Raw genomic sequence first — 57,671 nt, 5'->3', positions numbered from 1 at the left:
GCGGCTCGCTCGGCAAGATGCTGCGCACGCACGCGCGCGTCGAGGCCGCGCTGACGCTGCGGCACGGCGAGCAGCTGCTGCTCACCCTGATCATCCCGCTCGCGCTGCTGATCGGCTTGAGCTCGCTGGACATCCTGCCCGCGAGCCAGCTCGGCTCGACGTCCAAAGTGGACTGGATGACGCCGAGGATCCTCGCGCTGGCGGTCATGTCGTCGGCCTTCACCGGACAGGCGATCGCCCTCGGCTTCGACCGGCGCTACGGCGTGCTGAAGCGGCTTTCGGCGACCGCGCTGCCGCGCTGGCTGCTCGTGGCCGGACGGATCGTGGCGGCGCTGGTAGTCGTGGCGCTGCAGTCCGTGGTGCTCGGCGTGGTGGCGGCTTTCCTCGGCTGGTCGCCATCGGCCGCCGGGATCGGCTCCGCGGTGGTGCTGCTGGTGCTGGGGACGCTGGCTTTCGGCGCGCTGGGCGTGCTGCTGGGCGGCGCGTTGCGCGCGGAAGCGGTGCTGGCGCTGGCGAACATCGTGTGGTTCGTGCTGTTGCTGGCCGGCGGGATCCTGCTGGCTCCGTCGGCGCTGCCGTCCGGGGTCGGCGCGGTGGTGTCGCTGCTGCCGTCGGGCGCGCTGGCGGAAGGCATGCGCGCGGCGCTGGTGGACGGCCAGTTCCCGCTCGGCCCGGCGGCGGTGCTGCTGGTGTGGGCCGCGGTGGCCGGAGCCCTGGCGACGCGGACTACGAAACTCACCTGAATCCCACCTCGGTTTTCGCGCGGAATTCGGTCCCCGAATGTGACCGCCGCCGCACCTGATTCCTTGTCTGCGCTGGCAAATCCCGGCGGCACAATACCGCCGCGTGCGGGCGGGAAAACGCGCGCGAGTATTCTTTCCGCGTGTCCCTTCGCAGTTTGATCGCCCGCCTGCCGTATCCGTCCGCCGCGGTCCAGCGCGGCGTCGGGATCGCCGCGGTGGTCACGCAGGCAGGCATCGGCGTCACCGGTTCCGTGGTGCGGGTGACCGGGTCCGGGCTGGGATGCCCGACCTGGCCGCAGTGCGTCGCGGGCAGCCTGGTGCCGGTGCGGCACTCCGGCATCGACGCGGTCACGCAGTGGATCGAGTTCTCGAACCGGATGCTGACCGGCGTCGTCATCGTGGTGGCGGCACTGGCCGTGCTCACCGCGTGGCGGATCCAGATCGACCACCCGGAACGCAAGCGGCTGGTGAAGCTCGCCTGGACGATGCCCGGAGGCGTCGTGCTGCAGGCGGTCATCGGCGGGCTGACCGTGCTGGCGAAACTGGAATGGTGGACGGTCGCGATCCACTTCCTGGCCTCCACCCCGCTGGTGTGGCTGGCGGTCATGCTGCTGAAGGCGTTCCGAGAAGGAGACGAACCGGCGCGCCCCCTGGTCCCGAAGCTGGGACGGCGGATGCTGGTGCTGCTGACGGTGCTGATGTGGGCGGTCCTGATCGCCGGCACGACAGTCACCGGCGCGGGCCCGCACGGCGGGGACGTGAACACGCATCGCCTCGACGCCCCGATCGAGCAGCTGGCGCGGGTCCACAGCGCCCTGCTGATCGCTTACCTCGTGGTGCTGGCGGTCTTCGGGCTCACGCTGATGCGCGTCGGTGCACCGAAGAGCGTGTGGCGGCGGTATGCCTGGGGGTGGATTGTCGCGCTGCTGCAGGGTGTTCTGGGGACGGTGCAGTACGCGCTGGGCGTGCCCGAGGCGATGGTGTCGTTCCACGTGCTGGGGTCGGCGCTGGTGATCATCGTGACGGCGGTGCTGTGGACGGGGACTCGCGACCGGGGGCCGGTGACTTCGCTGGAGCCCGCGGAGAAGCGGGAACTCGCGGCCGCGAACTGACGCGCTGCCGGAGCCTCGGCTCCAGTGACCGCCGTGGCATCGGGTCCACATCCACGCGACAGAAACTCGCCACCCGAACCGACGATCCCGCGCCACTGAACACCAGCCCAGAGCCGCCGGAACGAAAGCATCCGTCCCCCGGGCTCGCCACCCGCAGCTGCCTCTCCTCCACCCGGCCGCGGCCAACCCGCCAACGCCAACGGACGGCCCCGCGCACCGCTGACCACCGGCCCGGAACGACAGCGTCCGATCCCCGCCCTCGCCACCACCCACAGCTGCCTCCCCGCCACCCGACCGCCGCCAACTCGCCACCGCGAACTGACGGTCATCCGGGCGTAACTGGGCGTCGGCCCGGCGGACAGGTCGGCGGCTTACCGTCATCGCCGTCCGGCTTTCCGAACGCCCCGAAAAGCCCGAGGTGCCGCCATGCCGACCGCCCCTGCCCGTCCCGGCAAACCCCTTCTCTCCGGCCGGCGCGGGACGGCCGAGATGATCGTGCTCAAGACGTTCCTGCTCGTGCCGTTCGCCGCGCTGATCGCCGCCGTGCCATTGCTGTGGGGATGGGGCATCGGCTGGACCGACCTGATCCTCGCGACCGTCTTCTACGTGCTCGCGACGCTCGGCGTGACCGTCGGGTACCACCGCTACTTCACCCACGGCGCCTTCAAAGCGAGCCGCCCGCTGCGGATCGCGCTCGCGATCGCGGGGAGCATGGCCGTGCAGGGTTCGGTGATTTTCTGGGTCGCGAGCCACCGCCGCCACCACGCGTTCTCCGACCGCGAGGGCGATCCGCATTCGCCGTGGCTCTTCGGCACCTCGCCCGCCGCGCTGCTGCGCGGGTTCTGGCACGCGCACATGGGCTGGATGTTCCAGCGCGAGGTCACCAACGCCGACCGCTTCGCGCCGGACCTCGTCAGCGACCGCGATCTGCGGCTGGTGAACCGGTTCTTCTGGCTGTGGATCACGCTGAGCCTCGCCCTGCCCGCCGCGCTCGGCTGGGCGTTCAGCGGCACCTGGCAGAGCGCGCTGACGGCGTTCTTCTGGGCCGGGCTGGTGCGGATCGCGTTCCTGCACCACGTGACCTGGTCGGTGAACTCGGTGTGCCACCTGATCGGCGACCGCCCGTTCGCGAGCCGCGACCGCGCGGCGAACTTCTGGCCGCTGGCGCTGCTGTCCATGGGCGAGTCGTGGCACAACTCCCACCACGCCGACCCGACCTGCGCCCGGCACGGCGTGCTGCGCGGGCAGGTGGACGTCTCGGCGCGGGTGATCTGGGCGTTCGAGAGGCTCGGCTGGGCGAGCGACGTCCGCTGGCCCCGGGCGGAACGGCTCGCCGCGAAACGCGTGCAGCAGCCCGGATAAGCATCGCCGGACCCGAGCTAGGCCAGCTGCTGCCGCACCGCGGACGCGAACCGCAGCGGCGCGCCCGCGTCCGCGTGCCGGAAGCCCAGCGAAGGCTCAGTCAACTCCAGCTCCAGCACCAGCGGACGCCCGTCGTCCCCGCGGACCAGATCCACCCGCGCGTACAGGAGTTCCGCCCGCAAAATCCCCAGCAACCCGCAAGCAGCGTCCAGCGCGTCCTCCGCCGCCGCCCGCACCTCCGGGGCCGGAACCGCCGCCGACAGCCGTTCTTCCCGGTACAGTCCGGAAGAGTCCACTTCGGACTCCAGCGTCGCGGATTTCGTGAAGGCGTGCGAATAAACGCCGCCGAAGTACGTCACCGCGATCTCGCCCTGAGTGTCCACACTGGACTGATACGGCTGCACGAGAGCGGTGCGCCCGTCGTCGTGCAAAGCGCGCAGATGCTTCTCCGCCTCAGCGCCGGCAGCGTCGAACCGGGCAGCGGCACGGCCTCCCGCGCCCACCGAAGGCTTCACCACGAACGGCTTCTTCGGCCAGCGCGGCTTCTCCCCCGGCGGCACGATCTCGACCGGCACCGTCGGCACGCCCGCGTCGAGCAGTTCGCCGAGGTACGTCTTGTCGGTGTTCCAGCGCACGACCGCGGCCGGATTGCTCAGCCCCGGCACGTCCTCGCACCAGCGGAGAAACTCGTCGCGGCGCTCCGGGTAATCCCAGGCGGCCCGCAGCACGACGATGTCCGCCGAACCGAAGTCGGCGTCCGAATCCCAGGCCGCCCAGCTCACCGCGAACCCGAGGTCCGCGAGCGCGGGCAGCACCGCGGCCTCGTCGCCGTCTCCCTCGGGCAGAGCGGCGCAGCCGACGAATATCGCCGAGCGGGTCACCGGCCCGCTCGCGGCCCGGCCATCTTGCGCCGGTGCGCGGCGCCGATCTTGACCGTCTTCACGGTTTCGCTGTCCCACTCCGCGGCCTCGAGGTCGTCGACCCCGGCGACCAGCGCGTTCCCGGTCTCGACCCCGGCGACCAGCACGTCGCCCATCGCCCCGTCCGGGCCCACGAGCACGACCCGCGCGCCGGCCAGGCCGATGTTCTCGACCACGGCGCGCGACGGTTTTCCGTGCTTCGCCACGAAGTCGCGGGCGGACGCCAGCTGGCGGGCAGTCGGCGCGGTCGGCGTGTTTTCGGTCTCCTCAGCCACGTCCGGAGCTTAACCCGAGACCCCCGCCCCCGCGGCCCGACCGTGTTCTCGGCCATAGTGGACGCCAGACGCGCACATCTCGAGGAGGAACCATGCCGACCGCAGTGCAGGTGAGCCGGACCGGCGGCCCGGAAGTGCTGGAACTGGCCGAGATCGAGCCCGGCCCGCCCGGCGCGGGCGAACTGCTGGTCGACCTCGCCGCGGCGGGTGTCAACTACATCGACACCTACCAGCGCCAGGGCATCTACCCGATCGACCTGCCGTTCGTGCTCGGTTCCGAGGGCGCCGGGACGGTCGTGGAGACCGGCGAGGGCGTCACCGAATTCTCCCCCGGCGACCGGGTGACCTGGCAGGGCGTGCTCGGCAGCTACGCCCAGCGCGCGGTGGTCCCGGCCAGCGCCACGGTGAAGGTGCCGGACGGCGTGTCCGACGAGACCGCCGCGGCCACGATGCTGCAGGGCATGACGGCGCACTACCTGGTGCGTTCGACCTACGAAGTGCGGGCAGGCGACGACATCCTCGTCCACGCCGCGGCCGGCGGCGTCGGTTTGCTGCTGGTGCAGCTGGCGAAGGCGCGCGGCGCGCGAGTCCTGTGCACCGTGTCCACCGACGAGAAGGCCGAATTGGCTCGCGGTGCCGGCGCGGACCACGTGATCCGTTACGACCGGGAAGACTTCGCCGCCGTGACCCGTGAGCTGACCAACGGCGAGGGCGTCGCCGTGGTCTACGACGGCGTCGGCAAGAGCACCATCGACGGGAGCCTCGCCAGCCTGAAGATCCGCGGCACGCTGGCGCTGTTCGGCGCGGCCAGCGGCCCGGTGCCGCCGATCGACCCGCAGCGGCTCAACTCCGGCGGCTCGCTGTTCCTGACCCGCCCGACGCTCGGCCACTACCTGCGCACCCGCGAGGAACTCGACTGGCGCGCCAGCGAACTGTTCGCCGCCGTGCAGGACGGTTCGCTGAACGTCCGCATCGGCGGCCGCTACCCGCTCGCCGACGCCCGCAAGGCCCACGAGGACCTGCAGGGACGCCGGACGACCGGGAAGCTCCTGCTGATTCCGTAAGTCAGCGTGACTCAGGAAACCGAGAGCGCGTCGGTGACGAACACCAGCGTTTCGTTGGGCGCGATGCCGCGTCCGCCGTCCTTGTAGGCGAGGGCGGGCGGGATGATCATCAGCCGCCGCCCGCCCTGTTTGACGCCGACGAGGCCCTGGTCCCAGCCGTCGATCACCTGTCCGGCGCCGAGGTCGAGGCCGAACGGCTCGCCGCGGTCGAACGAGCTGTCCAGCTTCTTCTTGTTCGACCAGGTGACGACCAGGTAGTTCATCGACAGCTTCGACCCGGCGGCCGCGGCCTTCCCGGCACCCGCCGAGAGGTCCTTGGTGAGCAGCTTCTTCGGCGGGGCGCAGTCGTCCGGGACGGTGATCGTCGGCACCTGGCCGAAGTTCCCGGTGGTCTTGATGTCGTCCGCGGTGCACTCGCGGCTCGGGGCCGCGTCGCTGTCGCCGCCGCAGGCCGTGAGGCCGAACGCGGCGACCGCCACGACCGCGCCGAGGACAGCTGTCCTGCCGATGTTCTGCATGCTTGACTGTATCCGCACGGCGCAGCCGTTCCGTTGAGGGCGGGGGCGGGGCGGGGTCCGGGTTAACCAAGCCCGCCGAGCGCGGGCACCGCCGGACCGGTCCGCACCACGCCGAGCCGCTGCGTCGCCCGGGTCAGCGCCACGTACAGGTCGTTGAGCCCGCGCGGCGACCCCGCCACGATCTCGTCCGGCGACACCAGCACGACCCCGTCGAACTCCAGCCCCTTGGAACGGTCGACGGTCAGCACGCTCAGCCGTTCGTCCTCGGGAAGCAGCTTCCGCACCTCGTCCACGCGCGAGCCAGGCACCAGCACCGCGACCGTCCCACCGTCCACAGCGGACAGTTCCGCGCTCACCAGCGCGGGCAGTTCCTCGTCCAGCGAAACGACTTCCACGCCCCACGGCGGAACCCCGGTCTCCCGCACCGACACCGGCGCGGCCAAGTCCACGTCGAGTTCGGCGAGCACGCCCGCCGCCACCGCCATGATCTCCGCCGGGGTCCGGTAGTTCACCGTCAGCTGCTCAAGCCGCCAGCGGTCCGCGACGTAGGGCGACAGCACCTCGTCCCAGGTCCGCGCTCCCCCGGCGGCCCCGGTCTGCGCGACGTCGCCAACCAGTGTCATCGACCGGTTCGGCGTGCGGCGCATCAGCAGCCGCCAGTCCATCGCGGACAGTTCCTGCGCCTCGTCGACGATCACGTGCCCGAACGTCCACGTCCGGTCCTGCGCGGCACGCTGCGCCGCGGTCAGCTCGCTGCGCGCCTGCTGGCGTTCGGCGAACAACTCGGCGTCCAGCACGTCGGACACCCGAAGGATCTCCTCGTCCTGGATTTCCTCGTCCTGTTCAAGGATGTCCAGCACGCCCTCGGCATACGCCCGCTCGACGCGTTCGCGGCGCTTGTCCTCGGCCTCTTCTTCGGAGTCGTCGGTGCCGAGCAGCTCGGCCAATTCGTCGAGCAGCGGCACGTCGGCGGGCGTCCACTTCGCGTCGCGGCCGCTCTTCAGATGCTCGCGGTCCTCTTCGGACAGCAGCTCGCCCGCCGCCCGATCGAGGTGTTCGCGGTCGGCGAACAGGTCGTCCAGCAGGCCGCCCGGGGTGAGCTTCGGCCACAGCGAGTTCAGCGCGGCGGCTACCGCCGGGCTCGCCGCCAGCTCGGCACGGATGTCCTGGACGTCCTGCGCGTCCAGCAACTCCTCCCCCAACCCGCGCGCGGCCTGCCGGGTAAGCGCGTCGAGCACGTCGGAGACGAACAGCCTTCGCGCGAGGTTGTGCGGTCGCCGGGAGCGCCGCGCCCGGGTGCGAGCTTGCGCACAGGTCTTCCGGTCGAGCTTGAGGATCTCGCGTTCGTGCTCGATCTCGATCACCGGATCGGGTACACCTTGCCGATCCCGGACCGCCTTGGCCAGCACGTCGGCCATCACCAGCCGGCCCTTCACCTCAGCCGCTTCCGGAGTCTCCACGCCGTCGGCGTCCAAGCCCGGCCACAGCTGCCCGATGGTCGACAGCAGCACGCCGGTCTCGCCGAGCGACGGCAGCACCTGGCCGATGTAGCGCAGGAAGGTCGAGTTCGGCCCGACGACCAGCACGCCGCGCGTGGTCAGCTGCTGGCGGTGTGTGTAGAGCAGGTACGCCGCGCGATGCAGCGCGACCGCGGTCTTCCCGGTGCCCGGCGCGCCCTGCACCACCATCACCCCGCCCAGCGGCGCGCGGATGATCCGGTCCTGCTCGGCCTGGATGGTGGCGACGATGTCGGCCATCTCGCCGGTCCGGCGGCGCTCCAGCGCGGCCAGCAGCGCCGCCTCGCCGGCCAGCCCGAGGTCTTGGCCCTGGTCAGCGGCAGTCAGGTCGAGGATCTCGTCGTCGAACCCGGTGACGCGACGGCTCAGCGACCGCAGGTGCCGGCGGCGGCGAACCCCGTCCGGCGAAGCGGCGGTGGCGAGGTAGAACGGCCGCGCGACCGGCGCGCGCCAGTCGATCAGCAGCGGCCGGTAGTCGTCGTCCTCGTCGAACAGCCCGAGCCGTCCGATGTAGGCGGTCTCGTCGGTGTCTTCGGAGGTGCTGCCCGGCACGAAGTCCAGCCGCCCGAAGCACAATCCCTGCTCGACCGATCCGAGCTGGGCGAGCCGGTCGCTGTGCAGGGTCGTGGCGGCTTCGCGTTCGGTCCGCGCCTGCGGCGTCCCGCCGGTCTGGCGCAGGGTCTCGTCGAGGCGGCGCTGGGTCTGGGTGCGTTCGGAGTCGAGCTTCGCGAACAGGGCGTCGGTGTAGGCCTGTTCACGGCGCAGCTCGGCTTCGTAGGCCGGTTCCTCGGGCAAGGAAAGGTCCTGCTTTCAGGTCGGGATCGGGGCCGGAAGAGTGCAACCGGCGAGGATCCCGGGCCATTCCTGCCCGGTCCGAAACGGGTCAGAACGGGTCAGAAGGGCAGGCCGAGGACCGGCAAGCCGATCGCCGAGTCGACCGCCAGCGCGACGAACACGATCATCAGGTACGTGTTCGACCGGTGGAACAGCGCCATCGGCTTCGTTTCCTCGCCGCGGTGCACGGCGGCCTGCAGCCGGTGCGCGTAGAAGAGGAACCAGCCGCCGGCGAGGATCGCGAAGGTCGCGTACAGCCAGCTGGTGACCGGGAGCAGCAGCAGCGTCCAGGCGACCATCACCCACGAGTAGATGACGATCTGCCGGGCCACGTGCTCGGCGGTCGCGACGACCGGGAGCATCGGCACGCCCGCGCGCTCGTAGTCGTCGCGGTACTTCATGCCCAGCGCCCAGGTGTGCGGCGGGGTCCAGAAGAAGATCACGCCGAACATCACGAACGCGGGCCACTGCACGGTGCCGGTGACCGCGACCCAGCCGATCAGCACCGGCATGCAGCCCGCGGCTCCGCCCCAGACCACGTTCTGCGACGTCCGGCGCTTGAGGCCGAGGGTGTAGACGAAGATGTAGAACAGGATGGTCGCGATCGCGAGGACCGCCGCCAGCAGGTTCACCGTGAAGTACAGAACGGCGAACGAGGCGACGCCCAGCACGAGGCCGAAGATCAGCGCGTTGCGCCGCGGCACAGCGTCCTTCACCAGCGGGCGCCGCTTGGTGCGGTTCATGACCTTGTCGATGTCGCTGTCGATCACGCAGTTGAGCGCGTTCGCGCTGCCCGCGGCCATCGTGCCGCCGACCAGCGTCGCGACCACCAGCCACGGGTTCGGCACCTCGCGCCCGGCGAGGAACATCGCGGGGATCGTGGTGACGAGGAGAAGCTCGATCACGCGCGGCTTCGCCAGCGCGGCGTACGCGCCCGCCACCTGGCGGAAGCTTCGCCGGGCCCCGCGCGGTCGCCCGCCGTCCGGGGGTACGGCGCTGGTGTCTTCACTGCGTCCGTGCGCAGCGTTCACCAACGACATTTCTCTCCCTGAGTCAGTCCTGGGCCGGGCGGCCCGGAAGAAAGAGGCGGTGCTCGTGGATATCTTCCGTGCCTGGCCCGCGATCGATGTTAGACGTGGCGGACCGGCCCGACGCCCGCGGGTCCGGGACACGCCCGGCGGTGTCTTCTCCGTCACGTCGGCCGCGGCGGGGCGCGATGAGTCGCGAACGCCCGCGGCGGGTAGCCGAGAACGGGCAGGCGGGCAGGATCACCTCACCCGCAGGGCTGTCGCCCGCGCTCGCGCGCACGCGTACGCACTAGGGTGACAGCGTCGGGCCGCTCGCTCCGCCTGCAGAGCGCCGCCAGCAGGAATATCGTCCCTTCGGGATCGATTGAGATAACTGAGGGCGCACACCGCAGCACTTGAGCGGCACGCACGGAATACAGCCATCACTTCACCGACGCAGGAGTTCGAGTTCAGTGTCCGAAACCTCTAGCAGCGAGACCAACCCCTTGCTCCGGCGCAACCTGCCGGCCGACTGGACCGAGACCGACACCCGCGCCGTAGACACCGCCCGCGTGCTGGCCGCGGACGCCGTCGAAAACTGCGGCAGCGGGCACCCGGGCACTGCGATGAGCCTGGCGCCGCTGGCGTACACGCTGTTCCAGCGCACGATGCGGCACGACCCGGCCGACCCGGAGTGGCCCGCCCGCGACCGGTTCATCCTCTCCGCCGGGCACTCCAGCCTGACCCTCTACATCCAGCTTTACCTGGCCGGGTTCGGCCTGGAGCTGGAAGACCTCGAGCAGCTGCGCCGCTGGGGCTCCAAGACCCCGGGCCACCCGGAGTACCGGCACACCAAGGGCGTCGAGACCACCACCGGCCCGCTGGGCCAGGGCCTCGCGAACGGCGTCGGCATGGCGATGGCGGCGCGGCGCGAGCGCGGCCTGCTGGACCCGGACGCCCCGGCCGGCGAGAGCATCTTCGACCACCACATCTACGTGATCGCCTCCGACGGCGACATCGAAGAGGGCGTCACCTCCGAGGCCTCGTCCATCGCGGGCCGCCAGGAGCTGGGCAACCTGATCGTCTTCTACGACGACAACAAGATCTCCATCGAGGACGACACCAACATCGCGCTGTCCGAGGACGTCGCGAAGCGGTACGAGGCCTACGGCTGGCACGTGCAGACCGTCGAGGGCGGCGAGGACGTCGTCGCGCTCGAGGCGGCCATCAAGGCGGCGCAGGCCGAGACGCAGCGGCCGTCGTTCATCCAGGTGCGCACGATCATCGGCTACCCGGCCCCGACGAAGATGAACACCGGCAAGGCGCACGGCGCGGCGCTGGGCGCGGAAGAGGTCGCCGGCGTCAAGAAGGCGCTGGGCTTCGACCCGGAGAAGAACTTCGACGTCGACGAAGCGGTTCTCGCGCACACCCGCCAGGCGATCGAGCGCGGCGAGAAGCAGCGCGCCGAATGGCAGGAGCGCTACGAGGCGTGGGCCGCGGCGAACCCGGAGCGCAAGAAGCTGGCCGACCGGCTGTCGACCCGCACGCTGCCCGAGGGCTTCGCGGACAACCTGCCGACCTGGGAGCCGGACGCCAAGGGCGTCGCCACCCGCAAGGCCTCCGGCGAGGTGCTCAACGCGCTGGCCGAGCCGCTGCCCGAGCTGTGGGGCGGTTCCGCGGACCTCGCGGAGAGCAACAACACCACCATGAAGGGCGCCGACTCGTTCGGCCCGGCCGCGGCCGGCACCGACATGTGGAAGACCAACCCGTACGGCCGCACGCTGCACTTCGGCATCCGCGAGCACGCGATGGGCTCGATCCTCAACGGCATCGCGCTGCACGGCGGCACCCGCCCGTACGGCGCGACCTTCCTGACCTTCTCCGACTACATGCGCCCGCCGGTCCGGCTCGCCGCGCTGATGAAGGCCCCGGTCATCTACGTGTGGACGCACGACTCGATCGGTCTCGGCGAGGACGGCCCGACGCACCAGCCGATCGAGCAGGTCGCCGCGCTGCGCGCGATCCCGGGCCTCAACGTCGTCCGCCCGGCGGACGCCAACGAGACCGCGTACGCGTGGAAGGCCGTGCTGGAGGACGTGCACCACCCGTCCGGCTTCGCGCTGACCCGGCAGAACGTGCCGGTGCTGGAGGGCACGAACGCCGAGGGCGTCAAGAAGGGCGGCTACGTGCTGGCCGAGGCGTCCAACGGCACCCCGGAGGTCGTGCTGATCGCGACCGGTTCCGAGGTCCAGCTGGCCGTCGAGGCGCGCAAGACCCTCGAGGCCGACGGCATCCCCACCAGCGTGGTCTCGATGCCGTGTGTCGAGTGGTTCGACGCGCAGGACCAGGACTACAAGGACGCCGTCCTGCCGCCGACGGTCAAGGCCCGCGTTTCGGTCGAGGCCGGGATCGCGATGCCGTGGCAGCGCTTCACCGGCGACGCCGGCGAGAACGTGTCGATCGAGCACTACGGAGCCTCGGCCGACGCCGCGACGCTGTTCCGCGAGTTCGGCTTCACCGCCGAGGCCGTGGTCGACGCCGCCCGTCGTTCGATCGCCAACACCAAGAACTGAAAGGGGATCACGATGACTGACCGACTCGCACAGCTGTCCGAAGCAGGCGTCTCGATCTGGCTGGACGACCTTTCGCGGGAGCGCCTGAACTCGGGCAACCTCGCCGGGCTCGTCCGCGACAAGCACGTCGTCGGCGTGACCACCAACCCGACGATCTTCGCGAACGCGCTGTCGAACGGCGCCGCCTACGACGAGCAGGTCAACGAGCTCGCCGCGCGCGGCGCGGACCTCGACGGCACCGTCCGGGAGCTGACCACCACCGACGTGCGCAACGCCGCGGACCTGTTCCGCGACGTGTACAACGCCACGAACGGCGTCGACGGCCGCGTGTCCATCGAGGTGGACCCGCGCCTGGCGAAGGACACCGACAAGACGGTGGCCGAGGCCAAGGACCTGTGGAAGACCGTCGACCGGCCGAACGTGATGATCAAGATCCCGGCGACCGAAGAGGGCCTGCCCGCGATCACCGCGGTGCTCGCCGAGGGCATCAGCGTCAACGTCACGCTGATCTTCTCCGTCGAGCGCTACGAGGCCGTCATCAAGGCCTTCTTCGCCGGTCTGGAGCAGGCGAAGGCCAACGGCCACGACCTCAAGGGCATCCACTCGGTCGCGTCGTTCTTCGTGTCCCGTGTGGACAGTGAGGTCGACAAGCGGCTGAACGCGATCGGCACCGACGAGGCCAAGGCGCTGCTGGGCGAGGCGGCCATCGCCAACGCGCGGCTCGCGTACGCGGCCTTCGAGAAGCTGTTCGCCACCGACCAGTGGAAGGCGCTCGCCGAGGCGGGTGCGAACGCGCAGCGTCCGCTGTGGGCCTCCACCGGCGTGAAGGACCCGGCTTACTCCGACACCCGTTACGTCGACCAGCTCGTGGTCAAGGACGTCGTGAACACGATGCCCGAGAAGACCATGGACTCGGTCGCCGACCACGCCGAGATCACCGGCGACACGGTTTCCGGAAAGGGCGAGCAGGCGCAGGCGGTCTTCGACAAGCTGTCGGCGGCCGGCATCGACGTGCCGGACGTGTTCGTGACGCTGGAGACCGAGGGCGTCGAGAAGTTCGAGAAGTCCTGGCAGGAACTGCTGGACACGGTGACCGGGCAGCTGAACAAAGCGAGGGGCTGAACCAGAGACCATGAGCGGGGACGAAACCGGCGTCGTGATCGTCGACGCCGAACTGGCAGAAAAGGCAGCGCCGCTGGCGCAGCGGCTGGCCGCCGACGGCGCCGCTGCCAAGCTCGCCGCCAAGGACTCCACGCTGTGGGGTCCGGACGCCGAGTCCGAAGCGTCGATCCGATTGTCCTGGACGACGTTGCACAAGTCGTCGCGTCCGTTGATCGGGGAAATCGAAACGCTGCGCGCGGAACTGCGCAGCGAGGGCGTGGACCGCGTGGTGCTCGCCGGCATGGGCGGCTCGTCGCTCGCGCCGGAGGTCATCACCGCCACCGCCGGCGTCCCGCTCACGGTGCTCGACACGACCGACCCCGGCCAGGTGGCCGACGCGCTCGCGGGCGACCTCGAGCGCACGGTCATCGTGGTGTCGTCGAAATCCGGCGGCACCGTGGAGACCGACAGCCACCGCCGGATTTTCGCCAAGGCGTTCGCGGACGCCGGGATCGACGCGGCGCGGCGCATCGTCGTCGTCACCGATCCCGGCTCCCCGTTCTCCGAACTGGCGGAGAAAGAGGGCTACCGCAAGACCTTCCTCGCCGACCCGCACGTCGGCGGCCGCTACTCCGCGCTGACCGCGTTCGGCCTCGTGCCCGCCGGTCTCGCGGGCGCGGACATCGCGCGGCTGCTCGACCAGGCCGCGTCGGTGGCGGAAACGCTCGCCGAGGACACCGCGGAGAACCCGGCCGTGCAGCTGGCGGCGGCTTGGGGCGCGGCGCACGAAGCGGGCGCGGAGAAGGTCGTGTTAGCGGCAACGGATTCCGGCAGCTCGAACTATTTGCCTGGATTCCCGGACTGGGCGGAGCAACTGATCGCCGAATCCACCGGCAAACTCGGCACCGGCCTGCTGCCGGTGGCCGTCGAGGGCCCGGACGCTCCCGGGTTCGCCGACCACGGCAAGGACGCGACCGCGGTCGCGATCGGAGCCCCGGAAGGCGCGGCGCAGATCTCGGTGACCGGCCCGCTCGGCGCGCAGTTCCTGTTGTGGGAGTTCGCGACCGCGCTCGTCGGACGGCTGCTGGAGATCAACCCGTTCGACCAGCCGGACGTCGAGGCGGCCAAGAAGGCGGCTCGCGCGCTGCTGGACGACCCGGAGAAGCTGAAGGGCGGCGAAGCACCGGCCACTGTGGACGGTGCGGTCGAAGTCTTCGGCAGCGAAGGAGTTTCGACGGACGGCAAACTGGCCGACGTCCTGCGCGCGTTCTTCGGTTCGGTGGCCGACGGCGGGTACTTCGCCGTGCAGGCCTACCTCGACCGGCTGGACGACGCGTCGACTTCGTTGCTGCGCGCCGAAATCGCCAAGCGGACCGGCGTGCAGACCACGTTCGGCTGGGGCCCGCGGTTCCTGCACTCCACCGGGCAGTACCACAAGGGCGGCCACCAGAACGGCAGCTTCCTGCAGATCACCGGCGCCGTCGAGGACGACCTGCCGGTGCCGGACCGCCCGTACACGCTGGGGCAGCTCCAGCACGCGCAGGCGCTCGGCGACGGCCAGGTTCTCGCCGAGCACGGGCGTCCGGTGCTGCGGCTGCACCTGACCGACCGCGCCGCCGGGCTCGCCGAGCTCGTCCGGGCAGTGCAGGAGGCCGCCCAGTGACCTGGCGCAACCCGCTGCGGGATCCCCGCGACAAGCGGCTGCCGCGGATCGCCGGGCCGTCGAGCCTGGTGATCTTCGGAGTCACCGGCGACCTGGCGCGCAAGAAGCTCATGCCCGCCATCTACGACCTCGCGCACCGCGGGCTGCTGCCCGCCGGGTTCTCGCTGGTCGGTTTCGCCCGCCGGGACTGGGAACACCAGGACTTCGGCGAGCTGGTGCACGATTCGGTGCGGGAGCACGCGCGGACGCCGTTCAAGGAGTCGGTGTGGAACCGGCTCGCCGAAGGAATCCGGTTCGTCCAGGGCACTTTCGACGACGACGACGCCTTCGACCGGCTCGCGCAGACCGTGCGCGAGCTGGACGAGGAACGCGGCACCGGCGGCAACACGGCGTTCTACCTGTCGATCCCGCCGGGCGCGTTCCCGGTGGTGACCAAGCAGCTGGCGCGCTCGGGCCTCGCGCAGGCCGACGAGAACACCTGGCGGCGCGTGGTCATCGAGAAGCCGTTCGGCCACGATCTCAAGAGCGCCAAGGAGCTCAACGCGATCGTGAACGACGTCTTCCCCGAGGAGTCGGTGTTCCGCATCGACCACTACCTCGGCAAGGAGACGGTGCAGAACATCCTGGCGCTGCGCTTCGCGAACCAGCTGTTCGAGCCGATCTGGAACGCCAACTTCATCGACCACGTGCAGATCACCATGGCCGAGGACATCGGCCTCGGCGGCCGCGCGGGGTACTACGACGGGATCGGCGCCGCGCGCGACGTCATCCAGAACCACCTGCTGCAGCTGCTCGCCTTCACCGCGATGGACGAGCCGCTTTCCTTCGAGCCCAAGGCGTTGCGCTCGGAGAAGGCCAAGGTGCTGGCGGCGACCAAGCCGATGCTGCCGCTGGACCAGACCACCGCGCGCGGGCAGTACGCGGGCGGCTGGCAGGGCGGCACCAAGGTGCCCGGGCTGTTGCAGGAAGCGGGATTCGCGAAGGACTCGACCACCGAGACCTACGCCGCGGTGACGCTGGAGGTGCAGAACCGCCGCTGGGCGGGCGTGCCGTTCTACCTGCGCACCGGCAAGCGGCTCGGCCGTCGCGTCACCGAGATCGCGGTCGTGTTCAAGCGCGCGCCGCACCTGCCGTTCGACTCCACCTCCACCGAGGAGCTGGGGCAGAACGCGCTGGTCATCCGCGTGCAGCCGGACGAGGGCATCACGCTGCGGTTCGGCTCGAAGGTGCCGGGGACCACGATGGAGGTCCGCGACGTCACGATGGACTTCGGCTACGGCCACGCGTTCACCGAATCGTCGCCGGAGGCCTACGAGCGGCTGATCCTGGACGTGCTGCTGGGCGAGCCGTCGCTGTTCCCGGTGAACGAGGAAGTCGAGCTGTCGTGGGAAATCCTCGACCCGGTGCTCTCGCACTGGGCGAAGCTCGGCACCGCGCCGGAGCAGTACCCGCCGGGCAGCTGGGGACCGAAGTCCGCGGACGAAATGATGGAACGTACCGGCAGGCACTGGAGGCGTCCGTGATCATCGACCTGCCGTCGACCACGACGTCGGCGCTGAACAAGAAACTGGTGGAGATCCGCGAGCAGGGCGGCCAGGTCGCGCTCGGCCGGGTGCTGACGCTGGTGATCGTCGCGGATGACGACGCCAAGCTCGAGGAAGCCATCGAGGCCGCGAACGACGCCAGCCGCGAGCACCCGTCGCGGGTGATCGTCTTGGCGAAGGGCGCGCGCACGGCCGCGCCGCGCATAGACGGCCAGATCCGCGTCGGCGGCGACGCCGGCGCGAGCGAGGTCATCGTGCTGCGGCTGTACGGTCCGCTGGCCGCGCAGGGGCAGAGCGCCGTGGTGCCGCTGCTGTTGCCGGACGCGCCGATCGTCACCTGGTGGCCCGGGGCCGGTCCGAAGGCCCCCGCGGAGGATCCGCTCGGCCATCTGGCACAGCGGCGGATCACCGACTCCGCCGCGGAAAAGAGCCCGATAAGGTCTCTCACCACGCGTGCGAAGTCCTATGTGGAGGGTGACACCGACCTGGCGTGGACCCGGCTGACCCACTGGCGGGCACAGCTGGTGTCGGCGCTGGACCTCCCGCCGTACGAGAAGATCACGAGCGCCACGGTGACCGGCGAGGCCGATTCGCCGTCCACCGAACTGCTCGCGGGCTGGCTCGCCGAGTACCTCAAGGCACCGGTGCACCGGGTCAAAAGCTCGAGCGCGCAGGGCATCATCTCGGTGAAGCTGGAGCGGAAATCGGGCGCGGTGGAGCTGACGCGGCCGGACGGGCGGGTCGGCACGCTGACCCAGCCGGGCCAGCCGACGCGGCGGATCGCGTTGCAGCGGCGCAGCAATCCGGAGTGCCTCGTGGAGGAACTCCGGCGGCTCGACCCGGACGAGATCTACGAGGCGGCGCTGCACGGGCTGCACAAGATCGCGGCGTCCAACGGGTCCAAGCCCGCTGCCGCCAAGGCTCCCGCCGCCAAGCCCGCGGCGGCGAAGCCGAAGGCGACCGGCCGGAAGACGGCGGAAAAGAGCGCCTCATGAGCCGGACCGAGGTCGTCGTCTACGAGAACCCGGACCTGCTGGCCGCGGCCGCTGCGGCCCGCCTGGTGACCCGCATCGTCGACGTGCAGGCAGCTCGCGGTGCGGCGTCGGTGGTGCTCACCGGCGGCGGCACCGGCATCGCCGTGCTGCGGGAGCTGCGGGAGTCGAGCGCGCGGGACGCGATCGACTGGTCGCGGTTGGACATCTACTGGGGCGACGAGCGCTTCGTCCCGGCGGATTCGGACGAGCGCAACGAGAAGGGCGCGCGCGAAGCCCTGCTCGACCACGTGCCGCTGGCTCCGGAGCGGGTGCACGCGATGGCCCCGTCGGACGGCGAGTTCGGCGACGACGTCGACGCGGCCGCCGAGGCCTACGCGAAGGTCCTCTCCGACGCGGCGGGCCCCGGCGCGGACGTGCCGGAGTTCGACATCATGCTGCTGGGCCTCGGCGGCGAGGGCCACACGGCGTCGCTGTTCCCGGAAACCGCCGAGGTGCGCGAAACACAGCGCTCGGTGGTGCCGGTCCGCGACTGCCCGAAGCCCCCGCCGACGCGTGTGTCGCTTACGCTGCCCGCTATCCGCCGCGCCCGCGAGGTGTGGCTGATGACGGCAGGCACCGCCAAGGCGGACGCGGTCGCGCAGGCGCTGGCCGGTGCGCCAGAAACGCAGATCCCCGTCTCGGGCGCTCGCGGCTACCGGCGGACACTGTGGCTCCTGGACCGCGAGGCGGCCGGGAAGCTGACGAAGGTGTACGAGCCGCCAGCCGAGTAAGACTGTTTGCCGGAGGGGCTCCTCGCGCGTTGGCGCGGGGAGCCTTTTTCGTTGCGGGGCAAGGGAAGCGTGCGGGCAGGGGCCGTGCGCGCCTATCCCGGTTCTAACCGCGATCAACACTCACGAGCCGCTACTCCCCCGCCGCCTCCGCCCCGGTCAGCACCGCCGCCGTCGCCGCCAGGTGCTCCATCAGCAACCCCGCCGCTTCCTCCGGATCCCGGCCCAGCGCCGCCCGTTCCAGCCCCTCGTGCTGGGCGAGCACGTCCTCCACCGGGAGCCGGTGCGCCGGGTGCACCGTCCACCGCCGGGCCAGTTCGCTCGCCGTCCACATCCGGTCGAAATTCTCCAACAGCACCGCGTTCGCGCAGCCGTCGAGCAGCGTGCGGTGGAACAAGCGGTGCGCCTCCGCCCACGCAGCGGAGTAGTAGCTGCCCTCGTCGGGCACATACATCGGCGTCCGGGCGAGCCGGTGCCCCGCCGCGCGCACCCGCGTCTCCCACTCCAGATCGCCGCGCGCGACCGACAACCGCAGCATCGCGGGCTCGACCGTCTGGCGCGCCTCGATGATCTCCTGCCACCGCCGATCGGCGAGCGCCGGCACCGCGAAGCCGCGGTTCGTCAGCCGTTCCGCCAGCCCCTCCCCGGCCAACCGGACCAGTGCCTCCCGCACCACGGCGAGGCTGACCTCGTACCGCGCCGCCAGCTCCTGCGGTTTCAGCGCCTGCCCCGGCTCGACCTCGCCGCGCATGATCGCGGCGCGGACCTGGTCGTAGATCTGCTCGGACAGCATCTGCTTCATGCCCTCAGGATAGACGATCTGACAAATCATCGATTATTAATTCGATCGTCGATGAGGTATCGCTTCCAGCGAGAGGAACCCATGTCCGCCAACTCCCCGTTCGCGCGCCTTCCCGAGGTGCCGAGCTTCACCGTCACCAGCACGACCGTCGCCGACGGCGCGGCCTGGTCCGCCGAGCAGTTCTCCGGGATTTTCGGCGTGCCCGGCGGCAAGGACACGTCGCCGCAGCTGTCCTGGACCGGCGCGCCGGAAGGCACGAAGAGCTACGCCGTCACGGTCTACGACGCCGACGCGCCGACCGGCTCCGGCTTCTGGCACTGGGCCGTCGCCGATGTCCCCGGCACCGTCGCCGACCTGCCGGAAGGCGCGGGCGACGACACCGGCTCCGACCTGCCCGACGACGCTTTCCAGCTGCGCAACGACGCCGGGGCCGCGCGTTTCATCGGCGCGGCCCCGCCCGCCGGCCACGGCGAACACCGCTACTTCGTCGTCGTGCACGCCTTGGACGTCGAGACGATCGGCGTCCCGGCCGACGCGACGCCCGCCGTCCTCGGGTTCACCATGTTCGGCCACGTGCTCGGCCGCGCGGTGCTCGTCGCGACCGCGGAGACGCCCGCGTAAGCCTCAACAGGCCCACTACCCGAAGGCCGCCGCGTCGTGCTCGCCACGACGCGGCGGCCTTCGACTGCGCTGCGACACATCCCGACCACCCGCACGGGTGATCTCTCCCCTGTTCGCGTGGTTCGGTTCCGGTCTCGACCTGGGCGGCAAATGGAGTAACTGACACTCCGCCAAAAAGCGGCTCACCAGTATGTGGGAACCGCCGTATGGTGAACATAAGGTGATGTGATCGACACTAGGTGATGTCGACCGCGCTTAGTTCATCCCGTTGGAGCAGTTGTGGAGATTACAACACCACAAGAACCACTCTGGGTGAAACTTACTGGCAACACACACGTTCCCGTTAGCATCCGCACATTTGTTCACCGCCGCGCGTCCCGATCGGGTGGCCGGAGCATCTCATCACTAAGTCCACAAGACGAATGGGGTCGCCGCGATGAGCACTGAGGGACTCTCGATTCCTGGCATCTCGATGAGCAGCTCCGCAGCGAGAGCGGCTCGGCGAGCCAGGCGCGCCAGCCTGACCGGCGCGTTCGCCGTGTTCCGGAAACCCCTCGTCGCGACGATCGCCGTCGAAGCGGTGGTCGTGCTGCTGGCGGTGCTCGACGTCTGGCTCGTCGTGCCGCCGAAGGCGCAGCCCTATTCGCTGTACCTGTCGGCCGCCGCGTGTCTCGCGGTCGTGGTGCGGCGGCGTTTCCCGTTCCTCGCGGTGCTCGCCGCGGTTCCGGGATTCTTGGCCGGATGGGCGCAGCTGGCGTCGATGCTCAACCTGGGCATGCTCGCGACGCGGCGGCAATTGCACTGGCAGACCTGGGTCGGCGCGGGATTGGTGTTCACCTGCCGGTTCGTGCGGTGGCCGCTGCCGGAGTTCGCGGAACTGAGCTGGCGCGAACACGTCCTCGACGGGATCTACGGCGTACTGGTCGCCGGAATGCCGATCGCGATCGGCCTGCTGATCGGGGCGCGCGCGGAGATCTCGGCGAAACTGCGCGAACTGGCGAAGAGCCGCGACCGCGAACGCCGCTTCCACGCCGACGCGGTCCGTGCCGAGGAACGCGCGCGGCTGGCCCGCGAAATGCACGACGTGGTGTCCCACCAGATCACGCTGATCGCCATGCAGGCCGGCGCGCTGCAGGCACAGGCCAAGGACGGCCCGGCGCTGGAGACGGCGCAGGTCATCCGCCAGCTGTCGACACGGACGCTGGAGGAACTGCGCTCCCTGGTGAGCGTCCTGCGCTCCGGCTCCGGAGACGACGGCCCGCGGCCCGGGATCGGAGAACTGGACCATCTCATCCGCGAGTGCGACGTGCCGGTGCAGCTGACCGTCGAGCAGCTCCCGGACACGTTGCCGAGCCAGGTCTCGGCTGCGGCGTACCGGACGGTGCAGGAATGCCTGACGAACGTCCACAAACACGCTCCCGGCGCGACGGCCACGATCCGCATCCACGCGGCGAGCGGCGCGCTGGACATCGAGGTGGAGAACGCCCGCGCCTGCCGCGCGGGCGAAGCGTTCCCGTCGGGCGGCCACGGACTCACCGGACTCGCCGAACGCGCCCGGCTGCTGGGCGGAAGCTTCGAAACATCCGGAACGGAGGACGGCGGGTTCCGGGTGCGGGCACGGTATCCGCTGGACCGCTGAGCCTGGGCCGGGATTGGCCTGGACCGGTCAAGAACCGGCTCGCGCCGGGGACTTGCCCACGCCGGAACGGAAACGTGCCTTTTCCGGAGGTCTAGACCTTGCCCTGACGGGCCTGGACCGCTTGGGCGGCAACCCGTCCCCGCGGTTCGCGGGGAACGTTCCTCGCCGGACTTAGCCGCCCGCTCTCGGTGGTCTGGACCTTCCGCTGGCCGGTGTGGACCATCCGGGCACACTCAGGCCCCCGCAGTCCGGACCGGAGCGTCTCCGCCGGACTCAGCCGACCCGCAGGTCCAGCCCTGCCTCCACACTGGCCGGACCACCCGGGCCCCGCACTCCGCACGAGAGGTCCCCACCACACTCAGCCGCCCGCCACGCAGAGGTCTGGACCTGCCTCCACACTGGCCAGACCGCCCAGCCGCCGCAGTCCGCACGAGAGCGCCCCCGTCAGGACTCCGCCGCCCGGCCCGCAGAGGTCTGGACCTGCCTCGGTCCAGACCACCCGGGATCCGCCCCGGGAACTAAAAAACCACCGGCCCTCGCCCTCGCGGACGGGAAGCCGGTGGTCCCGGAGAAAACCGTGCCTCAGATCAATTCGCGGCGTTGGCGGAGGCGCTCGAGCGCTTCGGCGAGGATGGCCTCACCGTCGGCGTCGCTGCGGCGTTCCTTCACGTAAGCCAGATGCGTTTTGTAGGGCTCGGTACGGGGCGCGGCGGGCGGATTCTGCTCGTTCTGCCCGCCGGGAAGCCCGCAGCGCGGGCAATCCCATTCTTCGGGGACCTCCGCGTCCATCGAGAACGACGGGCGGGCCTCGTGCCCGTTCGCACACCAATAGGACACCCGGCGCCGTGGCGCCGATTCACCCCGCTCCGATTCGCCCGAAGGACCGGCACCCACGCGGGTGCCGCGAATCGCGTTACCGCCAACCATGAATCCTCACCCGTTGGAATCGGCGGCGCGCCCCCCAATAGGCACGCCGATCGCAAGTCCCCTTCCGGGGACCCGGTCATACCTTGAGCAGGAGGCCGATGCCCACGATGCTGATCACCCAGACCGCGGCCAGCAACAGCGTGATCCGGTCGAGGTTCTTCTCGGCCACGCTGGAGCCAGCCAGGCTGGACTGCATCCCGCCGCCGAACAGCGACGACAGGCCGCCGCCCCGGCCGCGGTGCAGCAGCACGGCCACTACCAGCAGCACGCTGGAGACGATCAACAGGATTTGCAGGAACAGCTTCATGTCATCCTCTGTGCTTGTCGGAGCATGCAGGGGTACGGCCGGACCCGCACAATGTGCGGATCTTCACCGTACCCCTGGACTCGTCCACTGCTCTAGTGACGGACCGAACACACAGGCTACCCGGTAGTGCCCACGATCAGGGCAGCGGGCCACCGGCGGCGAGCGCGCAGAGCTTGGTGAACTCCTCGCCGTCCAGGCTCGCGCCTCCGACCAGCGCCCCGTCGATGTTGTCCGCGCCCACCAGCTCCGAGACGTTCCCGGCTTTCACCGAGCCGCCGTAGAGCACGCGGACCGCGGTGGCGACCTCGTCGCCGTACTTCTCCGACAGCGTCCCGCGCAGGGATTTGCAGACCTCTTCGGCGTCGGCCGCGGTCGCGACCTTGCCGGTGCCGATGGCCCACACCGGCTCGTACGCGATCACGACGGCCTGCACCTGCTCGGCCTTGAGTCCCTTGAGACCCTCGATGAGCTGGTTGCGGGTGTGCTCGAGGTGCTCTCCCGCTTCGCGGATCTCGAGTTCCTCGCCCACGCACAGGATCGGCGTGATGCCGTGCTTGAGCGCGGCCTTGACCTTCTTGTTGACCAGCTCGTCGGTCTCGCCGTGGATCGCGCGCCGCTCCGAGTGGCCGACGGTGACGAAGCTGCAGCCCAGCTTCGCCAGCATCGGGCCGGAGATGTCGCCGGTGAACGCGCCCGAGTCCTGCGGCGACAGGTCCTGCGCGCCGTAGGTGAGCGAGAGCTTGTCGGCGTCGATCAGGGTCTGCACGCTGCGGATGTCGGTGAACGGCGGCAGCACCGTCACGTCCACCTTCGCGTAGTACTTCTCCGGCAGCGCGAAGGCGATCTTCTGCACCAGGGCGATGGCCTCGAGGTGGTTGAGGTTCATCTTCCAGTTGCCTGCCACCAGGGGCTTGCGTGCCACTTAGTTCTTCCCCTCCAGCGCCGCCACGCCGGGCAGCTCCTTGCCTTCCAAGTACTCCAGCGAGGCGCCGCCGCCGGTGGAGATGTGCGAGAAGCCGTCCTCGGGCAGGCCCAGCTGCCGCACCGCGGCCGCCGAATCGCCGCCGCCGACGACGGTGAACGCGTCGCTATTCACGAGTGCCTCGGCCACCGCGCGGGTGCCGCCTGCGAACGCCTCGAATTCGAAGACGCCCATCGGGCCGTTCCAGAAGACGGTCGCCGCGTCGGCGAGCTTTTGCGCGAACAGCTCGGCGCTGCGCGGGCCGATGTCGAGGCCCATGCGGTCGGCCGGGATGGCGGTGACGTCGACGGCCTCGTACGGCGCGTCGGCGGCGAACCCAACGGCTGCGAGCACGTCGACCGGCAGCACCAGTTCGACGCCGCGCTTCTCGGCCTCGGCGAGGAAACCCTTGACCTGGTCGAGCTGGTCTTCCTGCAGCAGCGACGTGCCGACCTCGTAGCCCTTGGCCTTGAGGAACGTGTACGCCATGCCGCCGCCGATGAGCAGCCGGTCGACCTTGGTGAGCAGGTTCGCGATGACGCCGAGCTTGTCGGACACCTTCGAGCCGCCGAGCGCGACCACGTACGGCCGCTTGACGTCGTCGGTGAGCTTCTTCAGCACGTCCAGCTCGGCCAGCACGAGGCCGCCCGCGTACGCCGGGAGCACCGCGGCGATCTCGTAGACCGAGGCCTGCTTGCGGTGCACGACGCCGAAGCCGTCGGAGACGAACGCCCCGCCCGGCGTCAGCGCGGCCAGCTCGGCCGCCAGCTCAGAGCGGTCGACGGCGTCCTTGCTGGTCTCGCGCGCGTCGAAGCGCACGTTCTCCAGCAGCACGACGCTGCCGTCGGCCAGTCCGGCGGTCAGCGCCTTCGCCGACTCGCCGACGAGGTCGCCGGCCAGAGGGACCTCGGCGCCGAGCAGCTCGCTCAGCCGCCTCGCGACCGGCGCGAGCGTGAACTTCGGGTCCGGCTCGCCCTTGGGGCGGCCGAGGTGCGCGGTGACGACGACCTTCGCGCCCGCGTCGGCGAGCTTCTTGATCGTCGGCAGCGCGGCGCGGACCCGGCCGTCGTCGGTGATGGCCGACCCGTCGAGCGGGACGTTCAGGTCGCTGCGCACCAGCACGTAGCGGCCTCGAAGGCCAGCACTGTCCGCACCGCCCAGCAGGTCTTCCAGGTTTTTGACGCTCATCCGGTTCAGAGCTTCGAGCCGACGAGCTTGATCAGGTCGGCGAGGCGGTTGGAGTAGCCCCACTCGTTGTCGTACCAGCCGACGACCTTGACCTGGTCGCCGATCACCTTGGTGAGAGGCGAGTCGTAGATGCAGGAGGCCGGGTCGGTGACGATGTCCGAGGACACGATCGGGTCGACCGAGTACTTCAGGATGCCGGCCAGCGGGCCTTCGGCGGCGGCCTTGTAGGCGGCGTTGATCTCGTCGACGGTGGCCGGCTTCTTGAGGGTGACGGTGAGGTCGGTGGCCGAGCCGGTCGGGACCGGGACGCGCAGCGCGTAGCCGTCCAGCTTGCCGAGCAGCTCCGGCAGCACGAGGCCGATCGCCTTGGCCGCGCCGGTGGAGGCCGGGACGACGTTCAGGGCGGCGGCGCGGGCGCGGCGCAGGTCCTTGTGCGGGCCGTCCTGCAGGTTCTGGTCCTGCGTGTAGGCGTGGATCGTGGTCATCAGGCCCTGCTCGATGCCGAAGGCGTCGTTGAGGACCTTGGCCAGCGGGCCGAGGCAGTTGGTGGTGCAGGACGCGTTCGAGATGATCGTCTGCGAGCCGTCGTACTTGTCGTCGTTGACGCCGAGGACGACGGTCAGGTCCTCGCCCTTGGCGGGCGCGGAGATGATGACCTTCTTCGCGCCGCCGGCGATGTGCGCCTTGGCGGCGTCGGCGTTGGTGAAGAAACCGGTCGACTCGACGACGACGTCCACGCCCAGGTCGCCCCAGGGCAGGTTGGCCGGGTCGCGCTCGGCGAGGGCCTTGATGGTCTTGCCGTCGACGACGATGCCCTCGTCGCTGACGGTGACCTCGCCCGGGAAGCGGCCGAGGATCGAGTCGTACTTGAGCAGGTGGGCCATGGTGGCGACGTCGCCGAGGTCGTTGAACGCGACGACCTCGATGTCGTGACCGCTCGCCTTCACGGCACGGAAGAAGTTGCGGCCGATCCGGCCGAAGCCGTTGACACCTACGCGAACGGTCACTGCTGCCACTCCTCTGGTGTTGATCACGGCGGCGGCGCACCGGCCGCCTGCCGCTAGGTTGGACACTGCGGAAGTTCTCCCGGGGCGCCCGCCCCGGAGAAGCTTCTGCGACTTCCGGGTTTCGGCGCAACCCTAGCGTGCGGGCGCCGTTGCCCTGGACTGCCCTGACGAGACTTCCACCACTGCCGGGAGACGTCAAGAATCGATTAAGAACCCAGCTCAGCCGGGTGAGGGCCCGAAACGGGGCGAGCGCTCCCGAGCGGGTCCGGGGCGGGGGCGGACCAGTGGCTTGATCGGTCTTGGTGCCCCGGTTCACGCTGTCGGGACGGTTTCGCCGGGCGCCGCGGGACGGGGTCGCGCGGGGCGCGGGCGGAGGCGGGCGCCGGCCGGGGTTCGGAGGCGGGCCCAGCCGGGACCGGCGCGGCGGGTTTCGAAGCCGATTCGGGTGCCTGGTGCGGCGTTTCCGCAGGGCCCGTTCGGCGATCTTCAGGGTCGATTCTCGCGAGAGACCGCACGCACGACGAACTCAGCCCGGTCGCTTCGGGCTTTTTGGACAAAACGCGGCAGGCTGCCGGACCGCTTGGGTTAAGTTGATCTTCGCGATTCCGCGACGCGCCGGAAGGCATCCAGGGGAGGAACGGCGAAAATGCAGCCAGGCGGGTACCCGCGGCACGGCAATCCACCGGGGCGACCCCATTACGGGGGATATCCCGGCCAGGGACAAGGCGGGTATCCGCAGCAATTCCCCGAGGGACCGTCCGGGCCGGGGCCGCAGTGGAACCCCGGCGGCGTTTCTCACCAGCAGGCCGCGCCGGAAGGAAACGGCGGCGGCGAGAAGCCGCGGAAGAAGTGGAGCCGCAAGAAGAAGCTCTTGGTCTTCATCCCGTCCGGCCTCGGGCTCGCCTTGGCCGTGGCTTTTCTCTGCCTGGTCGTCGTGGTGAACTGGACCCACATCACCGGAGTCCAGACCGTCACCGACGACGCGGCGGGCCTCGAATACGAGGTCGGTGACGAGTGGACCCCCTTCACCGCCCGGCTGACCATGGGCGGCGGCCAGTGGAAGATGCTGCAGTACGGCGTCGGCGAGTGCCACGGCGCCAAGGACGGGAAGCCTTCTCAGGCCGGGGTGACCAAGGCGTCCATCTTCACCGCGGCGTATCCGGCTGGTTCCGGTGCGAGCAAAGAAGAGGCCTTGAAGCTTTTCCAGAAGGTCGTCCCGCCCTTCTACGAGACGAGCACCGGCTTCAAGTTCCAAGACGTCAACGATGCCGCGCACGGCCAATGGGGCGACGCGAACATCGACGGGATCCAGGGATTCAAGTATTCCGTCCGCCCCGCCCATCACGGTGTCGCCGACTGCGACGGCGGCGTCAACACAGACCCCGATTTCGACAACGGCATGGTCTTCGTGGCGCTCCCGTCCAAGGATTCCGCGGGGAAGCCGGTGACCGCTGTCCTCTGCTACTACCTGATGGATCCGACCTTGACCATCGACGGGTACCGGAATCTGACCACCGCGGACAAGGACGAGATCCTGAAATCGTTCAAGGTGAACAAGTAGGTTCTTCGCGCTCTGGGCGGCCCGGCCCGCTGACGTCCGGGGGCCGGGTCGCCGGTCGTCCTGATCGCTGGACGCCTGGTCGGGAGGCGGGCGAGGTGCCGAACGGCTTCTGTCTCCTCGCGACTCGGAGACCTGGCTGCTCGACAGTCCTGAGCAGTCCCGGCCAGCCCCGGCGTCGCGCGGCGAGACCCGGCCACGTCCGGCGAGACCCGACCACGTCCGGCCAGCCCCGAGGTCGCCCGGCGAGCCCCGACGTCGCCCAGCGAGGCCCGGTGCGACCCGGCCACGTCCAGCGAGGCTCGGCCACGTCCGGCCAGCCCCGGCGTCGCCCGGCCAGCCCCGACGTCGCCCAGCGAGGCCCGGCGTCGTCCAGCCGAACCGCCAGGCCGTCCGGCCGCTGCGTCCGCTGGGCAGCCGAATCGTCAGGCCTGGCACCCGGCCGGTCATCCCGGCACAAGTGTGAACCGCTCTATCCAGCCAGCTCCTTCTCCGCCGGGGTGCGGAACTTCGGCACCACTCGCGCCTCCCCCAGCCATTCGCTCAGCCGGGCCGCCTCGGCGTCCACCGCGGCAATCTTCTCCGCCCCCACGTCCTCGAACAGCCGGACCGCGACTTCTCCCGACGGGCGGTGGGCCCAAGCGCCGACGATCCGGCCGTCGCTCCAGATTGTCGGGCCGATGTTGCCGCTGCGGTCGAACAAGGCGGGGCGGTGCGGGCCGACGTACCAGTCCCGGGACTGCCAGCCCATCGCGGTCGGGTCCAGGGCGGGGAGCAAGGCGATCCACGGGTCCGGATCAGCGACCGGGGCCAGGTCGTCCGGCAGGGCGATCGCTGGTTCGCCGTCCAGGTCGACCTCGGCCGGGGAGAGGGCGGTCAGCGCCTTTTTCGTTTGGCCTGCCGCCCAGCCGGTCCACCAGCGGAGGTCGGCGACCGGGGCGGGGCCGAAGGCGTAAAGCCATCGCCGGGCCAGGGCGGCTCGGGCTTCGTCTTCGGAGAGGCCTGGCCAGTCAGCAGTGCCGGGGGCGGGGCGATCTGACCGGGCACCGGAGCGGCCCGAACCGGTGCCGGTGGTCGGGCGGCCCGCCTCGCCAACGGCTCCCGCGTCAGAGCTGCCTCCCCCGGCTGGGCCACCGGCTCCCGTGCCGGAGCCGCCTCCCCCGGCTGGGCCACCGGATTCAGCGTGGCCCGGCCCGGCAACGGCGGCAGGGCGGCCTGCCTCGGAACCCAGGGTAGCGCGGCCCGCTTTGCCCGACCCCGAAACGGCGGCACCTTCCGCCAGCCAATCGGTCAGCGGAGACCAGTAATACTGCGTGCTTTGCCAGCTCCCCCGCGGCCGGCCGCGCACGATGTGCCCCTCGGCTGCCAGCTGGAACAGCACCCGGCTGGTCACATTGCCGATCGACTCGTACGGTTTTCCCTTCGCCATCAACAGTTGCTGACGCAGGCGCGGTTCGTCGTCCGCCAGTTGCTGAGCGGTCGCCGATCCCCTGGCGCGCAAGGCTTTTTCGACGCTCGCCATCACCTCGCCCAGCCATTCGCCGGGATGCGCGACGTTCTCCGGATACCCCAGGGTGCCTAGCTGCTTTTCCAGCAGACGGCGTTGACGGGCAGCGACGTCGTACGAGCACGCCGCTTGCATCAAACCGGCGGTGGCGACATCGGTGACAAACATGGTGCGCCGCATGCCCAGCAAACGCAGAAGGGTGCGCCGCGCGTACAGCGCCTCCTCGACCTCGGCGACCGAGACCGCCCGCACGCGCGACCAGGCGGACAGGTACACCGAAGCGGGATCGGTGGCGTGCAGTGCGACAACGCCGTCGACTGCTTCCTCGACGGTCGTCGTCCGGGCCGCCAGGTGGTGGCGTACGCCGAGGCGGGCCCGGCGCTGGGCGAGGGTCATCTTCACGACTCGATTCCTACCAGCAAGGTCCGACAGAAATCGCATCCGCGCTGGTCAAGACGAGGCGAGCAGGGCGGCGCGCACGCGGTCGCGGAACCAGAGCTGGGCCGGGTCGGCGGCGGTCCGGGGGTGCCAGGCCAGGCCCAGCTCGATCGGCGGAAGGTCCAGCGGGATGGGGAAGGTGCGCAGGTCCAGAGCGGCCAGGAACGGGTCCAGCCAGCCCGCGATGCCGATGGTCACCAGGTCGCTGCCGCTCGCCAGGATCAGGGCGCTCGGGTGGCCGGGGACGACCACGGCGACTCGTCGGCGTAAGCCCAGTTGGGTCAACGCAAGGTCGATCGGGCCGGTTTGCTTGCCTCGCCGGGAGATGCCGATGTGCTCGGCGGCGGCGAAGCGCGCTGGATCCACCGGCACGTCGAAGAGCGGATTCCCTTGCCGCGCAATGCCCAGGACGGTCGATCGCACCAACGGTTCGGTGCGGGTTTCCGGGTCGTGATGGCCGGCGGCGCCGATCTCGAGGTCTACCCGGCCGTCGCGCAGGGCACCGCTGTCCTCTGTGGACTCCGGGAGAAAGATGACCTCGACGTGCGGAGCTTCGGCGCGGATGCGGGCGGTCAAGGGGCCGGCTAAGCCGCTCACCACCAGGTCGGCGGCTTGGATGGTGAAGGTGCGGCGCAAGTCCGCGGGGGTGAAGCCGGGGCCGGGGGCCAGGATGCGGTCGGCGCGGTGCACCAGGGCGGTGACTTCGTCCTTCAGTTCCAGGGCGCGCGGGGTCGGGACCAGGCCTTGGCCCGCCCGCACCAGAAGCGGGTCACCGGCGGCGCGGCGCAGTTTGGCGAGGGTTCGGCTTACCGCGGCGGGCGAGCTGCCCAGTCTCGCCGCGGCGCGCGTGACGCTGCCTTCCTGCAGCAGCACGTCCAGCACGCGCAAGAGGTTGAGGTCCATGGCCACCCGGAAGGTTTGCGTTCAGCGGAAGAATTCCGTGCCGATTCTTGCATCGACGCGCAAACCGCCGCCGCCCAGAGCGGATCAGGTAGCCACTTGGAAGGAGACACCTATGCAAGAAGCGATTCTCGCGGTCGCTGGGGCGAAGGGCCCGGCAGTCGCGTTCTTCGAGGTTGGGAGCGGGAAGCATCTCGGCACTGTCGAAGTGCCTGCCCAGCCGCACGATCTCTGCTTCGACCCGGTTCATCGCCTCGTCTGGTGCGCGAGCGCGTACCGCGACGGCGCCTATCACGGACATGGCGAGCGGGCGACCGAGCTGACTGCGATCGATCCGGATTCGCGCGAGATCCTGGAGGTCGTCGACATTTCGCCGGATCACGCGCCGCACGGGTTGGCGATCGATCCGCTGCGGGGGCTGCTGTACGCGACCGTCGAGGCGGGTCCGGCGAGCGAAGGCGGTCTGGTGGTGGTCGATACCGCGACGCGACGGCCGGTGCGGCATCTCGCGACCGGTGCGCCCGGGCCGCATCGGGTCGCGATCAGTCCGGATGGGCGGCGCGGGTTCGTGACCAACAAGGAAGCGCCGTTTGTGTCCTTTGTGGACTTGGACAGTGGCGACGTAGAGCGGATTTCCGTGCCGGACAGTGAAGGGTTGGAGATTTCCCGGGACGGCAAGCGGCTGTACGTCGCGGCACCGTATCTGGAGAACGGCACCGAGCCGGTTCGCGCGGCACCCGGGATTCGGGTGTTCGACGCGGTCGCAGGATCGCTCGAAACCCTGTTGCCGACGGAACGTCCGGTGCTGCCGATCCATTGCACACAGTCCGGCGAGGTGCTCGCCGCCGAGCTGGGCGGGCGGTTGCTGGCGTTTTCGGCGACCAGCAACGAACTGCTCGGCTCGATGGAGCTGCGGACGGAGTTTCCGCTGGCCATTCTGTCCGATCCGGACGGCCGGATCGCTTTCGTGTCCGGCGCGGCCTCGACCGCGGTGGAGGTCATCGATCTCGAGACCCGCGCGCTGGTGACCACTTTGGACACCAAGGCGGCAGGAGCACCGGGCGGACACGGGCTGGCGTACGTGCCCGTCAGCTGACGGGTCTCGGCGCGCGGTGTGCCCTCCACGGCAGACCGCGCGCCAGCCACACCGTCAGGCCGGTTGTTCTTCTTCCGCAGCCGAATCGACCGAAGGAGAAGAAGACGCCCGGCTGAACATCCGCGTCGCCGAAAGCCGGGCCACGCCGTCGGGATCCCCGAGGTCGTCGAGAGAATTCCGGATCGTCGCGTCCACCGACAGGTACTTCCGCCCGGCGCGCAGATCCGCGTCGTTGCGCAGCCGCACGATCAGCGGGAATTCCGCCAGCGCGCCCGCGTCGAACAGACCGGTCGTGTAGATCAGCTGCACCCCCAGCGCCTCCGCCACGGCCCGCTGCAGTTCCAGCAGATACCCGGCCGACGCGCGGCCGATCGGGTTGTCCAGGAACAACACCCCCGAATGCCGGTTCCGCGCCTTGCCCCGGTTGTTGGCGCGCAAAGCCGCCAGCGTGCAGTACAGGATGATCGCCGCGGTCAGCTGCTGGCCGCCGGAGAACACGTCGCGGATCTCCGACACCCGCTGCCGTTCGGTGCGCAGCACGGAATCCGGCTTGAGCATGTCGACCCGGTACCCCTTGGGCGAGGCGACGTGCACCCCGCGCAACACCAGCGACAGCCCGTCGCGCTTCACGTCGCGGCCGTCGGCGGTCTTGCCCGCGGCCGCCTCGTCGACGACCTCGCCCAGTTTTTCCGCCAGCACATGGTCTTCCAGCTCGGTGAACCGGATCCGCAGGAACTCCTGGCCGGACCAGTCGCCGAGCCCGTCCGGCAGCCGCGAGACCCGTTGCGCCGACCGCAAGGTGCGCAACGCGCCTTCGACCATGCCCTGCAGCCGCGTGATGATGCCGCCGCGGTGCCGGTCGATCTGCGCGAGATCGTCGGTGAGCGTCCGCAGCCGGGGCCGCAACGCCTCGCCCCATTCCGCCGCGTGCGCGGGAAGCTGGTCCCGCTTCACGGAAATCACCTGCTGCCGCACCGGCGTGCTGAGCTTCTCGAACCGCTTTTCGGTCGCGTACTGCGCCAGCTGGTCCGCCGCCGCGCGCACCCGCCGTTCGCCGGCGTCGGCCGCCGACTGGGCGTCGTTCAGCACGGTGTTGAGCTGGTTGTACCGGGTCCGCGCGGATTCGACGTCGCCGTCGTACGCGTCCGCCGGTTCCTCCGAACGCAAGTGCGCCAACGATTCCGACAGCAAGCCGAAGCCGGACGCCGACGCCTTGCCCGCGTCCAGCGTCGCGTCCGCCGCGGCTCGGCGTTCCTGCAGCTCTTCCCATTTCCGGGCCGCTGCGGACACTTCCAGCGAAGCCGCGTCGATCAGCTCGAGGCCGTGCTCGATGTCGCGCGGTCGCTCGGCCGGAGAAGCGACGCCGGTCTGCAACGGCAGGACGTCCAGCTCGGCCCGGCGCGTCGACACCTGGCCGATCGCCTCGGTGCGTTCTTCCTCCAGCGCGTCGACGGCTCGCCGCGCGCGGGCCAGCGCCGCCGCCCGCGCGGAAGCGTCCGAACCGTCCGGCGTCTCCAGCAACGTCGCCGCGCGCACCCGGACTTCTTCGTCCAGCGCTTCCAAAGCGGACGAGGCCGCCGCCTCAGCCGACTCGGCCTGCTCCAACTCGGCCCGGAGATCGCTGCCGACCTCGACCTTCGCGTACGACTCGGAAGCCGACACAAAGGTGCGCCGCAAGGCATCCACCGGTTCCGAAGGCGCTTCGACGTCTTCGGGCAACTCGGCCGCGCCCGGCACTTCGGCCAGCTCGGACCGAGCGGTGGTGACGGTGCGGCGGTGCCCGTCCGCAGTCCGCTGCTCCTCCCCCGCCTGCTCGCGCAACCGCGCGGCACGCGCCGACGCCTCGGCTGCCGACGTCTCCGCGCGTTCCGCGATTTCCGTTGCTCGCTCGACTTCTTCGGTCCATTCCGCGACGCGCGCGGCCCGTGTGGACAGTTCGCCAAGCCGACGCGCCTTCTCCTCGGCTTCGGCGGCAGCAGTCCGCAACGCCGGGACCCGTTCACGCAGCGAAGCGGCTTTTTCGCTCAACCGGGCGAATTCCGCCTCCGCTTGCCCGAGCGCGGTCTGCGCGGTCTCCCGCGCGACGCGCGCTGTTTCGGCCTGCTCAGCGAGCGTCCCGATCGCACCGGCCGGGTAGTCCTCGCGCCAGGTGGTGAGCTTCCACGTCAACGCGCCGTCGTTGGCCAGCGATTCCGACAGCTGCTCCAGCCGACGCTGCCGCTCGGCATGCCGCTGCGCCACGGCTTCCCGCTCGGTGTCGGCGGCTTCCTCGTCGTACATCGCCGGGTTCGGCGGCACGAGGAACTCGACGCCCGCCGCGGCCGGACCGTCCTTCTGGAACGCATCTGTGGTCCCGACCGCGATCACCGCGCTCGGCAACAGCCGGGACGCCGCCAGCACTTCACGCGCCCGCTTCACCTGCGCCGCATCGTTCAGCAGCACCCCGGCGACGAGCTGCGGCATCCGCTCCAGAACCTCGTCGCGCCGCACTGAGTCCAGTTTGGACAGATAACGCCAGCCCGACCACGCGGTGATTCCGGCCCGCTCCAACGCGTCCAGCGCGGCCTGCACGTCCTCCGGCGGCGGCAGCAGCCCGCCCGAACCGAGCGCGGCGAGCGCCCGCTCGTCAGCGGACTCCTCCATCCGCAGCGCGGTCTGTTCCTTCTCCACCGCCGCGCTCGCGTCCCGCAACCGCTGCAGCAGCACCGGAAGATCGCTCTCCAGCTTGACGTCGTCCGCGCCGAGCAGCTCCATCAACCGAGGTTCCGCGGCCAGCGCGTCGGTGCGCCGGTGCGCCCGATCGAGGTCTTCGGCCGCCCGGACAAGACGGTCCTGAGTGGACCCGGCGAGCTGGTGCGCCTCGTTGACCGAACGCTGCGCAGCTTGCAGGTCCTCGCCGACCCGGTCGAGTTCCTGTTCCCGGCGAACGGATTCCGCCGCCGCGGCCTCGGCTTCGGCTCGCGCCGCCCTGGCCGACTCGGCGACGTCCGCGCCGGAGGTCAACAGTCCACTGCGGACAGATTCCGAGATTTCCTCGCGCAGCTCAGCGATCCGCGACGACAGCCCGCGCGCCTCGGCTCGACGGCCAGCGGCCAGATTCGCCGCCTCGTCCCGGTCGGCTTGCGCCTTTTCAGCTTCGGCGCGCAACGCGTCCGCGTGCGCCTCGGCTTTGTCCGCCTGCCGCTGCGCGTCACGCGCCAGCGAAAGCAACCCGCGCCCCAACGCGGCCGCCGCCGCGTCCCGCGCGGCCAACGCCGGCTTCGCCTTCTCCTCGCGGTTTCCGACCAGCTCGCGCAGGTCTTTCGCCTTGCGCGCGGCGTTCAACCGGTTCAGCACAGTCGCGGTTTCGCGCCACGCCTCCGCTTGCGTCTTCGCCTCGGCCAGCTCGCCGTCGACGCGCTCGCGTTCGATCTGCGCTTCTTCCAGCCGCAGCACCGCGACCAGCCGACGCAGCTCGGTGACCCCCGCGGTCAGCCGCCGATGGTCGCCCTCGGCGAGCTTTTCGGCGGTCCGCACCTCCTCGACGTGCTCTTCCAGCCCGGAGAGCCGCGCGTTTTCCAGCTCGTTGCGCGCGTGGATCCGCCCGGCCAGCTCGCCGAGGTCTTCCCGCGCCGATTCGGCGATCCGGCGCGACGCCGCGGCCACGCCTTCTTCTTCGGCCAGCGGGCCCAGCAGTTCGAGCGCGCCTTCGACGAAATCCTTCTCCGCCATCAGATCACCGCGCTGCGAGAGGTTGTTCGCGTACGTCGACACGACCTCGGCGAGGTCCTTCGGCTCGTCCTCGGACAGCACCGCGCGCAGCAGGAACTCCACGAACGCCTCGTCGGTGGAGAACTGGAACGCGTCGGCCGCCTCGCCCTCGCCCGCGTTCATCGCGCGCTGGTAGCGGAACAGCTCGGTGTCGAGGCCGAGCTGGTCGAGCCGTCCGGTCCACTCGTGGTGCCGGCGCGTCCAGAACAGCTCCAGCTCCGGTTCGGCCATCGCCGCGCCCGCGATCCGGTCGTGGAACCCGGACATCGTGAGCAGGCGGCCGTCCTCGGTCAGCGGCAGCGAATCGAGCGCGACCTCGGCGGTCGGGCGGAAGCAGTACCAGGAGTCGACCAGGTTCTCCGAGTCCGCGGACGTCACGTGCCCGCGCCACTCCGACACCTTGCCGGTGATCACCCGCTGCCCGGTCTCGACGTGCAGCCACTCCAGGACGACGTGCGCGACGTCCTTGGCCGTCACGAACTTCTCCAGCACCTTCGTGCTCGTGGTGCCGACGACCTGGCGCCGCCCGGGCAGCATGACGGAGAAGATCAGCTTGATCAGCACCGATTTGCCGCCGCCGTTCTCCAGGAACAGCACGCTGGCGGGCGACGGGCGGCGCACCGGGCCGCCGGCGTGGATGCCCGCGGAGAACAGCGCGTCCTGCTTCGGCGCGGTGATCGTGGCCCCGACGCCGCTGAAGTCCAGCACCACGTCCTGGTACCGGGCGCCCGCCGGGCCCACCGAATGCAGGCGGACCCGCGAAAGCTCGTACATCCGTTTCCCCTCTACCGCGCCTGATCCGCCTGCCGGTCCGTGAGGGGAACCCTGAGGGAATCTGATTCCCTCAGGGTTCCCCTCACGGACCTTGATTCCCTCACTGCAGCGTGTCCGAGGCGGTCGCGCGCAGGGTGCCCCCAGCACCGGCGACCGCGACGACGTCGAGCGCGAGCAGATCGTCGAACGCGGCGTCCGCGGCCAGCTCGCGCACCTGGATCTGATACCGCGGCGTCGTGCGGTAAGTGCCGCCCTGCTCGTCGCTCACCTGCACCAAAAAGCCTTGGTCGGCAAGGAAACGCAGCGCCCGCGACACCATTCCGCGCGTGGTGTCCGCCGCCATCCGGCCGTCCTTCGTCGCCGCCGCGGCCGGGCGACGGGCGTACGCGCGCCACGCCTGCTCCAGCTCCGGCGCGTCCGCGAGCGGGTCGTTGTTCGCCTCGGCCAGCTGCGCCCGTTCGTCGAGCACACGAGCCGCCTCGCGGACCATCGCGTCGACCTGCTCGACGCTCACCCGCCCGATGTAGGTGTCGTTGGCCAGATCGTCCGGCCGCGGGTAGCCGAGCGCGGCCGTCGCGAGGTGGATCAGGCCGTGCAGCACCTTTTCCGTCTCGCGCCGCTCGCGGATCTTGGCTTGCCGCGCGTAACTGTCCATCTTGATCTCGAAGACGGACTCGTCGGTGGCCGCGAGCACGCACCCGGCCTGCTGCGTCACCTCCAGCACCATCAGCCCGAGCCCGGACGCGACCGCGTGGGTGAGCGCCTTGAACGCGTTGTCCTCGCCGTAGCGGCGCACCAGCTCGCCGTACACGACGTCACGGGCGGGCAGCTGCTTCGGGCGCATTCCGAAAGCGACGAGGCGCGCGGCGGCCTCGGCGTCGACGCTCGTGTGCGTCACGGGCATCAGGCGACCTCCTCGGTCTCGTCGTCCGCTCGTTCGACCTCCGCGGTGGACAGCAGCAGATCGGCCCCGCCGAAGTCCGGGTCGTCGAGCAGGGTGCCGTCGTCGACGGCGAGCAGCACGTGGCGTTCCCCCTGCCGGCGCGCCGCGCCGACCTCGGGACTGTAAGCGTGCACCGCACGCAGCGCGACCAGGGACGCCAGGTTCGGCTGCCCGGAGCGGCGCGCCTCCTCCAGCAGCCCGGACAGCCGGCGCGGCACGTCGGGCAGGTCGAGCAGTTCGTCGGCGAGGCGCCACACGTCGTCGCCGAACCGGTCGGTCACCTCGGCGGGCACCAGCTCCGGTTCCGGCACCTCGCCGACCAGCTGATCGCGCTCCGGGGCGGGCCGCAGCAGCAGCGACACCAGCGAGGACAGCGACGGCACGACCGGCGTCGTGATCCCCGCGACGGCGTGGAAGAAGTGCTCGGCGGGAGCGGTGGCGTCGGCGAGCGGCAGACCGAGCGTCGGCATCAGGAGCTGGCCGAACAGGTCGATCGTGGCCCGCTGCGGCGGTCCGGAGAACTGCTGGCGGTCCTGTTCGGCGCGGAAGACCGCACCGGCGTCGGCCAGCCGCGACTGGAGCCGGGTGTGCCGCCGGATGCAGTCGGCGACGATGTCGACCAGCTCGGCGGCACGGCGCTTGTGGTCCGGGTCCTCGGATCCGTCCCGCGCGGTGGTGATGTTCTTCAGGATCGCGTTCTCCGCGCGGAAGCGGGACTCGATGTGCCCGAGCGCCGATTCGATCAGATCCGGCACCTCGCTCTCCCAGTCGACCGCACGCACGTCGCGGCGAGTGGCGTCGAGCTTCGCGCGCAGCGTCTCGCCGTACTGCACGGTGCGGTAGCGCGCCTGCTCCGCGGCGAGCTTCGCGTCGGCGAGGCGGCCGCGGTTGATCAGGTTCTCCAGCTTCACCTCGGCCGCGATCTGCGCCGACTCGACGTCCGTGTCCAGTGCGCCGACCAGCACGTTGATCGCCTCGTCGGTGGCGCGCAGGTACACCTCGCCGTCCGGCGCGGCCAGCTCGACCAGGAGCTTGAAGTCGAACTGGCGGCGCTGGTAGCCGCCGGGGCCGAGCGAGCCGTAGACGCGCCGGAAGCCGCGGTCGGTGGTGCCGACGTTGATCAGGTTGTCCAGCACCCACTTCGCGACGCGCACGTGCTCGTCCGGCATCCGCGAGGGCGCCTGCAGCGAGATGAACGGCAGCAGCCGGTCGATGACCTGGTCGTGCCCGGCCCCGGTGTCGAAGTCCATCGCGATGGTGACCTGGTCGATCGTGTGCAGCGCGATCTCGGCCATCTGGTAGACGGTGGCGTCGGCCCAGTCGAGCTTCGCCTTGCGCGCGTCGAGGTCGTGCAACGGCGCGGTGCAGGCGAGCGCCTTCAGCCGACGGGTCAGCCCCTCGTCGGCGAGCCCGGCCGCGCCCATCTCGTCGTATCGCACAGCAGGTCAGGCTAGTCGGCCTGCCCGAGCGCCCGCACACGCGGACGGCTAGCGTGGCGGGTATGCGGGAGATGACCAGGGCGGAGTGGTGGAAGTTCGCGAGCGAGGGCACGCGGACCGGGATGCTGGGGATCGTGCGGGCCAACGGGGCCCCGGTCGTCACGCCCGTGTGGTTCCTGCTGAACGAGGGACCGAACGGCGACGAGCTGATCTTCACCACCGGCACTGACACGCTGAAAGGCAAGGCCCTGCGCCGCGACGCCCGGCTCTCGCTGGCCGTGGACGACCAGCGGCCGCCGTTCTCGTACGTGCAGTTCACCGCCGAGGCGGAGCTGCACCACGACCTGGACGAAATGCGGGAGTGGGCCACCCGGCTCGGCGCGCGGTACATGGGCGAGGAGAACGGCCCGGCCTACGGCGAGCGCAACGCCGTCCCGGAAGAATCCCTCGTCCGGGCGAGGATCACGAAGGTGATCGCGCGGGCGGACATCGCCGGCTTCTGACCCCGGCTTTTTTCGGCATTACGCTCCGCGGCACTCGCTGCGGAGCGTAATGCCGCGATCGCACTATTGACACCGCACCTGCCGAGGGTGTGTGATCTGTCCCGATAAATAGGAAACTTTCCTAACGAAGAGTCGCTGGGAAGGTGACCGCTTCTCCGCCGCCGCCCCGATCCCCCTCACGCAGGAGGCCCCCGTGGCACGACGCTCGACATTGAGCGCGCTGTTCGCCGGTACCGCGGCGACCGCGCTCGGCTGCGCACTGCTGACCCCCGTGACCGCGACCGCGGCCACCGGGGATTACGAGTCCGAGGACGCGACGCTGTCGGCGGCCAAGATCGCCACGAACCACTCCGGCTACTCCGGCAAGGGATTCGTGGACTTCGACAATCTCGTCGGCAGCTACGCCGACTACTCGGTCAACGCGGCGCAAGCCGGCACGCACACGCTGACTTTCCGCTACGCCAACGGAACCGCCGACGACCGGCCGATGAAGCTCGTGGTCGACGGCGGCGACAAGGGCACGATTTCCTTCCCCGGCACGGGTTCCTGGACGACGTGGAAGACCGTCACCGCGACGGTGCAGCTCACCGCGGGCGTCAACCACGTCCGCACCGTTTCGGCGTCCGCGAACGGCGGCCCCAACACCGACAAGATCACCGACAGCTTCAGCGCCCCGGCCGACACCGAGCCGCCGACGCCGCCGAAGAACTTCCAGGCGTCGAACATCCGGCCCACCGCGGCCGATTTCCGCTGGGACCCGGCGACGGACAACGTCGGCGTCACGCGGTACGAGATCAACCGCGGCGGCAACACGCTGAAGGTGGTGGACGGCAAGACCACCTCGGCGACCGTCGACCAGCTGACGCCGAACACCTCCTACGACATCTCGGTGATCGCCTACGACGCGGCGGGCAACCCGTCGCAGCCGAGCAACGTCGTCGGCGTGAAAACCCCGCCCAGCGACGACAAAACCCCGCCGAGCGTCCCCGGTTCGCTCAAGACCACCGGAAGCACCTCGGACAGCATTTCGTTGTCCTGGAAGGCTTCCACCGACGACAGCGGCTCCATCGCGGGCTACGACGTGTACCAGGGCAGCACTGTCGTCTCGACCACGACGCAGACTTCGGCCACGGTCACCGACCTCAAGCCGAACACGTCCTACACGTTCACGGTGAAAGCGCGTGACCCCAACGGAAACGCCTCCGCAGCGAGCAACGCGGTCACCGCGAAGACCACCAGCAGGACCGGCGCGGGCGGCGGAATCCCTTCGTACGACAAGGACATCGCGAAGGTCGACCTCGGCTGGGCAGTCGGCTTCCTGCCGAACGGCAACGCGCTGGTGACCGAGCGGGACCGGTTCGAACTGCTGCAGATCACCCCGGACGGCAAGAAGACGACGCTCGGCAAGATCCCCGGCGTGGTCACCACGAACGGCGAGGGCGGCCTGCTCGGACTGGCGATCTCGCCGCAGTGGAACACCGACCACGCGGTGTACCTGTACCACACGTCGTCCAGCGACAACCGGATCGTGAAGGTCACCTACGACGGCACCACGCTGTCGAAGACGACCACCCCGGTGCTGACCGGCCTGTCGAAGAACCAGTACCACAACGGCGGCCGGATCGCGTTCGGCCCGGACGGCAAGCTGTACGCCACCGTCGGCGACGCGAAGGTCAAGGCCAACGCCCAGAACAAGAGTTCGCTCAACGGCAAGATCCTGCGGCTCAACCCCGACGGGTCCGCGCCCAGCGACAACCCGTTCTACGCCACCGGCGGCAACGCCCGGTACGTCTGGAGCTACGGGCACCGCAACCCGCAGGGCCTCGCCTGGGATTCGCAAGGGCGGCTGTGGTCGTCGGAGTTCGGCGAGAACAGCCAGGACGAGCTGAACCTGATCCAGAAGGGCGGCAACTACGGCTGGTCGGCCTGCGAGGGCACGATCGGCGACTGCAAGGGGACGATCGCGCCGAAGAAGACGTGGCCGACCTCGCAGGCCGGACCGTCCGGGATCGAGATCGTGAACGACTGGATCTACATCGCGGCGGTGACCGGCAAGCAGTTGTTCGTGACGCAGATCAAGGGCGACAGCATCGGCGACGTGTCAGCGGTGTTCTCCGGCCGCTGGGGCCGGCTGCGCTCGGTGACCAAGACGCCCGACGGGCACCTGTGGGTGACCTCGACGAACAACGACAAGCTCGGCGGCACGCCGGACACCATCGACAACGTGGTGGTGCAGCTGAAGTTCCCCGGCGCGGCGTTCGCCGGATAAGCCGCGGCGGGGGTGACCGGAGCGGCGCCGGTCACCCCTGCCGCACCTAATTTTTTCAGGGCACGAGCGCCTTGTCAGCTGGCTGGCAAGGCGCTCGTTTTCGCTACAGGCGAGCCGGATCGAGTCGAATCCGGCGCTGTCGTCCCCTGGAACCGGGATTCCGCGGAAACCCGGTCGGGAACGACCCCGTGCCTAGCGACGTTCGGCGTTCACTGGCACGGAGAGCGGACAGTTCTTTCAAGCCCCGGCAACCAGCTCGTAACAGCGGATGCGCGCCTTCGCGTCGAACACCGGCACCGTGACCATGATTTCGTCCGCGCCAGTCTGCTTCGCCAGCTCCGCGAGCCGCGCTTGGACCTGCTCCGGCTCGCCGTACGCCTGCGCGGCGCGGAAGTGTTCGAGCTGCGGAACCATCTCCGGCGCGAACTCGTACTCGGCGGCCCGCTCCGGCGTCAGCATCGGCTGGTCTCCCCCGCCGCCGGTGAGCAGGTGGGATTTGAGGACGTTCATCGGCCCGGACAGGTACTCGGCCTCCGCCTCGGTTTCCGCGCAGATCGTCTCGACGCACAACAGCACGTACGGCTCGGATCGCCACTTCGACGGCTGGAACTTCTCCCGGTAGCGCTCCAGCGAGGGCGCGGTGTTGTCCGGCCGGATGTGATGTGCGAACGCGATCGGCAGCCCGCGCTCGGCCGCGACCTCCGCGCCCGCCGGGCTGGAGCTGAGCAGCCACGGTTCCGGCACGGTCACTCCGCCGGGGAGCACCTTTTCGCTGCCGAGATAGCCGAGAAGCTCGTCGACGTCGGCGTGATAGTCGGCTTCTCCCGCCGGTTCGGCTCCCCGGCGCAGCGCCCGGATGATCTCCGGGTCGAGCGCACCCGGCCCCCGGCCCACCCCGAGATCGACCCGGCCGCCGCTGAGCGCGGAGAGCGTGCCGAACTGCTCGGCCAGCACGAACGGCGCGTGGTTCGGCGCGAGGACGCCGCCGGACCCGACCCGCACCCGCGACGTCACCGCGGCCGCGTACGACGCGAGCACCTGCGGAGACGCGCTGGCGATGGCCGGGGAGCCGTGATGCTCGGCGAACCAGAGGCGGTGGTAGCCGAGGTCGTCGAGCCGCCGAGCGACCGAGGACAGCGGCCCGAGCGCCGCCGTGGCCGACTGCCCGGCTTCGACGAGCGCGAGTTCAAGTGCGGAGAGCGGCACATCGATCATGACCCCCACGGTAGCGAACCCGGTGGTGTGGCGGGGGTGATTTGTCCACTGTGGACGAAGCAGGGAGGGTGCCGGGGCGCTGCGGCCGGGGCCGGGCTCGGCACCGGGAGTGCGGATGCCAGGCGGCACCGGACCGTAGACGTGCGGAAAGCGCAGCAGGAGGCAGCACGTGCTGCGGAAGACGCACCGGCACGCTCGTGGGGCGAGCGAGGGCGCCCAGCTCGACGGGATCCTCCAGCAGGCACGCCAACGCTCGACACGACTCCCCGCTCAGTCCTCAGCTGGTCTTGGCGGGTGATTCTTCCCGCCCAGCTGTCTCAGCTGGTCCAGGCGGGCCGTCTCTCCTCTGCACAAGGCTCGGCAACCGGGCCGGGCTGGACGCCTCTCTCCCGCCCAAGCCCCGCAGCGGGCCAGGCAGTCCCCACCCGGGCAAACACACCACCCGCACCGCCCAAACCTCCGCAGTGGGCTAGTCGGACTCCAACCGGGCAGACACGCCACCTGGACCCGCCCAAACCATCACAACCGGGTCAGACGAGCCGCGCCTCCCCCGCCCAAGCCGCCGCAGCGGCCTAAGCAAGCCCCGACCGGGAACCGGCCGCCACCCGCGTCAGGCTTCTTCCTCCAGCATTTCCGGCGTCACCGCCGACTCGGTGTCCGGGATGCTCAGTTCCTTCGCCCGCTTGTCCGCCATCGCCAGCAGCCGCCGGATCCGGCCCGCTACCGCGTCTTTCGTCATCTGCGGGTCGGACAGCTGGCCCAGCTCCTCGAGCGACGCCTGACGGTTCGACAAACGCAGGCGACCGGCGGCGAGCAGGTGGTCCGGGGCGGTGTCGCCCAGGATCTCCAGCGCGCGTTCCACCCGGGCAGCCGCCGCGACGGCCGCGCGGGCCGAGCGGCGCAGGTTCGCGTCGTCGAAGTTGGCGAGGCGGTTGGCGGTCGCGCGGACCTCTCGGCGCATCCGCCGCTCTTCCCACTGCAGCACGCTCGTGTGCGCGCCCAGGCGGGTCAGCAGGGCGCCGATGGCGTCACCGTCGCGGACCACGACCCGGTCCGCTCCCCGTACCTCCCGGGACTTCGCCTGGATGCCCATCCGCCGGGCGGCGCCGACCAAGGCCAGAGCCGCTTCCGGGCCCGGGCAGGTCACTTCCAGGGACGACGAACGACCCGGTTCGGTCAGTGAGCCGTGCGCCAGGAAGGCACCGCGCCAGGCCGCTTCGGCGTCGGCCACTCCGCCGGACACCACGGCGGCGGGCAGGCCGCGCACGGGGCGTCCGCGCTGGTCGATCAGGCCGGTCTGCCGGGCCAGGCCCTCGCCGTCCTTCACCACGCGCACGACGTACCGCGTCCCTTTGCGCAGGCCGCCGCTCGCGGTGATCACGTGCACGTCCGAATGATGCCCGTACAGCTCGTGGATCTCCTTGCGCAGCCGCCGCGCGACCGAACCCGTGTCCAGCTCCGCCTCGACCACCACCCGGCCGGCCACGATGTGCAGCCCGCCCGCGAAGCGAAGCAGCGACGCGACCTCCGCCCGGCGCGGCCCGATCTTCGTGATCTCGAGCCGGCTCAGTTCGTCCTTCACCGCGGCGGTCATCGCCATGTACTGCCCCTCCTGCCTTTCGCTGCGCGCCCGCCGTCACCCACAGTGCTCCCCGCCGAGGCCTAGTGCCTCTCGCATGCACTGGGCGAGCGCACCAGGATCATGCCGTCCCGCCACGTTCGGGTCGGCCACCGCCCCCAGGCAGGCCCTTCCGCCGAGGCGTTCGGCCGCCCGGCGCAGGCTTGCCGGGTCAGGGACGGAATCACGGTCCGCGACGACAGCGTCGACCCGCAGCGCGGGCGCGTGCTCGAAGAGTACGTCCAGATGCCGCTCCGGAGAGAATCCGCCGGTTTCCCCCGGTTGGGGGACCAAGTTCAGCACCACGACCTTGGTCGCGCTCGTGCGCACGAGCGCGTCGTGCAGGTCCGGGACCAGAAGATGCGGCAGCACGCTGGTGAACCACGAGCCGGGCCCGAGGAAGACGACGTCCGCCTCCAGCACCGCCTCGATCGCCTCCGCGCAGCCGCGCGGCGGGCGTTCCTGGCGGCCGGCCGGGTGCAGCGAGATCCGGTGCACCTGGCCGGGCGTGCTGGCTACCGCGACCTGGCCGCGGATGCGCCGGATCGCGTCCGGGTCCTCGCTGTCCAGGCCGCTGACCTCGCCCTCGATCTCCAGCGGCTCCGGCGACATCGGCAGCACGCGGCCGGAGATGCCCATCAGCCTGCTCGCCTCGTCGAGCGCGGCCACCGGGTCGCCGAGCACCTCGAACAGCCCGGCCAGCAGCAGGTTGCCCACCGCGTGCCCGGCGAGCGCGCCGTCGCCGCCGAAGCGGTGCTGGAACACCTCCGCCCACAGCCGCCCGCCGTCCTCCGCGGCGAAGGCGGCGAACGCCTGGCGCAGGTCGCCCGGCGGCAGCAGCCCCAGTTCGCGCCGCAGCCTGCCGGACGACCCGCCGTCGTCGGCCACCGTCACCACCGCCGTGACGGCGCGGGTGATCCGCCGGAGCGCGGTCAGCGTCGCGTGCAGCCCGTGTCCTCCGCCCAGCGCCACCGCGCGCACGTCACTCCCGGCCAAGATCCCGGTGCACCACCTTTACTGCCATGCCGTCCTCATTGGACAGTCGCTGGGCGAGTTCCTCGGAGATCGCGACGCTGCGGTGCTTGCCGCCGGTGCAGCCGACCGCGAGCGTCAGGTACCGCTTGCCCTCGCGCTTGTAGCCGGCGCCGATCAGCCGCAGCAGCTGGTGGTAGCGGTCGAGGAATTCCTCGGCGCCTTCCTGCGACAGCACGTAATTGCGCACCTCGCCGTCGAGGCCGGTGTGCTCGCGCAGCTCCGGGATCCAGAACGGGTTCGGCAGGAACCGCACGTCCATCACCAGGTCGGCGTCCATCGGCAAACCGTACTTGTAGCCGAAGGACAGCACGGTGACGCGGGTCTGCGTGCTGGCCTCGGAACCAAACGCGTCCTCGATTTTCGCGCGCAGGTCGTGCACCGACAGCGCGGACGTGTCGAGCACCAGGTCGGCCTCCTCGCGCAGCGGCGAGAGCAGCTTGCGCTCGGCGGTGATGCCGTCGGCGAGCCTGCCGTCGCCCTGCATCGGGTGGCCGCGGCGGACCGATTCGAAGCGGCGCACCAGCACCGCGTCGGTGGCCTCCAGGAACAGCACGCGCGGCTTGTACCCGCGCGCGTCCAGGTCCTTGATCACAGAGGCCAGGTCGTCGGTGAACGCGCGCGAGCGCACGTCCATCACCACCGCCACCTTCGTGATCGCCCCCCGCGCCTGCGCGCCGAGCTCGACCATCGTGGCGATCAGCTCCGGCGGCAGGTTGTCGACCACGAACCAGCCGAGGTCCTCCAGGCATTTGGCCGCCGTGGAACGGCCCGCGCCGGACAGGCCGGACACGACCGCGACCTCCATCCCGCTGCCCCGTTTTTCCTCTTCCGCACTCACGTGTGCTTCCTTCCCGATCACGACCCCTGGTCCCCTCCCGGTACTGCTCGCGGTGCGGCGCCGGTCTCCCCGGCCAGTGCCGCCACCACGGCCTCGGCAGTGCGCCTGCCGAAACCGGGCACCGCTTCGATTTCCTCGACCCGGGCCTGTTTGAGCTTCTTCACCGAGCCGAAGTGCTTGATCAGCGCGGTGCGCCGAGCCTGCCCGAGTCCGGGCACACTGTCCAATTCGGACGCCTGCATGCGCTTGGCGCGTTTTTCGCGGTGGTAGCGAATGGCGAACCGGTGCGCCTCGTCGCGAAGCCGCTGCAGCAGATACAGCGCGTCGGACGTGCGCGGCAGGATCATCGGATCCGGTTCTCCGGGCAGCCACACCTCTTCGAGCCGCTTCGCGAGCCCGACGACGGCGATGTCGGTGATGCCCAGTTCGGCGAGCACGTCCGCGGCCGCGGTGGCCTGCGGGCCCGCGCCGTCGACGACCAGCAGGTTCGGCGGATAGGCGAACTTGCGCGGGCGGCCGGTCTCCGGGTCGATCCCGGCGCGCACCGGCTGGACCGCCTCGTCCCCTGGTTCCTCGGCGGTCTCCGCGGCGGTTTCCGTTGGCTCAGCCGCGTTTTCGGCGGTTTCCTTGAGATAGCGGTGGAATCGCCGCCGCACGACCTCCGCGATGGACGCGACGTCTCCCTCGGTCGCCGCCTCGCGCAGCGCGAACTTGCGGTACTCGGACTTGCGCGGCAACCCGTCCTCGAACACCACCAGCGACGCCACGACGTCGCTGCCCTGGATGTGGCTGATGTCGATGCATTCGATGCGCAGCGGCGCGCTGTCGAGCGCCAGGTAGTCCTGGAGTTCCTGCAGCGCCGCGGACCGCGCGGTGAGATCGCCCGCGCGGCGCAGTTTGTGCTGGGTGAACGCTTCCTTGGCGTTGCGCTCCACCGTTTCCGCGAGCGCCTTCTTGTCGCCGCGCTGCGCGACCCGCAGCCGCACCCGCGACCCGCGCAGGCCGGACAGCCACTCGGCGACCGCGTCGGCGTCCGCGGGCAGCTCCGGCACCAGCACCTCGCGCGGGACGACCGGGCCGACCTCGACGTCGTCGCGGCCCACGCGGTCGGACTCCTCGCCGTAGAACTGGGTGAGGAAGTGGTCGACCAGTGCCTGGACGTCCATCTCCTCGGCCTTGTCGATCACCCAGCCGCGCTGCCCGCGCACGCGCCCGCCGCGCACGTGGAACACCTGGACGGCGGCCTCGAGCTCGTCGTGTGCGAAGGCGACAACGTCCGCGTCGGTGCCGTCGCCGAACACGACGGCCTGCTTCTCCATCGCCCGACGCAACGCGCCCAAGTCGTCCCGCAGCCGCGCGGCGCGTTCGAACTCCAGCTCCTCCGACGCCGCGGCCATCTCGCGTTCGAGCCGCTTCACCATCGCGTCCGTGCGGCCGGCGAGGAAATCGCAGAAGTCCTCGACGATCGCCCGGTGCTCGTCCGCGGACACCCGGCCGACGCACGGAGCCGAGCATTTGTCGATGTAGCCGAGCAGACAGGGCCGCCCGATCTGCCCGTGGCGGCGGAAGACACCGGTGGAACAGGTGCGCGCGGGGAAAACGCGCAGGAGAAGGTCAAGCGTCTCGCGGATCGCCCACGCGTGCGAGTACGGCCCGAAGTAGCGGACGCCCTTCTTGCGCGCGCCGCGGTAGACGTGCAGCCGGGGGAATTCCTCGTTCAGCGTGACGGCGAGGACCGGGTAGCTCTTGTCGTCGCGGTAGCGGACGTTGAACCGCGGGTCGAACTCCTTGATCCAGTTGTACTCCAGCTGGAGCGCCTCGACCTCGGTGCCGACGACGGTCCACTCGACGCTCGCCGCGGTGGTGACCATCTGCCGCGTGCGCGGATGAAGGCCGGACAGGTCGGCGAAGTACGAGTTGAGCCTGCTGCGGAGGCTCTTCGCTTTGCCGACGTAGATGACTCGCTTGGCGGCGTCGCGGAACTTGTACACGCCAGGCGAGTCCGGGATGCTCCCCGGCTGAGGTCGGTAGGTGGTCGGATCAGCCACGTGCCCCACTGTATGGCGAGGGTCCGACAGTTTTCGTGAGACCCCTTGTGCGAGGCGGGAGAAGACGGCTGCTTCCGGCTCTCAGGAGAGCTTCTCCGCCGAGTCCAGCAGGTACTGCGGCAGCTTGCTGCTCGCGGCCAGGACTTCGACGCCCAGCAGCTGCCCGCCCTCGCCGAAGTCGAGGTTGATCATTCCGTCGACCGCGACCGGGTCGCAGGGGTACATGTGCGCCACCCTCGTGGAATCGGAATCGCCCGGGGCCACGAAATAGATGTAGGCCGCATTGGCTACCCGGTCGTAGGTGACTCTGACTTCCGCCACTGCTTCCCCCCGCCTTCGCGGCGCGAAACCGCCGTGGGCGTACCGTAGCGTCGCCGATCCGCCGAACGATCAGGGAGCAGCCATGACCGTCCGCGTCGCCACCTGGAACGTGAACTCCATCGTTCCCCGGCTGCCCCGCGTGCTCGACTGGCTGGACCGCACCGCGCCGGACGTCCTGTGCCTGCAGGAACTCAAGAACACCACCGAAGCCTTCCCCGCCGACGAGATCACCGCGCGCGGATACGAGATCGCCGCGTACGGGCTGGGGCGGTGGAACGGCGTCGCGATCCTCTCGAAGATCGGGCTCGACGACGTGGTGCGCGGGCTGCCGGGCGAACCGGGCTTCGACGGGCAGGCCGAAGCGCGCGCGATCGGCGCGACGTGCGGCGGGGTCCGCATCTGGTCGGTGTACGTGCCGAACGGGCGCGAGCCGGAAAACCCGCACTACGCCTACAAACTCGAGTGGTTCGAGAGGCTCAGCGACCTGGTCGGCGAAGAACTGAAGCACGCCCGCCCGTTCGCCGTGCTCGGCGATTTCAACGTCGCGCCCACGGACGAGGACGTCTGGGACATCTCGGTTTTCGCCGAGTCCACGCACGTCACCGAGCCCGAACGAGCAGCGCTGAAAAAGCTCCGCGACGCGGGGCTGTCCGACGTTTTCCCGCGGCCGCTGAAGTACGACCACCCGTTCACGTACTGGGACTACCGCGGCGGGAACTTCCCCAACAACAAGGGAATGCGCATCGACCTCGTCTACGGCAACGAGGTTTTCGCCAAGGCGGTCACGGATTCCTACGTGGACCGCGAAGCCCGCAAGGGCAAGGGACCGTCCGACCACGCGCCGATCGTCGTGGATCTGGACCTCTAGAAACTCAAGCCCCGGTGGCGGCCCGGTGCAGCTTCCGCAGCGCGCGCACCGCCGCCACCGCGCGGTCGCGGTCCACCGCCTGCACGGCCATCACCGAGAAGTACTCGTCGTCCGGCAGTTCCAGCCGGGCCCACGAAGCCCCGTCCGGGAAACTGATCGACAGCACCTGATCCCAGGTGAACACCCGCCGCGCCAGCACATTGCGGACCTCGATGCCGGTGGCGTCCGCGCGGACGCGGGCATTGCCGAACAGCAGCGTGCCCGCCGACAGCGCGACGCCGATGCCGATCATCGCGATCTGGTCCGACGCCTCGAACACGACGCCGGTGTGCGAGCTGCGCAGCAGGACCGCGACCACCACGAACGCCGCGAGCAGCGCCACCGCCAGCACGCTGCACATCACGAGCGCCCGGCGCGGCCGGATCACGAGGGTGGTCTGCTGCTCGGTCATCAAGCTCACACGAATCCCCGCTCGGTCCACGGCTTGCCCAGGCCGCGCAGCACGTGCGCGGTGTCGAGCGCCGCCACGGCCGCTTCGTAGCCCTTGTCCTCCACGGAGCCGGGCATGCCGGAACGGTCGAGCGCCTGCTGCTCGGTGTCGCAGGTCAGGACGCCGTTGCCGACCGGGGTGCTCTCGTCGAGCGCGACCCGGGTGAGACCGGCGGTGACCGCGTCGCACACGTACTCGAAGTGCGGGGTCCCGCCGCGGATCACGACGCCCAGCGCGACGACGGCGTCGTGGTTGCGCGCCAGCGCCTGCGCCGCGACCGGAAGCTCCACCGCGCCCGCGACGCGGACGACCGTGGGCTCTTCCTCCAGCTCGGCGTCCTTCGCCGCGGCGAGCGCGCGCTCCAGCAGCACGTCGGTGATCTTCGCGTTCCACCGCGTCGCGACGACCGCCAGCCGCAGGGACTTGCAGTCGCGCAGGTCGAGCGCGGCTTCCGGCCGCCCCTCGCCGCTCATCGCGTGGTGTCCTCCTCGGTGCCCGGGTCGGACGCGCCGACCTGGTCGTAGTGCTCGAGCTGGCTGAGGTCGTGCCCCATCCGGTCGCGCTTCGTGCGCAGGTACCGCAGGTTCTCCGGGTTCGGCGAGATCGGCAGCGCCTCGCGGCCGGTGACGCGCAGGCCGTAGCCCTCGAGGCCGACCCGCTTCGCCGGGTTGTTCGTGAGCAGCCGCATCGACCGGACGCCGAGGTCGCACAGGATCTGCGCGCCGGTGCCGTAGTCGCGCGCGTCGGCGGGCACGCCGAGTGCCAGGTTCGCGTCGACAGTGTCCGCGCCCGCGTCCTGCAGCTGGTACGCCTGAAGCTTGTGCAGCAGGCCGATGCCGCGGCCCTCGTGCCCGCGGATGTAGAGCACGACCCCGCGGCCCTCGTCGGCCACCTTCTGCAGCGCGGCGTCCAGCTGCGGGCCGCAGTCGCAGCGAAGCGAGCCGAAAACGTCGCCGGTGAGGCATTCGGAGTGCACCCGGACCAGGATGTCCTCGCCGTCGCCGATCTCGCCGTAGACGAAGGCGACGTGCTCGATCCCGTCGAGCAGGCTGTCGTACCCGACCGCGCGGAACGTGCCCGCTGGCAGCGGGATCCGCGCCTCGGCGACGCGCTCGACCTGCTTCTCGGTGCGCCTGCGGTAGGCGATCAGGTCCGCGATCGAGATGATCTTCAGTCCGTGGTCGGCGGCGAACACTTCCAGCTCGTCGCGCCGGGCCATGTCGCCCTCGTCCTTCTGCGACACGATCTCGCAGAGCACGCCGGCGGGGTGCAGACCGGCCAGCCGGGCCAGGTCGACCGCCGCCTCGGTGTGCCCGGGACGGCGCAGCACGCCGCCCTCCTTGGCGCGCAGCGGAACCACGTGCCCGGGACGGCGGAAGTCCTTCGCGGTGGCTTCGGGGTCGGCCAGCAGCCGGGTGGTGTGCGCGCGGTCGGTGCCGGAGATGCCGGTGCTGATGCCCTCCGCCGCGTCGACCGTGACGCTGTACGCGGTCCCGCGCTGGTCCTGGTTCGTGTGGTACATCGGCGGCAGGTCGAGCCGGTCCGCCTCGGATTCGGTCAGCGCGACGCACACGTAGCCCGAGGTGTAGCGCACCATGAACGCGAGCAGCTCCGGCGTCGCCTTCTCGGCGGCGAAGATGAGGTCGCCCTCGTTCTCGCGGTCCTCGTCGTCCACGACGACCACCGCACGCCCCTCGGCGATGTCAGCGATCGCGGCCTCGATGGCGTCGACGTCTACCACCGCGCCCGCTCCGCACGGGGTCCATCCGGTCTGCGGCTCGGCCGCCTTCGTCTCGCTCACGGGTGCTCCTTCGCTGCCGCCGCCGGGTGGATGTCACACATTGTGCGCGTTCGCCGCCACGTGTGGCGCAGTGAGCTTCTCCACGTACTTCGCGACGACGTCCACTTCGAGGTTCACGTGGTCGCCTTCTTCGCGCCTGCCGAGGGTCGTCACTTCGAGCGTGGTGGGGATCAAAGCGACCGAAAACCGGTCCTCCGAGACGCTCGCGACGGTGAGCGAAACGCCGTCCACGGCGATCGAACCCTTCTCGACGACGTACCGCGACAAGGCCGGGGGCAGGGAGAACGTCGTCACGCCGCGCTCGTCGCGGGAGACGAAGACGCCGGTGCCGTCCACGTGGCCCTGCATGATGTGCCCGCCGAGCCGCCCGCCCGCCGGGGTCGCGCGCTCGAGGTTCACCGCGTCGCCGACGGCCACCTTCGCGAGGCTCGAACGCTGGAGTGTCTCGTTCACCACATCGACGGTGAACTCGCCGCCGGAGACCGTGACGACGGTCAGGCAGACGCCGCTGACCGCGATCGAATCGCCGTGGCCCGCGTCCGAGGTGACCAGCGGGCCGCGCACGGTCAGCCGAGCCGCGTCGGTGAGCTGCTCGACCGCGGTGACCTCGCCGACCTCTTCGACAATTCCCGTGAACACTGCTGCCTCCTCGCCCGGCCACCGTCCTCGGTGACCCCTCCATCCAACACCCGTCCGGCCCCGGGAGCTCCCCGGGCCGGGAGGTCAGCTGACGCGAAGGCGGGCGGCCTGCTCGCGCAGCGCGGCGACGGCGCGGCCCGGGTCCTCGGCCCCGTAGACGGCCGAGCCCGCGACGAAGCAGTCGACGCCCGCTTCGGCGGCCTGTTCGATGGTGTCGGAGTTGATCCCGCCGTCGATCTCGACGATCAGCTTGAGGTGCCCGGTGTCGACCAGCCGGCGCGCGGTGCGCACCTTCTCCAGCACGTCGGCGATGAACGACTGCCCGCCGAAGCCCGGTTCGACCGACATGACCAGCAGCGTGTCGTAGTGCTTGAGGGTTTCGAGGTGCGGTTCGAGCGGCGTGCCCGGCTTGATCGACAGACCCGCCTTCGCGCCCGCGGCGCGCAGGTTCTTCGCCAGCATGACCGGGTCCGCGGCGGCTTCCACGTGCACCGTGACGTTGTACGCGCCGGCCTCGGCGTAGCCGATCGCCCAGCGGTCCGGGTCGTCGATCATCAGGTGGCAGTCGATCGGGACGTCGGTGGAGCGCAGCAGCGACTGGACCACCGGGAGGCCGAGGGTCAGGTTGGGCACGAAGTGCGCGTCCATGACGTCCACGTGCACCCAGTCGGCCCGGGTCTCGCCGGGGTGCGCGACGGCCGCGATCTCCTCGCCGAGCTTGGCGAAGTCGGCGGACAGGATGCTGGGTGCGATGAGAGGTGAAGCCACGACCCGAGTGTAAGAGGACCCGGTTCCGGCCTGTTCACCGGCCGTGACCGCACCGGAGTTCGCTTTACGGACATCCGGCGCTCATCCGGATTCTCCGCGTCGAACACATCGTCGAGCACTAATGGGTCACGTCCGGAAGTTCCGGACGGGAAGCACTTCGAGGAGAACCATGAGAACGGTCTTGGCAGGCCGCCGCAAGTGGCTGGCCGCGGGCGCGCTGGGCGTCGCGATGGTCGCCGCGGCCCCGGTCGCGATCGCCGCGCAGGGCAACCAGGACGACCAGGGCGCGCGCGCCGCTTCGGCCGGTGCGGGCGACCGCACGCAGGAGGTCCGCCAGGCGATCCAGGGCGGGCACGCGCGCAACGTCATCCTCTTCATCGGCGACGGCATGGGCCAGTCCGAGATCACCTCGGCGCGCAACTACGAGCGCGGCGCGGCCGGCCGGCTCGCGATGGACGAGTTCCCGCTGACCGGCGACTACACCACGTACGCGGTCGAGAAGGGCAACCCGGCGAAGCCGGACTACGTCACCGACTCCGCGGCGTCCGGCACCGGCTGGGCGACCGGCACGAAGACCTACAACGGCGCGATTTCCGTGGACGCCTACGGCAACCCGGTCCCGACTCTGCTCGAACTCGCCAAGCGCGGCGGCCTGCGCACCGGCGACGTGACCACCGCCGAGGTCCAGGACGCGACCCCGGCCGTGCTCGGCGCGCACGTCGTCGACCGCGACTGCAAGGGTCCGGACGAGACCACCAAGAAGTGCGCGCAGAACGCCAAGGAGAACGGCGGCGCGGGCTCGATCTCCGAGCAGCTCGTGCAGACCCGCCCGGACGTGCTCCTCGGCGGCGGCGCGAAGTACTTCGACCAGAAGGCCACCGCGGGGCAGTTCAAGGGCAAGCCGGTTCTGGAGCAGGCCAAGGCGGCCGGGTACTCCGTGGTGAACACCGCTGACGACCTCGCCAAGGCGCGTCCGGGCAAGCCGCTGCTCGGGCTGTTCGCGCAGGGCAACCTGCCGGTGAACTGGACCGGGCCGAAGGCCGTGCAGGGCGGCACCGCGCCGACCCGCTGCACCCCGAACGCGGCGCTGCCGAAGACGCAGCCGAGGCTCGTGGCGCAGACGCAGAAGGCGCTTCAGTTGCTGGAGGACCGGCGCAGCAACAAGGGCTTCTTCCTTCAGGTGGAGGGCGCGTCGATCGACAAGCAGGACCACGCGGCTGACCCGTGCGGCCAGATCGGCGAGACGATCGACTTCGATGCCGCCGTTGCGGCTGGGCTCGCTTATGCGCGCAGCCACACTGACACGCTCGTCGTCGTGACTGCGGACCACGGCCACACCAGCCAGATCGTGTCGAACGACGCGAAGACGCCTGGCCAGACCGCGACGCTGATCACCAACGAGGGTGCGAACATGACCCTCAACTACGGCACCGCGCTGCCCGGCTCCTCGATGGAGCACACCGGCACGCAGGTCCGGATCGCGGCTTACGGGCCGCAGGCGGCGAACGTCGTCGGGCTGACCAACCAGACCGACCTGTTCGGCACGGTGAAGCGCGCTCTTCGCCTTCGCTGAGCCTCAAGTCCGTGAAGGGAACCCTGAGGGAATCAGATTCCCTCAGGGTTCCCCTCACGGCTTTTTACGCAGGCGAGGGCAGCAGGTCGAGAGGTTCCGACCAGGGGCGGCGCGGGTCGAGCCGATGCAGCCGGACGCCCGCCTCGGTCAACGTGTCCAGATGCCGTTGCCAAGCCGGGTGGTGTGCCCTGGTCGGCTGGATCTGGTACGCGACAACGATGGTGATCCCTGGTGCGCCAAGGACATCGCCGAGCAGCGTGAGCGCCTGGTTGTCCGCGATCCCCAGCGCCAGCTTCGCCACCGAATTCGCGGACGCGGGCGCGAAAAGGAACACCTTCGGATCCGGATGCGGGCGCGGTTCGCCGGGGAGGCGGGACGTGCTGCGCACCGGAAGGTCCGTCGTGGCTTCGAGTTCGCCGAGGCCGCCGGTCGCTTTCAGCCAGCCCCACGCGGTCGGGGTGAGCGTGATGGCCAGCCGCCAGCCCCGGGCGACCGCCGGTTTCGCCAGCTCGTCGGTGAACCGGGTGTCCAGTCCGCCGCACGAGCTGGCGACCAAACCTAGCTCTGTCACGGTTTGCGCAGCACCGCGCAGAACATCGCGTCGGTGCCGTGTCGGTGGGGCCACAGCTGGACGTACGGGCCGTCGCCGAGCTGCGGGACGCCGGGGAAGAACTCCCGGGCGTCCACGATCTCGGACTTGGTCCGGCGGGCGGTTTCGCCTACCACGCCTTCGGTTTCGGCCAGGTGCGGCGAGCACACGACGTACGTGACGATGCCGCCCGGGCGCACCAGGTCCAGCGCCGCGATCAGCAGTTCGCCCTGCAGCTTGGTGAGGTCCGCGACGTCCGACGGCTTGCGGCGCCACCGGGCTTCGGGGCGGCGGCGCAGCGCGCCCAGGCCGCTGCACGGAGCGTCGACGAGGATCCGGTCGTAACCCGGTTCCAGGCCGGATTCACGACCGTCGGCGACGTGCACGGTGACCGGCAGGCCCTCAGTGGCGTTTTCGATCAGCCGGGCGCGGTGCGGGGCCTTCTCCACGGCGTCGACGTGCGCGCCGCTGCTCTTGGCCAGCGCGCCGAGCAACGCCGCTTTGCCGCCGGGTCCCGCGCACAGGTCCAGCCAGCGCTCGTCGGAGCCCATCAGCGGGACCTTGGTGACGGCGATGGCGCACAGCTGACTGCCTTCGTCCTGCACCGCGGCAAGGCGTTCGCGGACCGGTTCCACGTCGGCCGGGTCGCCCGCGCCCGCGGGCAGGTGCACGCCGTACGGCGAGTACGGCGCGGGGTCGCCGCCGGTGATCGCGGCCAGTTCGTCGGCGCTGATTTCGCCGGGACGCGCGACCAGGTGCACCTCGGGGCGGGCGTCGTCCGCTTCGAGGGCGGCCTTCAGCTCAGCGCCCTTGTCCCCCAACGCCTCCGCGAACGACCGGGCCACCCAGCGCGGGTGCGCGGTGCGGAGCGCGTACGCGCCGATCGGGTCGGTCGCCTCGTCCGGAGTCAGTTCGTCGAGCCACTGCGCTTCGTCCTTTGTGGACACCGCGCGCAGGATGGCGTTCGTGAACCCCGTTGCCCACGAACCGGCTTCGGCGCGCACGAGGTCCACAGTGGACCCGACGGCGGCGTGCTCCGGGATCCGGGTGCGCAGCAGCTGGTAGACGCCGAGCCGCAGCGCGTCGAGCACCACCGGGTCGGTCTTCTCGATCGGCCGGTCGGCGCACGCGGCGATCACCGCGTCGAGCAGACCCTGCGCACGGGCGGACCCGTAGGTCAGTTCGGTGGCCAGCGCGGCGTCGCGGCCGCTCACGCGGCGTTCCCGCAGCAGCTGCGGCAGGACGAGGTTGGCGTACGCGTCCTTCTCGCGCACAGCGCGCAGCACGTCGAACGCCACCTGGCGGGCCGGATCGATCTCCGGCGGACGCCGCGGTCCTTGTTTGCGCGGAGCCGGACGGCCCCGCTGCGGCCGTGACGGCCGCCGTTCTCCACGCTCGTTCACCGCAGGCGCTCTCCTTCGTCGATCCTCGTGCCGCGCGCCCAGTCGGTGGCAGCCATCCGTTTCTTGCCGGCCGCCTGGACCTCGCCCAGCCGCACCGGTTTCGTCGCCGTGCCCACGAGCACGCGCTTGCGCTCGACCACCAGCTCGCCCGGCGGCGGGCCGGTTTCGTCGAGCACGGTGACCGGTCCCAGCTTGAACCGCTCGCCGCGGAACTCCGCCCACGCGCCGGGATCCGGCGTCACCGAGCGGATGTGCCGGTCGACCGCCGAAGCCGGGTCGGCGAACGAGACCCGCGCGTCCTCGACGGTCACCTTCGGCGCGTAACTCATGCCCTCGCCCGGCTGCTCGACCGCGCGCAGCGTGCCGTCCTCGATGCCGTCCACGGTGGACACCAGCAGATGCGCCCCGGACTCGGCGAGCCTGCCGAGCAGCGCACCGGACGTGTCGGCCGGGCCGATCGTCTCGGTCACCACGCCGAACACCGGACCCGCGTCCAGTTCCTTCACGATCCGGAAGGTCGACGCGCCGGTTATCTCGTCCCCCGCCCGGATCGCCGCCTGCACCGGTGCCGCGCCGCGCCACGCGGGCAGCAGCGAGAAGTGCAGGTTGACCCAGCCGTGCGCGGGGATGTCGAGCGCGGACTGCGGCAGCAACGCCCCGTACGCGACGACCGGGCAGACGTCCGGCTCCAGCTCGCGCAGCCGGGCGAGAAACGCCGGGTCACCAGCGCGGTGGGGCGTGAGCACCTCGATGCCGTGCTCGTCGGCGAGGGCCCCCACCGGGGACCGCAGCACCTTGCGCCCGCGCCCGGCCTGGGCGTCCGGCCGAGTGACGACCGCGACGACCTCGTGCCGCTCGGACCCGATCAGCGCGCGCAACGACGGCACGGCAGGCTCCGGGGTGCCGGCGAAAACGAGACGCATCACCGCACCTCCGGAAGGGAAAAGGGGATTTCAGGCTGGTCGGACATCGGAAGCGAGTCTAGAAGACCCCGTCCCCGGCGGCGCGGCGCGGGCAGCCAGCCGGGCCGGGCGCCAGGATCGGGTATATGACCACGCTGAAGGCGACCCTGCACGACGACCTGACGACCGCGATCAAGGCGAGGGACCAGCTGCGCTCGGCAACCCTGCGGCTGACCCTCTCGGCGATCGGCTACGAAGAAACCGCAGGCGACAGCGCACGCGAACTCTCCGACGACGAGATACTGAAGATCATCACCCGAGAGGTGAAGAAACGCCGCGACGCCGCCGACGCCTTCGAGAAGGCGGGCCGCGCGGAATCGGCCGAGCGCGAACGAGCCGAGGCAGAGGTCCTCACCGGCTACCTGCCCGCCCAACTGTCGGACGACGAACTGCGCGGCCTGGTCACCGAGGCAGTCGCCGAAACCGGCGCCTCGGGGATGGCCGGAATGGGCGCGGTGATGAAGGCGGTGCAACCGAAGATCGCCGGACGCGCGGAAGGCTCCCGCGTCGCCGCCGAGGTGAAACGCCAGCTCTCCGCCAGTTGACCTCGCCGGTCTTGCGTCCCCCGGCTTTAGCTGCGATGCCCGCGCACGATGCCGAACGTCCGTGAGGGGAACCCTCACGGACTCTGATTCCCTCAGGGTTCCCCTCACGGACGTTCGCAGGACCAGAGAGCCACGCCGCCCAGCAGCAGCCCCACACACCGCGCCCCTAAAGACCCCCATTGGGTCACCAACCGCAGCCAACGCACCCAACCCACCAGCGCACCCACACCCCCCCGCACCCCGATACGAAGCCAAAAACACGGCGCGGAGGTGTTTTTTGAGGTATCTTTTCCGCCTTTGCAAACAACTCCGCGCCGTAGGCCCAATCAACTTC

Annotated in this window: 48 protein-coding genes and 1 pseudogene (1 of these 49 running past the window's edge); 19 read left to right on the top strand and 30 right to left on the bottom strand. The window is 70.5% G+C overall.

The genetic code is table 11. The annotated features are described in order from the left end of the window. The 3 genes from ACZ7SW_RS30995 to ACZ7SW_RS30985 all read left to right on the top strand — a co-directional run. Window positions 1-743, top strand: the 3' portion of a protein-coding gene (locus ACZ7SW_RS30995) for an ABC transporter permease (RefSeq protein WP_470233893.1). It extends 46 nt beyond the left edge of the window; only the last 743 of its 789 coding nucleotides appear in the window; the start codon falls outside the window, past its left edge; it ends in the stop codon at window positions 741-743. Between the two features lie 140 nt (window positions 744-883). After that, complete coding sequence (locus ACZ7SW_RS30990) at window positions 884-1,855, top strand: COX15/CtaA family protein (protein WP_470233892.1); 972 nt, start codon at window positions 884-886, stop codon at window positions 1,853-1,855. 426 nt (window positions 1,856-2,281) lie between these two features. Further along, on the top strand, window positions 2,282-3,217 hold the full coding sequence (locus ACZ7SW_RS30985) for an acyl-CoA desaturase (protein ID WP_470233891.1): 936 nt from the start codon (window positions 2,282-2,284) through the stop codon (window positions 3,215-3,217). Window positions 3,218-3,234: 17 nt separating this feature from the next. Here the strand turns inward: ACZ7SW_RS30985 and ACZ7SW_RS30980 are convergent, their stop codons facing one another. Together ACZ7SW_RS30980 and ACZ7SW_RS30975 are read right to left on the bottom strand one after the other, a co-directional pair. After that, window positions 3,235-4,098, bottom strand: a complete 864-nt coding sequence (locus ACZ7SW_RS30980) for an ATP-grasp domain-containing protein (protein WP_470233890.1) — start codon at window positions 4,096-4,098, stop codon at window positions 3,235-3,237. Continuing rightward, window positions 4,095-4,412: a hypothetical protein gene (locus ACZ7SW_RS30975; RefSeq protein ID WP_043827449.1), complete on the bottom strand. Its 318-nt coding sequence runs from the start codon at window positions 4,410-4,412 to the stop codon at window positions 4,095-4,097. Before ACZ7SW_RS30975 ends, ACZ7SW_RS30980 begins: the two co-directional genes overlap by 4 nt. A 92-nt stretch (window positions 4,413-4,504) precedes the next feature. Here ACZ7SW_RS30975 and ACZ7SW_RS30970 point away from each other — a divergent pair, with 92 nt between their 5' ends. Then, a complete protein-coding gene (locus tag ACZ7SW_RS30970; RefSeq protein ID WP_470233889.1) occupies window positions 4,505-5,476 on the top strand; it encodes a quinone oxidoreductase family protein in 972 nt (323 codons plus the stop codon). Between the two features lie 11 nt (window positions 5,477-5,487). On the opposite strand, the gene ACZ7SW_RS30965 is transcribed toward ACZ7SW_RS30970, so the two are convergent. From ACZ7SW_RS30965 to ACZ7SW_RS30955, 3 genes are all read right to left on the bottom strand, one after another. After that, the gene (locus ACZ7SW_RS30965; RefSeq protein WP_470233888.1) at window positions 5,488-5,994 is read right to left on the bottom strand and encodes an FKBP-type peptidyl-prolyl cis-trans isomerase; all 507 of its coding nucleotides are present in this window, start codon (window positions 5,992-5,994) and stop codon (window positions 5,488-5,490) included. A 62-nt stretch (window positions 5,995-6,056) separates the two neighbouring features. Next, window positions 6,057-8,306, bottom strand: coding sequence for a HelD family protein (locus ACZ7SW_RS30960; RefSeq protein WP_470233887.1), 2,250 nt, complete (start codon window positions 8,304-8,306; stop codon window positions 6,057-6,059). 98 nt (window positions 8,307-8,404) lie between these two features. Next, the gene (locus ACZ7SW_RS30955; protein WP_470233886.1) at window positions 8,405-9,385 is read right to left on the bottom strand and encodes a heme o synthase; all 981 of its coding nucleotides are present in this window, start codon (window positions 9,383-9,385) and stop codon (window positions 8,405-8,407) included. A 440-nt stretch (window positions 9,386-9,825) separates the two neighbouring features. Here ACZ7SW_RS30955 and tkt point away from each other — a divergent pair, with 440 nt between their 5' ends. The 6 genes from tkt to pgl are packed head-to-tail and all read left to right on the top strand — an operon-like array spanning window position 9,826 to window position 17,998. After that, window positions 9,826-11,925 carry a transketolase gene (tkt, locus tag ACZ7SW_RS30950; protein ID WP_470233885.1) on the top strand — a complete coding sequence of 700 codons (2,100 nt, stop codon included), beginning with the start codon at window positions 9,826-9,828 and terminating at the stop codon, window positions 11,923-11,925. A gap of 12 nt (window positions 11,926-11,937) precedes the next feature. After that, window positions 11,938-13,047, top strand: coding sequence for a transaldolase (gene tal, locus ACZ7SW_RS30945; protein ID WP_470233884.1), 1,110 nt, complete (start codon window positions 11,938-11,940; stop codon window positions 13,045-13,047). 10 nt (window positions 13,048-13,057) lie between these two features. Beyond that, window positions 13,058-14,689 (top strand): glucose-6-phosphate isomerase, encoded by a 1,632-nt coding sequence (locus tag ACZ7SW_RS30940; RefSeq protein ID WP_470233883.1) that lies wholly within the window; start codon window positions 13,058-13,060, stop codon window positions 14,687-14,689. Beyond that, complete coding sequence (gene zwf / locus ACZ7SW_RS30935; RefSeq protein WP_470233882.1) at window positions 14,686-16,212, top strand: glucose-6-phosphate dehydrogenase; 1,527 nt, start codon at window positions 14,686-14,688, stop codon at window positions 16,210-16,212. Before ACZ7SW_RS30940 ends, zwf begins: the two co-directional genes overlap by 4 nt. Continuing rightward, window positions 16,209-17,228 (top strand): glucose-6-phosphate dehydrogenase assembly protein OpcA, encoded by a 1,020-nt coding sequence (gene opcA, locus ACZ7SW_RS30930; RefSeq protein WP_470233881.1) that lies wholly within the window; start codon window positions 16,209-16,211, stop codon window positions 17,226-17,228. The genes zwf and opcA overlap by 4 nt, the downstream gene beginning before the upstream one ends. Further along, on the top strand, window positions 17,225-17,998 hold the full coding sequence (gene pgl / locus ACZ7SW_RS30925; protein WP_370938736.1) for a 6-phosphogluconolactonase: 774 nt from the start codon (window positions 17,225-17,227) through the stop codon (window positions 17,996-17,998). Before opcA ends, pgl begins: the two co-directional genes overlap by 4 nt. Window positions 17,999-18,128: 130 nt before the next feature. Here the strand turns inward: pgl and ACZ7SW_RS30920 are convergent, their stop codons facing one another. Then, window positions 18,129-18,788, bottom strand: a complete 660-nt coding sequence (locus ACZ7SW_RS30920) for a GntR family transcriptional regulator (RefSeq protein WP_470234095.1) — start codon at window positions 18,786-18,788, stop codon at window positions 18,129-18,131. Between the two features lie 90 nt (window positions 18,789-18,878). Between ACZ7SW_RS30920 and ACZ7SW_RS30915 the strand changes: the two genes are divergently transcribed. Further along, window positions 18,879-19,418, top strand: a complete 540-nt coding sequence (locus ACZ7SW_RS30915) for a YbhB/YbcL family Raf kinase inhibitor-like protein (RefSeq protein ID WP_470233880.1) — start codon at window positions 18,879-18,881, stop codon at window positions 19,416-19,418. A 436-nt stretch (window positions 19,419-19,854) separates the two neighbouring features. Beyond that, a complete protein-coding gene (locus ACZ7SW_RS30910) occupies window positions 19,855-21,057 on the top strand; it encodes a sensor histidine kinase (protein WP_470233879.1) in 1,203 nt (400 codons plus the stop codon). A 582-nt stretch (window positions 21,058-21,639) separates the two neighbouring features. Here the strand turns inward: ACZ7SW_RS30910 and ACZ7SW_RS30905 are convergent. From ACZ7SW_RS30905 to gap, 5 genes are all read right to left on the bottom strand, one after another. Next, window positions 21,640-21,984, bottom strand: coding sequence for an RNA polymerase-binding protein RbpA (locus ACZ7SW_RS30905; protein ID WP_470233878.1), 345 nt, complete (start codon window positions 21,982-21,984; stop codon window positions 21,640-21,642). Window positions 21,985-22,060: 76 nt separating this feature from the next. Continuing rightward, window positions 22,061-22,291, bottom strand: coding sequence for a preprotein translocase subunit SecG (gene secG, locus ACZ7SW_RS30900; protein ID WP_354738350.1), 231 nt, complete (start codon window positions 22,289-22,291; stop codon window positions 22,061-22,063). A gap of 136 nt (window positions 22,292-22,427) precedes the next feature. Next, window positions 22,428-23,213 carry a triose-phosphate isomerase gene (tpiA, locus tag ACZ7SW_RS30895; protein ID WP_370938739.1) on the bottom strand — a complete coding sequence of 262 codons (786 nt, stop codon included), beginning with the start codon at window positions 23,211-23,213 and terminating at the stop codon, window positions 22,428-22,430. Further along, on the bottom strand, window positions 23,214-24,440 hold the full coding sequence (locus ACZ7SW_RS30890; protein WP_470233877.1) for a phosphoglycerate kinase: 1,227 nt from the start codon (window positions 24,438-24,440) through the stop codon (window positions 23,214-23,216). A gap of 5 nt (window positions 24,441-24,445) precedes the next feature. After that, a complete protein-coding gene (gap, locus tag ACZ7SW_RS30885; protein WP_470233876.1) occupies window positions 24,446-25,447 on the bottom strand; it encodes a type I glyceraldehyde-3-phosphate dehydrogenase in 1,002 nt (333 codons plus the stop codon). 646 nt (window positions 25,448-26,093) lie between these two features. Here gap and ACZ7SW_RS30880 point away from each other — a divergent pair. Beyond that, a complete protein-coding gene (locus ACZ7SW_RS30880; protein ID WP_470233875.1) occupies window positions 26,094-27,008 on the top strand; it encodes a hypothetical protein in 915 nt (304 codons plus the stop codon). 469 nt (window positions 27,009-27,477) lie between these two features. Here ACZ7SW_RS30880 and ACZ7SW_RS30875 read toward each other — a convergent pair whose 3' ends face one another. Together ACZ7SW_RS30875 and ACZ7SW_RS30870 are read right to left on the bottom strand one after the other, a co-directional pair. Continuing rightward, window positions 27,478-28,908: a winged helix DNA-binding domain-containing protein gene (locus tag ACZ7SW_RS30875; protein ID WP_470234094.1), complete on the bottom strand. Its 1,431-nt coding sequence runs from the start codon at window positions 28,906-28,908 to the stop codon at window positions 27,478-27,480. Window positions 28,909-28,962: 54 nt separating this feature from the next. Then, window positions 28,963-29,853, bottom strand: a complete 891-nt coding sequence (locus tag ACZ7SW_RS30870; protein ID WP_470233874.1) for a LysR family transcriptional regulator — start codon at window positions 29,851-29,853, stop codon at window positions 28,963-28,965. A 112-nt stretch (window positions 29,854-29,965) separates the two neighbouring features. Between ACZ7SW_RS30870 and ACZ7SW_RS30865 the strand changes: the two genes are divergently transcribed. Next, complete coding sequence (locus ACZ7SW_RS30865; RefSeq protein ID WP_470233873.1) at window positions 29,966-30,946, top strand: YncE family protein; 981 nt, start codon at window positions 29,966-29,968, stop codon at window positions 30,944-30,946. Between the two features lie 54 nt (window positions 30,947-31,000). Here the strand turns inward: ACZ7SW_RS30865 and ACZ7SW_RS30860 are convergent, their stop codons facing one another. From ACZ7SW_RS30860 to ACZ7SW_RS30850, 3 genes are all read right to left on the bottom strand, one after another. After that, window positions 31,001-35,470, bottom strand: coding sequence for a coiled-coil domain-containing protein (locus ACZ7SW_RS30860; RefSeq protein WP_470233872.1), 4,470 nt, complete (start codon window positions 35,468-35,470; stop codon window positions 31,001-31,003). A 100-nt stretch (window positions 35,471-35,570) separates the two neighbouring features. Then, entirely contained in the window at window positions 35,571-36,374 is an 804-nt protein-coding gene (locus ACZ7SW_RS30855; RefSeq protein ID WP_037814632.1) for a hypothetical protein, read from the bottom strand. Next, window positions 36,374-37,837, bottom strand: coding sequence for a hypothetical protein (locus ACZ7SW_RS30850; RefSeq protein WP_470234093.1), 1,464 nt, complete (start codon window positions 37,835-37,837; stop codon window positions 36,374-36,376). Before ACZ7SW_RS30850 ends, ACZ7SW_RS30855 begins: the two co-directional genes overlap by 1 nt. 77 nt (window positions 37,838-37,914) lie before the next feature. Between ACZ7SW_RS30850 and ACZ7SW_RS30845 the strand changes: the two genes are divergently transcribed. Next, window positions 37,915-38,355, top strand: a complete 441-nt coding sequence (locus tag ACZ7SW_RS30845) for a PPOX class F420-dependent oxidoreductase (RefSeq protein ID WP_470233871.1) — start codon at window positions 37,915-37,917, stop codon at window positions 38,353-38,355. A 220-nt stretch (window positions 38,356-38,575) separates the two neighbouring features. Then, window positions 38,576-40,621, top strand: a pseudogene (locus ACZ7SW_RS30840) (PQQ-dependent sugar dehydrogenase); the annotation flags it as partial. 240 nt (window positions 40,622-40,861) lie between these two features. Here the strand turns inward: ACZ7SW_RS30840 and ACZ7SW_RS30835 are convergent. From ACZ7SW_RS30835 to ACZ7SW_RS30810, 6 genes are all read right to left on the bottom strand, one after another. Continuing rightward, window positions 40,862-41,839: an LLM class flavin-dependent oxidoreductase gene (locus ACZ7SW_RS30835; protein WP_470233870.1), complete on the bottom strand. Its 978-nt coding sequence runs from the start codon at window positions 41,837-41,839 to the stop codon at window positions 40,862-40,864. Window positions 41,840-42,449: 610 nt separating this feature from the next. After that, on the bottom strand, window positions 42,450-43,439 hold the full coding sequence (gene whiA, locus ACZ7SW_RS30830) for a DNA-binding protein WhiA (protein WP_093574335.1): 990 nt from the start codon (window positions 43,437-43,439) through the stop codon (window positions 42,450-42,452). A 36-nt stretch (window positions 43,440-43,475) separates the two neighbouring features. After that, entirely contained in the window at window positions 43,476-44,438 is a 963-nt protein-coding gene (locus ACZ7SW_RS30825; RefSeq protein ID WP_470234092.1) for a gluconeogenesis factor YvcK family protein, read from the bottom strand. A 1-nt stretch (window position 44,439) separates the two neighbouring features. After that, window positions 44,440-45,297, bottom strand: coding sequence for an RNase adapter RapZ (rapZ, locus tag ACZ7SW_RS30820; protein ID WP_020658140.1), 858 nt, complete (start codon window positions 45,295-45,297; stop codon window positions 44,440-44,442). Between the two features lie 50 nt (window positions 45,298-45,347). Next, on the bottom strand, window positions 45,348-47,378 hold the full coding sequence (gene uvrC, locus ACZ7SW_RS30815; RefSeq protein WP_470233869.1) for an excinuclease ABC subunit UvrC: 2,031 nt from the start codon (window positions 47,376-47,378) through the stop codon (window positions 45,348-45,350). An 81-nt stretch (window positions 47,379-47,459) separates the two neighbouring features. Next, window positions 47,460-47,699 (bottom strand): DUF2283 domain-containing protein, encoded by a 240-nt coding sequence (locus ACZ7SW_RS30810; RefSeq protein WP_470233868.1) that lies wholly within the window; start codon window positions 47,697-47,699, stop codon window positions 47,460-47,462. Between the two features lie 82 nt (window positions 47,700-47,781). On the opposite strand from ACZ7SW_RS30810, the gene ACZ7SW_RS30805 reads away from it, so the two are divergent. Further along, window positions 47,782-48,567, top strand: coding sequence for an exodeoxyribonuclease III (locus ACZ7SW_RS30805; protein WP_470233867.1), 786 nt, complete (start codon window positions 47,782-47,784; stop codon window positions 48,565-48,567). 4 nt (window positions 48,568-48,571) lie between these two features. Here ACZ7SW_RS30805 and ACZ7SW_RS30800 read toward each other — a convergent pair whose 3' ends face one another. From ACZ7SW_RS30800 to rpe, 5 genes are all read right to left on the bottom strand, one after another. Then, window positions 48,572-49,018: a PH domain-containing protein gene (locus ACZ7SW_RS30800; RefSeq protein ID WP_470233866.1), complete on the bottom strand. Its 447-nt coding sequence runs from the start codon at window positions 49,016-49,018 to the stop codon at window positions 48,572-48,574. Between the two features lie 5 nt (window positions 49,019-49,023). Continuing rightward, window positions 49,024-49,530, bottom strand: a complete 507-nt coding sequence (gene ribH, locus ACZ7SW_RS30795; RefSeq protein WP_067579223.1) for a 6,7-dimethyl-8-ribityllumazine synthase — start codon at window positions 49,528-49,530, stop codon at window positions 49,024-49,026. Continuing rightward, window positions 49,527-50,798, bottom strand: a complete 1,272-nt coding sequence (locus ACZ7SW_RS30790) for a bifunctional 3,4-dihydroxy-2-butanone-4-phosphate synthase/GTP cyclohydrolase II (RefSeq protein WP_470234091.1) — start codon at window positions 50,796-50,798, stop codon at window positions 49,527-49,529. Before ACZ7SW_RS30790 ends, ribH begins: the two co-directional genes overlap by 4 nt. Before the next feature lie 93 nt (window positions 50,799-50,891). After that, the gene (locus ACZ7SW_RS30785; protein ID WP_344267282.1) at window positions 50,892-51,497 is read right to left on the bottom strand and encodes a riboflavin synthase; all 606 of its coding nucleotides are present in this window, start codon (window positions 51,495-51,497) and stop codon (window positions 50,892-50,894) included. Between the two features lie 84 nt (window positions 51,498-51,581). Beyond that, a complete protein-coding gene (gene rpe / locus ACZ7SW_RS30780) occupies window positions 51,582-52,265 on the bottom strand; it encodes a ribulose-phosphate 3-epimerase (RefSeq protein WP_470233865.1) in 684 nt (227 codons plus the stop codon). A 169-nt stretch (window positions 52,266-52,434) separates the two neighbouring features. Between rpe and phoA the strand changes: the two genes are divergently transcribed. Beyond that, the gene (gene phoA, locus ACZ7SW_RS30775) at window positions 52,435-53,838 is read left to right on the top strand and encodes an alkaline phosphatase (RefSeq protein WP_470233864.1); all 1,404 of its coding nucleotides are present in this window, start codon (window positions 52,435-52,437) and stop codon (window positions 53,836-53,838) included. 64 nt (window positions 53,839-53,902) lie between these two features. Here phoA and ACZ7SW_RS30770 read toward each other — a convergent pair whose 3' ends face one another. From ACZ7SW_RS30770 to fmt, 3 genes are read right to left on the bottom strand one after another with little or no spacing between them, the layout of a single operon-like run. After that, a complete protein-coding gene (locus tag ACZ7SW_RS30770) occupies window positions 53,903-54,409 on the bottom strand; it encodes a flavoprotein (protein ID WP_470233863.1) in 507 nt (168 codons plus the stop codon). After that, window positions 54,406-55,830, bottom strand: coding sequence for an RsmB/NOP family class I SAM-dependent RNA methyltransferase (locus tag ACZ7SW_RS30765; RefSeq protein WP_470233862.1), 1,425 nt, complete (start codon window positions 55,828-55,830; stop codon window positions 54,406-54,408). Before ACZ7SW_RS30765 ends, ACZ7SW_RS30770 begins: the two co-directional genes overlap by 4 nt. Then, window positions 55,827-56,753: a methionyl-tRNA formyltransferase gene (gene fmt, locus ACZ7SW_RS30760; protein ID WP_470233861.1), complete on the bottom strand. Its 927-nt coding sequence runs from the start codon at window positions 56,751-56,753 to the stop codon at window positions 55,827-55,829. The genes ACZ7SW_RS30765 and fmt overlap by 4 nt, the downstream gene beginning before the upstream one ends. 125 nt (window positions 56,754-56,878) lie before the next feature. Between fmt and ACZ7SW_RS30755 the strand changes: the two genes are divergently transcribed. Further along, window positions 56,879-57,337 carry a GatB/YqeY domain-containing protein gene (locus ACZ7SW_RS30755; protein ID WP_470233860.1) on the top strand — a complete coding sequence of 153 codons (459 nt, stop codon included), beginning with the start codon at window positions 56,879-56,881 and terminating at the stop codon, window positions 57,335-57,337. Window positions 57,338-57,671 lie beyond the last annotated feature (334 nt).

It is taken from the genome of Amycolatopsis sp. NPDC114484, assembly GCF_055633755.1.
Note: the sequence above shows the minus strand (reverse complement) of the source record. Positions and strands in the feature narration are given on the sequence as shown.

Excerpts from the sequence above, each read along its gene's own strand:
- ribH (WP_067579223.1), bottom strand. The coding sequence starts at position 49,530 with ATGAGCGGCGAGGGGCGGCCGGAAGCCGCGCTCGACCTGCGCGACTGC.
- ACZ7SW_RS30970 (WP_470233889.1), top strand. The coding sequence starts at position 4,505 with ATGCCGACCGCAGTGCAGGTGAGCCGGACCGGCGGCCCGGAAGTGCTG.
- ACZ7SW_RS30940 (WP_470233883.1), top strand. The coding sequence starts at position 13,058 with ATGAGCGGGGACGAAACCGGCGTCGTGATCGTCGACGCCGAACTGGCA.
- ACZ7SW_RS30860 (WP_470233872.1), bottom strand. The coding sequence starts at position 35,470 with ATGTACGAGCTTTCGCGGGTCCGCCTGCATTCGGTGGGCCCGGCGGGC.
- ACZ7SW_RS30850 (WP_470234093.1), bottom strand. The coding sequence starts at position 37,837 with ATGGGCGCGGCCGGGCTCGCCGACGAGGGGCTGACCCGTCGGCTGAAG.
- phoA (WP_470233864.1), top strand. The coding sequence starts at position 52,435 with ATGAGAACGGTCTTGGCAGGCCGCCGCAAGTGGCTGGCCGCGGGCGCG.
- ACZ7SW_RS30835 (WP_470233870.1), bottom strand. The coding sequence starts at position 41,839 with ATGATCGATGTGCCGCTCTCCGCACTTGAACTCGCGCTCGTCGAAGCC.
- ACZ7SW_RS30870 (WP_470233874.1), bottom strand. The coding sequence starts at position 29,853 with ATGGACCTCAACCTCTTGCGCGTGCTGGACGTGCTGCTGCAGGAAGGC.
- pgl (WP_370938736.1), top strand. The coding sequence starts at position 17,225 with ATGAGCCGGACCGAGGTCGTCGTCTACGAGAACCCGGACCTGCTGGCC.
- ACZ7SW_RS30755 (WP_470233860.1), top strand. The coding sequence starts at position 56,879 with ATGACCACGCTGAAGGCGACCCTGCACGACGACCTGACGACCGCGATC.
- ACZ7SW_RS30855 (WP_037814632.1), bottom strand. The coding sequence starts at position 36,374 with ATGCCCGTGACGCACACGAGCGTCGACGCCGAGGCCGCCGCGCGCCTC.
- ACZ7SW_RS30915 (WP_470233880.1), top strand. The coding sequence starts at position 18,879 with ATGTCCGCCAACTCCCCGTTCGCGCGCCTTCCCGAGGTGCCGAGCTTC.
- ACZ7SW_RS30920 (WP_470234095.1), bottom strand. The coding sequence starts at position 18,788 with ATGCTGTCCGAGCAGATCTACGACCAGGTCCGCGCCGCGATCATGCGC.
- ACZ7SW_RS30965 (WP_470233888.1), bottom strand. The coding sequence starts at position 5,994 with ATGCAGAACATCGGCAGGACAGCTGTCCTCGGCGCGGTCGTGGCGGTC.
- ACZ7SW_RS30955 (WP_470233886.1), bottom strand. The coding sequence starts at position 9,385 with ATGTCGTTGGTGAACGCTGCGCACGGACGCAGTGAAGACACCAGCGCC.
- ACZ7SW_RS30875 (WP_470234094.1), bottom strand. The coding sequence starts at position 28,908 with ATGACCCTCGCCCAGCGCCGGGCCCGCCTCGGCGTACGCCACCACCTG.
- ACZ7SW_RS30905 (WP_470233878.1), bottom strand. The coding sequence starts at position 21,984 with ATGGTTGGCGGTAACGCGATTCGCGGCACCCGCGTGGGTGCCGGTCCT.
- ACZ7SW_RS30890 (WP_470233877.1), bottom strand. The coding sequence starts at position 24,440 with ATGAGCGTCAAAAACCTGGAAGACCTGCTGGGCGGTGCGGACAGTGCT.
- rapZ (WP_020658140.1), bottom strand. The coding sequence starts at position 45,297 with ATGGAGGTCGCGGTCGTGTCCGGCCTGTCCGGCGCGGGCCGTTCCACG.
- whiA (WP_093574335.1), bottom strand. The coding sequence starts at position 43,439 with ATGGCGATGACCGCCGCGGTGAAGGACGAACTGAGCCGGCTCGAGATC.
- tal (WP_470233884.1), top strand. The coding sequence starts at position 11,938 with ATGACTGACCGACTCGCACAGCTGTCCGAAGCAGGCGTCTCGATCTGG.
- ACZ7SW_RS30800 (WP_470233866.1), bottom strand. The coding sequence starts at position 49,018 with ATGACCGAGCAGCAGACCACCCTCGTGATCCGGCCGCGCCGGGCGCTC.
- ACZ7SW_RS30880 (WP_470233875.1), top strand. The coding sequence starts at position 26,094 with ATGCAGCCAGGCGGGTACCCGCGGCACGGCAATCCACCGGGGCGACCC.
- secG (WP_354738350.1), bottom strand. The coding sequence starts at position 22,291 with ATGAAGCTGTTCCTGCAAATCCTGTTGATCGTCTCCAGCGTGCTGCTG.
- fmt (WP_470233861.1), bottom strand. The coding sequence starts at position 56,753 with ATGCGTCTCGTTTTCGCCGGCACCCCGGAGCCTGCCGTGCCGTCGTTG.
- ACZ7SW_RS30865 (WP_470233873.1), top strand. The coding sequence starts at position 29,966 with ATGCAAGAAGCGATTCTCGCGGTCGCTGGGGCGAAGGGCCCGGCAGTC.
- ACZ7SW_RS30910 (WP_470233879.1), top strand. The coding sequence starts at position 19,855 with ATGAGCACTGAGGGACTCTCGATTCCTGGCATCTCGATGAGCAGCTCC.
- ACZ7SW_RS30805 (WP_470233867.1), top strand. The coding sequence starts at position 47,782 with ATGACCGTCCGCGTCGCCACCTGGAACGTGAACTCCATCGTTCCCCGG.
- ACZ7SW_RS30985 (WP_470233891.1), top strand. The coding sequence starts at position 2,282 with ATGCCGACCGCCCCTGCCCGTCCCGGCAAACCCCTTCTCTCCGGCCGG.
- ACZ7SW_RS30845 (WP_470233871.1), top strand. The coding sequence starts at position 37,915 with ATGCGGGAGATGACCAGGGCGGAGTGGTGGAAGTTCGCGAGCGAGGGC.